Consider the following 41,040-nt stretch of genomic DNA (forward strand, 5'->3'; position numbering starts at 1 on the left):
GGTGGAACAGCCACCCGCTCGACCGGACCCGCACCAGCCACCTCGCCCGCCTCGAACTCAGCCTGGCAGCCTAAACCAATTAACCACCAGGATCGCCCTTGACTTCAAAACGCCCCGCCGTGCGCTGCGCAAACGCCTTTTGTGCTGGTCACAGGGGTCTGTAGACCCTGCTTAGTCTAGCACTCGGCCGGTGGTTGATCGGTATCTATTTGTGCTGGTGAGGGCTTTGCCCCTGCGTTTCTGCTACACGGCTGCTACACACAAGATCACAAACGTGGAGGCCCTGATCAGCGAGAACCCCGGCGCAGGGGTCGCGCCGGGGGCTCAGCTGCGGAGGGTATCGACGCGGACGCCGACACAGGTGGATCAGCGTCAGGTAGTTCCTGTGGTCACTGTGAGCGCGGCGAGTGTCTCGTCACGATTGGTGATGTAGTCGTAGAACTCCACAGGGGTTTCGTACATCGCGAGCAGATTCGCCAGCATGTCCCGTTCCTCCGTCGTGACCGGGATGTTCCTCTTGATCAGGCTGGCGCACATGACATCAATCAGCATGTCCCACTCACCGAGATCGCTGTATGAGCGGTAGGTGTCCAACAGCTCCGGCGGGAGCCGGTCGGCGAGCCGCTCAAGCAGCTGCCTTGAGTCCTTGCTGAGCTTGACAAGATCCATTACTCGATGCCTCGTTCTACCTGGGGTTACCGGATGCGTCGTTGTGGATCACACCATCTCCGCCCGTGGGATGTCCTGTCACGACCCGCCCGGTCTTGTCCACGATCACCCTGACGTCCACACCGTCTCTGGTGCCTTCGGCCTTCCACAGACCGTTGTCCTGGAGCACTGGCGGGCTGTCCGGGTTTTTCGCCACGTCCTCGATTAACCTGATGACCTTGTCATCATCCCAAGTCTCGGGGAACTCCGTCTTGTTTGGCAGGCCAGTACCCGCAAAGTGACCCCCGCCGCCGCGTCCGTTGCCGTCAAGGATGTACCTCCTGCGGCTTTCCGCGCTGATGTCGGCGAGGTTCGGCTTCTCGCCTTCGACGTTGTCCCAAGCAGTCCGTGGAAGAGATGATCGCGTTCTGCCAGGTCGGACGGCCGACTCTCGCGGCGGGGTATTTGGTGCTGGGCTCGTCGCAACGCGGGGCTGGTATTGCTTGATCTGTTCGGTACAGCGGCGCAGGACCTGATGGGCGTGGGTGAGCTGGTCGCCGCTTTCCTGGTGGTACGCAAGGGCTTGTTGCGCCTCGTCGTAATTGGTGCCGTTGAGCACCCAGAGACCGGTGCCGCTCTCCTCCAGGGCGGCCTCCGCCGTGCTGAGCATTTCTGTCGCTTCGGCGAGCTTGCCCAGCACGAAGCTCAATGCCTTGTCTACGTCCTCCACGGCAGACATAGCGGTGATCGTGCCCGAGACCCCCGACGCCCTTTACGCCCAGATCCGCATTTCGTTGCGGAGTTCCTTGTTTCGTCGAGGTCAATGTTCCGTCGGTTGGCGATCGCGCACACGTAGATCAGGATGTCCGCCAGTTCTTCGTCGACGGTCCTGGTGATCGAGTTGCAGTCGATCGGGAGGTTTTCCGTTTTGCGGATGGCCTTGAACGGCTCGCCGACCTCTTCTCCGAGCTTGAGCGATTGCTCCAGCACAGTGCTGCCGGAAACCCCTGCTCATCCTCCATCTTCGCTACGTAGCGCTGGAGGTCGGCGAGCGTCGCGCCGGTCGGCAACGGGGCCATCCTGGTGGTTCTCCTACGCGTGTCTTCCTGCTCCTCGGTTTCGGGCTCAGGGTTGTCCGCCATCAGTCGCCTCCTTTCAGTGTCCACAGTGGTCGTCTGGACCCGCAGCGTCGTTGGTGCGGGTAGGTGGAACCGGCCGGGGTGATGCACCGAGGGGCGGCGCACCACCCCGGACGGGGACGGCTCGGTGCCGGTCGGGGGAAGTCACGACACCGAGCCGGGTCTATAGGCGTTGCAGGGCGTCAAGAAGCCGCCGAAGCATCCCCGGGTGGCGGGTCAACGCGTCGCGGTCGCCGACCGGTAGACCGGACTCGATCACCGGCAGGAACCGGGTTTCCTCGACAGCGAGCGCATCGGCCAAGTCCCCGCGCAGCTGCACCATCCGTGGCTCCCGCAAGCAGTGCCGGCCGCCCCTGGTCTCTGCGTCCACCCGCGCAACCAGGTACGCGACCGTCAGCGCACCTTCACCGCCACCAGCGTGTCGGGCTGGGGCGTAGTAGAACGTCGCCGACAGCGCCAACGCGCCGACACAGAGCAGCCCAGCCGCGACCCACGCCGCGATCACGAATCCACCCTTCCAGCCCGGTCAGGGGTCTGATATCGGGGTCGAGCAGGGAGTCTGAGTAGCTGTCGGAGCAACCCGGTGCAGCGGTGGCGACGGTGGTACGGCTTCATTCGGAGATCGAGGTCGGACAGCGTGGCCCGCGCAAGTAGGTAGGCCAGGCAGCGTGAGCACTTCCGCCCTGGCGGGTTGGTCAGCGAGACCGTTAGGACCGGGTGGCCGCAGACTGCCTCAGCACGGCCGGTGCCCTCGTGGTTCGCCCGCGTGGCCTCCTCGTCGGTGACGGCGTGGTCCTGCCCGTCGGCACCGCTGAGAACCCATGTCACGTACAGGCGGTCGTCCTGGAGGGTCATCGTTCCCACCTCTTGTTGGGCCATCGGTCTCAACTCGATCTGATTGAGGGGCGGCAGGCGGCGCGCGGAGCCTGGGAGTCTCGCCAGCTCCGTTGTGCTCGACGCTGCGCCGCCCGCCCCATGCGCCCGATCCCGAAGCCGTCGTCACGGGGCCGACGGCTTTGCCGTGCTCGGGGCCGGGGAAGGTCACGCCTGCTGTTAGTACGCCGCTCCGGTAGCACGTCCTTTTAACTTTCTTCTGCTCCGGCTCGCCGCCATCGTGTGAGCAGTGCTCAAAATCGCATCGTGAGCGCGAAACAGAGCACACATAAATGAAAAAGAAGCAAAGCGTCGGACGCCCACGCGACGAGATTTCTCAGCAGACCCCGCAGTCCTGCGGCTATGACGCATCCGCCGAGCGAGGCGGTGATGCCGTATACGGCGAGGGCGACTGCGGTGAGCGCCAACGCAAACCGTTCAGCGCCGCCGCGATCCATTCCGTCCACAGAACCGCCAATGAACTTGCTGGCCTTGACCCAGCCCAGGATTCCCAGCAGCACCAGCGGCCAGCCGATGACCTGGGCACCCACGCGGAGCCATACCGCGCTTCGAGTGCTGCTTGCCTTTTCAGGCATGCTCACGCGGCCCCGCCTTGTGACGAGCGGTTTGAACGGCGGCGATGTGCACGCCGAGCGCGAGGTACAGCTTTTGCGCCTGGGTTTCGTCGAGCAACCGCTCCTCTGGGCCGACCCGCAGCCACACCGCCGTTGAGGCGTGACTGACCACGACGTCGCAGTCCCGCGAGGCTCGATCACGACACGGCACTGTCGTTAGCGTTCTCATGCTTTCCTCCCTGGAAACGGCCGGATGCCGAACGGGGGCGGCACCCCGGCCGAGGTTTGGACCTTCCCGCGCCGCGACGGACCAGAAGACGACGCGGGGAGGCTGCTCGGCCGGCGGTTGCGCCCCTGTGACCCGGTGAGGTCCGGAGCCACCAGCCGAGCGGTCGTGGAAGCTCAGATCCGTCCCTCATTGATCAGTTCCGACGCTTCCCTTGAGCGCAAAGTTATGGATCAATCACACGGTGTGACTGGTACTGAACTGGTACTCGTACACTCGGGATGGCCTGATGTAGATCAGCCCCGTGGAAGGGGAACAACATGAGCGCGACCACCCCGGACATCGGCCAGCGCATCGCCACCGCGCGCAAACTCGCTGGCCTGACCCAATTCCAACTCGCCGAGAGAGCGAATTTCTCCGAGGCGATGGTGCAGGCCGTTGAGCAGGGCAAGAAGCCAGCAAGCCCCCGGTTCATCGCCTCGGCGGCCAAGGCGTTGAGCATCGAGCCGGAGCTTCTGACTGGCCAGCCGTATCACTTTGACGACGAGAAACCACTGGAGGGACTGCCCGAACTACGCGCGCTGATCGCCGAGGGGATGGAGGTGATCGTCGCGCCACCAGCGCCGTTGAGCGAACTCGAAGCCGACCTTGCGCAGATCTCGAAGTGGTACTGGGAAGACAAGGGCGCGAAGGCGCTCGCGGCGATCCCGACGTTCCTGCGGCAGGTCTATGGCGCGGCGCACGTGGCGAACTCGGACTATGACCGGGGGCGCGCCTACACTCTGCTGTCCGCCGGGTGGGCTCAGGCCGAGCAGTTGAGCCGCCGGTTCGGGGCGCTGACATTGTCGGTGCCATGCCTGGACCGACTGGACGCGGTGGCCCAGTACGCCGACGACCCCGTGTACGCGGCAAAGGCCGCGCAGAAGCGGGCACGGGTGCTCATGTACTACGGCACTTTCGACTCCGGCCGTGCCGCTCGGTCCGCTGAACGCCTGGCGGAACTGCCGGACAGCGAGCCGATCCTGGCGGCGCGAGGCTCGGCGCATCTATGCACCGCGATCGTCGCGGCGCGCGGCGGGGATCGGCCGACCGCCTATGCCCACCTTCGGGAGGCGCACGAACTCGGCGCGCGGGTTGGGCGCGAGTCACCGCACTATAACGAGAAATTCGGACCGGGGAACGTGACCATTCACGAGGTCGCCGTGGCGCTGGAGGCGGGTGACCCAGAGCAGGCCGCACACCTCGGCTCATCGGTCCGGCTCCCGGCCGACGTCTCCAGTCCGCGGCTTGGCCACCACTGGCAGGACGTGGCGCGGGCGTGGCTGCTGTCGGGTGATCCGGCACGCTCGCTGCGAGCGTTGAATGTGGCGCGGAAGGCGGCACCCCAGCAGACCCGACTGCATCCGCAGGTGCGCGAGACGGTACGCATGATCGCTGAGGCAGAGCGGCGTAGGACCGACAGCCTGACCGCGTTCACCAGTTGGCTTGGAACCCCTGCGTAGACATCTTGTTCACACGCGCCCGCCGCAACGGGTGTAACGGTCAGCAAGCACTGCTCACATCTTTGGCGCACAAGAGAAAAGCCCCCGTCTGTCCGGCTAGGACAGACGGGGGCTTGTTCGTCCCCTACGGATTGATCGCCGTAGGGTCAGGGTAGCGGTGTGGTCAGGGGTCGTCCGATTCCGCTGCTGGGGCGGGGACGAGTGGTCTGCCGGTGTTGTCGCGGGGGTCGGCGACCGGGGTTACCTGTGGTTCGGCGTGGTCGAGGATGTGCAGCTGCGCGAGCGTCGAGGTCACGAGGGTCACGAGCGTGACGACGGCTGCGACCATGTTGTTGAGCAGTGTGGCTTGGTTGGCGTTGAGCAGGCCGAAGGACACCGCTGCGGTGACCAGTGCGCCGACGAGTGTTTTCCATGTGCCGCTGCGGATTGCGTCGAGGATGGGGCGTGGGCGGTTGTCGTGGTGGGTCATGTGATCACCGGAATCCGAGCTTGGCGCAGGTGTGTGGGCCGACGATGCCGTCTGTCGTGCTGCGCAGTGGCGCGAACCGGTGGCATCCCGCGCACATGGGGTCGTTCATCGTGTTCGAGTTTCCGAAGGCCTCGCCGATCGTGCACATGGAGCACTACCGCTCGTCGGTGTCACTGCACAACTCGGGTATTGCCACGGCGTACAAGGAGGCGGTTACTAGCCTGCACGAGTTGACGATGACTCCTGAAGCATCGGTCGAATTCATCGCCAAGCGCGCAGATGAGTTGGAGGCAGCTATATGACGTTAGAGCCCACGGGATGGCGGAAGTCTTCCCGTTCCGGTCAGCAGACGAGTTGTGTCGAGGTTGGTCGTGTCGGTGACGGTGCTGCGGTGCGGGACACCAAGGACCGTGCCGCCGGATACTTCACCACCACCGGCCCCCAATGGCAGTCGTTCCTCGCCGCAGTGAAGGCCGGCCGCTTCAACGACTGACCGAATGCGCGATGGCCGTCCCTGTTGCTGCCCAGCAATGGGGGACGGCCGTTCGTATTCACGCCGGAAACCGGCTCAGCTGAGGCCGATGATCTGGCCGTGGTCGTCGATGTCGATCGATTCCGCCGCCGGGTGGGAGCCGAGGCCCGGCATCGTGCGCATCTCCCCGCAGATCGGGTAGATGAAGCCCGCTCCCACCGAGGCCCGGACCTCCCGGACCGGGAGGGTCCAGCCCGTCGGGGCGCCGAGCAGGGTCGGGTCCGAGCTCAGCGACAGGTGGGTCTTGGCGATGCACACCGGGAGGTTCCCGAAGCCGTTGGCCTCGTACCCGTCCAGGGCGCGCGACGCCGCAGGGAGGTACGACACCCCTGCCGCGCCGTACACCTTGGTCGCGATCGTCTCGATCTTCGCCCGCAGGTCCGCCGAATCCGGGTAGAGCAGCTGGAACGCGGTCGGTTCCTCGGCCGCCGCCACCACCGCTTCGGCCAGCTCCAGCGCGCCCTTGCCGCCTTCCATAAAGTGGTTGCTGACCGCGACGCGCGCCCCTTCTGCCTCGGCGACCTGGCGGATCGCCTCGTGTTCGCTGGAGTAGTCGGTCGGGAACGCGTTGATCGCGACCACCGGCGACACCCCGTGCAGCCGGATGTTGTCGATCTGCTTGCGCAGGTTCGCCGCCCCGGCCAGCACGTCGTCGGGGTTCTCGGCGAGCATCGCCGCAGGCAGCGGCTTGCCCGCCACCACCTTGTACCGGCCGGAGTGCGCCTTCAGTGCGCGCACCGTTGCCACCAGCACCGCGGCGTCCGGGCGCAGGCCGGAGGTGCGGCACTTGATGTTGAAGAACCGCTCCGCGCCCATGTCGGCCCCGAATCCGGCCTCGGTGACCACATAGTCCGCGCACCGGCTGGCGATGCGGTCGGCCACCACCGACGAGTTGCCGTGCGCGATGTTGCCGAACGGTCCCGCGTGCACCAGCACCGGCGTGTTCTCGGTGGTCTGCATCAGGTTCGGCTTGATCGCTTCGCGCATGATCACCGCCATCGCCCCGGCTGCCCGCAGCTGCTCGGCGCTGACCGGCTCGCCGTCGCGGGTGTAGCCCACCACGATCCGGCCCAGCCGCCGCCGCATGTCATGTAGCGACGTGGAAAGCGCCAGCACCGCCATCACCTCGCTGGCCGCGGTGATGTCGAAACCGGTCTGCCGGGGCGTGCCGTCTAGTCGACCGCCGAGGCCGGTGACGATGTTGCGCAGGTCCCGGTCGTTGACGTCCAGCACCCGCCGCCAGGTGATCCGGTGCGGGTCGATGCCCAGCGAATTCTCCCGTTGCAGGTGGTTGTCCAGCATCGCGGCCAGCAGGTTGTGCGCCGCCGTGACCGCGTGCATGTCGCCGGTGAGGTGCAGGTTCAGCGCCTCCATCGGTACCACCTGGCTGTACCCGCCGCCGGCGGCGCCGCCCTTGATGCCGAACGTCGGGCCCATCGACGGCTGCCGGATCGCCACCGCCGACCGCTTGCCGAGGTGCCGCAGGGCTTGGCCCAGCCCCACCGTCGTGGTCGTCTTGCCTTCGCCCAGCGGGGTGGGCGTGATCGCCGAGACCACGACGTAGCGTGCGGTCGGTCGCTCGGGCAGCTCGTCGAGCGCGTCCAGCGAGATCTTCGCGGCGCTGCGCCCGTAGGGTTCGAGCAGGTGCGCGCCGATGCCCAGCTGCGCTGCGACGTCCTCCAACGGCAGGAGCGCGGTGGCGCGCGAGATGTCCAAATCGGACGGGATGCTCATGCCGGTACCTCCCGGAGTCTGGCAACCAGGTCGTGGCGCCATTGCACCGTCTTCGCGATCTCGTTGAAGGTGAAGAAGTGCCAGCCCGCGATGCCGCACGTGGTGTCGACGAGGTAGGGGGACAGCCCGTCGAGAAGCTCCTCCGGGGTGTAGCGGGTGAGCAGCTTCGACACCACGCCGTGCTGCTTGCGCAGGAAGCGCATCGAGTCGCCCAGCCCGATCTTCAGCGAGATCCGCAGCAGCTTGTGCGCGTCCACCACGCCCGGCACCCCGATGCAGATCGGAAGTGCCAGGCCGCGGGCGCGAACGTCCTTCACCCAGGACGCCACGGTGTGCGGGTCGTAGCAGATCTGCGAGACGACGTAGTCGGCGTAGCGCGACTTCTCGGTCATCGCGCGGATGGTCGACGCGTCGGAGATGAACGCGTGCCGCTCGGGATAACCGGTGATGCCGACCCGCGCGGGCCGCCGCCCCAGCTCGTCCATCGCGCGAAGCAGCGCCAACGCGTCCGGGAATACGCCGCGGGGCTGGGGGGGATCCCCGGCCACCACGAAGACCTCGGACAACCCCAACGCGTCCACGCGATCCAGCAGCGCCGTCAGGTGCGCGGTGTCGGCGATCAGCCGGGCGGCCAGGTGCGGCACCGCGTGCAGGCCGCGGCCCAGTAGTTGGGCGGCGACGTCCAGGGTCGCCTCGGTGCCCTTGGACGGGGACGCCGTGATGGTCACGGTCGTCCCCGGCGGCAGCTGTTCGGCCTGCTCGACCGCGCCGCGCAGCGGCAGCACCTCGAACCTGGCGTTCATCAGATACTGCTGCAGTTGCTCGGCGTTGGCGCTCATCGCGATCACCACCTCTCGTCCGTGCCTGATCGGCCCGTCACGCCGTCGCGCGGACCAGTCGTTTTGGGATGTCCTTGGTGGGGTCCAGGAACGGCTTCTCCACGACTACCGCTTCCTGCGGGCCGTGCTGGGTGTCCACCACCAGTTCCGTGCCCAGGTCGTGGTAGGCGATCGGCACCATCGCGTAGCCGATGTTGCGTTCCAGCCGCGGCGAGTAGCAGGCCGAGGTGACCTCGCCGATGCGCAGGCCGTGCGGGTCGTGCACGGCGAAGGTGTCGATCATCTCGCCGTCGTTGAACGAGCCCACGCTCGGGCCGCCGATCTCCACGCCGACCAGCTTGCGGCTGATGCCCTCGCTCTTGATCCGCTGCAGGGCCGACTTGCCGATGAAGTCGGCCTCCTGGTCCAGGTCGACCATCCAGGTCTTCTCGAAGCCGTAGCCCACCTCGAACGGGTTGGTGTCGTAGGTGATGTCGCAGCCCCAGGACAGGATGCCGGCCTCGATGCGCCGGATGTGGCAGGGCCCGATCACCTTGAGGTCGTGCGGTTTCCCGGCCTCCCAGATGGTGTCCCACAGCTTCACCCCGTCGCGGCTGGCGTTGTGCAGGTAGATTTCGTAGCCGAGTTCGGCGGTGTAGCCGGTGCGCGACACCACCACCTGCATGCCGTCCAGCTCGCGGTCGACGGCGTAGTAGTAGGGCACGTCCAGGATGGACTCGCCGAACAGGTCGACCAGCACGTCTCGCGACTTCGGCCCCTGGACCTGCACGGGTCCGACGTCCGGCTCCCGGATCTGCACGTCCATCCCGAGGTTGTGCGCCAGGCCCTTCACCCACAGCAGCACGTCGCTGTCGGCCAGCGACAGCCAGAAGTGGTTCTCGCCGAGCCGCAGCAGCACCGGGTCGTTGATGATGCCGCCGTCCTCCCCCGTGACGAACACGTACTTGCACTGCCCGACCTTGCATTTGGTCAGGTCGCGGGGCACCAGCATGTTGGTGAACTCGAACGCGTCGGGTCCGGTGATCTCCACCTGGCGCTCCACGCCGACGTCCCACAACGTCACGCCTTCCAGCAGCGCCCAGTACTCGCCGATCGGGTCGCCGTAGTGGCGGGCGTGGTAGGTGTGGTTGTACACGCTGTAGAGGCCGACGCCGTGCCGCCGCGACGCGTAGAAGAACGGCGACTTGCGCAGGCGCGGGTAGAGCAGGACGCCGGCGTTCGGGTTGATGCTCATGGCTGGTTCCTCCCTGACTGGTTCGTGGTCGTTTTGCTTGGCGGTGCGGGTGGCGGAACCTCAGGTGGCGTCTCGCTGTGGGATCCCCGACTCATGTATGTCCAAGACGCCACGTCGGGGCTGGTTTCGCGAGACACCACCTGAGAACCCGCGGCGGTGCCGGATGCGAGGGTGGGCTAAGCGGCTTCGCCGCTTCAAAGACAAGAACCAAATCGATTTCAACGGCGAGCTCCTTCAAGTCCGGGGTGCCGGTAGGTAGGCGGCACCCACACCGCTGGCCGATCGCCTCGGCGGGCGTTCTGCAGGTCTGACGGGGTTGGAATGCGCCGATCAGCGGCGCATTCTGCTCATCTCGGGGTCGAACACGGGGTCAGCGACGACCGTGGCCGGATGTCGCTGGTCGAAGTAGGACACCCGCACGGGGGTGCCCGGATCGGACAGGTCGGCCGGCAGCCACGCGTAGGCGAGGCTCGCTCCGACGCTGTGCCCATAACCGGTGCTCGTGGTGAAACCGACGGGGGTGCCGTCGGCGAACACGGGCTCGGATCCCATCAACACGGTGCCGTCGTCGATCGTCAGACAGCACAGCCGCCGCCGCGGGCCGCTTTCCCGGCGCCGCAGCAGCGCGTCTCGTCCGATGAACTCGCCCTTGTCGGCCTTCACGGCGAAGGCCAGACCGGCTTCATCGGGGTCGTGCGAGCTCCACATGTCCGCCCCCCAGGCTCGATATCCCTTCTCCAGGCGTAGTCCGTTGAACGCGCCGCGACCGCCGGGGAAGACGCCGTGCTCGGCACCGGCGGTGGCCAGCAGGTCCCACAGCCGCCGGCCGAACTCCGCCGAGCAGTACAGCTCCCAGCCGAGCTCACCCACATAGGACAGTCGTAGCGCGAGGACCGGAACCTCGCCGACGTACAACCGCTTCGCGCGGAAGAACCGGAAGGCCTCGTGCGAGACGTCCCGATCGGCCAGCTCTGCGAGCATGTCCCGGGCCCGCGGGCCCCACAGGCCGATGCAGCAGGTGCCGCCGGTGATGTCGCGGACCTGCACGGTCTCGTCGGCGTGCCGGCGTAGCCAGGCGATGTCGCGCGGACCGTTGCAGCCAACCTGGAAAGCGTCGCGCCCCAGCCGGGCGACCGTGATGTCGGCCCGGATGCCCGCGGTCGGTTCCAGCATCAGCGTGTAGGTGACGTAGCCGGGCGGGCGGTCGAGCTGGTTGGTGGTCAGTCGCTGCAGCAGGTCCAGCGCGCCGCGACCGTGGACTTCCGCTCGGGGCAGCGAAGTCATGTCGTACATCGCAACTCGCTCACGGGTGGCCTGGTGTTCGGCACCGACGATTGGGGACCAGTAGCGTCCCGCCCACGGCCCAGGCTCGACGATTTCCCGGCCGTCGACGAGGGGCTTGTTGCTCTCGTACCAGTGCGGTCGCTCCCAGCCGGCGGCTTCCAGGAACACCGCGCCGAGCTCGCGCTGGCGGTCGTGGAACGGGCTGGTGCGCAGCGGGCGCGGGTGCTCCGGCGGCTGCTGCGGGTGGATGATGTCGTAGACCTCGCGGAAGCTCTGCGCACCGCGCTCGCCCACATAGGACGGACTGTGCGCGAAGTCCTCGAAGCGGCGGAGATCGGCCTGCCGGAGGTCGATGTCGGGCACCTCGCCCGCCAGCCACTGCGCCATCGCGCGGCCGACCCCGGCGGCGTGGGTGATCCAGACGGCCTCGGCGACCCAGAAGTTGTCGATCTCGTTGGACGGCCCCAGCACCGGCATCCCGTCGGCGGTGAACAGGAAGAGGCCGTTCATGCCTTCGGCGATCTCGGTGCGCTTCAGCGCGGGCAGCAGCTCGCGGGCGTCCGCCCACGGCCCGGCGAAGTCCTCGGGGGTGAACGGCTGCACCGACGCCATGCCCTTCCAACCACCGCCCTCCGACGGCGCCTCGGTGCCCGCGCCCGGCGCGGCGGTTGGCAGCAGGCCGTTGCTGTGCACCGGAATCGCGCGGTGCTGGTAGGAGCCGACGCCGTAGCGGTCGTGGATCTGCCGGAAGTACATGCAGCGGTCCTGGTGCCGCAGGATCGGCTGCCGCACCTCGTCGGCGCCCGGTTTTAGGCCCGGCGCCGGGCTGGTCACGGCATACTGGTGCACCAGCGGTTGCACCGGGATCGACACCCCGGCCAGCCGGCCGATCTTCGGGCCCCAGATCCCCGCGCAGCAAAGCACTGTCTGCGCCGCCACGTCGCATTGCGAGGTGCGAACGGCGCGGACCCTTCCACCTTGGACGTCGAAGCCGATCACCTCGGTGTTACCGGCGAACCGCACGCCGAGCCGCTTCGCTTCGCGGGCCATGGCTTCCGCCGCGCGGACCGGTTTGGCGATCCCGTCGGTGGGCACGTGCAGGCCGCCGTGGATGCGCGCCGGGTCGACTTGGGGGATGCGGTCGTACACCTGTTGCGGGTCGAGCAACTCGCCCCGGATGCCCCACGCGGTGGCCAACCCGAGCTTGCGCTTGAGGTCGTCCCAGCGCTGCGGCGTCGCGGCGACCTCGATTCCGCCGACCTGGTAGAAGCAGGGCCGCCCGTCGAGCTGCAGCCCGGAGTAGCACTGGACCGTGCAGGCGGCCAGGCGGCTCAACGTCTCCGACGGGTTGGTCTGGAAAACCAGGCCCGGCGCATGGGAACTGGAGCCTCCGGTGGCGAACAGCGGGCCCTGCTCGACGACCAGGACGTCGGTGATCCCGAGGCGCGCGAGGTGGTACGCGGTGCTGCATCCCACGATGCCTGCCCCGACGAGGAGAACTTGGACGCTCGAATCCATCGCCGCCGCCTTGTTGCGTCTACGACAACTCTCTGCGTTAAACGCAACAGTGCGCTTCGACCCGGGGCCACGTCAAGGACACGTGCGAGTCAATTTCGAGGTTGGCCCGACCGTGGCACGGAGTGGTCGACTGGAGACGCAACGTGTTTGCCGAGGAGGCCGTCCAGCCGACGGCGGGCCCGATCAACCGGATCCCGTTGTGGGCAAAGGGAATCGGCTCAGATCAACTGGCGGATGGCCCGCTCGAAGTGGTCGACGTGCGCGACCGCGATGCGGTCGGCGCGGTCGGCGTCGGCGGCGATGAGCGCCTTGAGCAGCTCGGCGTGCTCCCCGACGTGATCGGAGACCTTCGGCAGCCGGTCGAAGAACAGGTGCCAGATCCGCAGCGCCAGGTTGTAGTACTGGTTGAGGGTGCCTTCGAGGTAGCGGTTGTGGGTGCAGCGGTAGATCGTGCGGTGCACCCGCGAGTCGACGTCCATGATCGCCGCCTGCTCGCCGCCGAGGTCCTCGACCAGCACCCGCAGCTCGTCGAGTTCGGCCCGCTCGGCGTCGGTGGCGCGCTCTGCGGCGCGGCGGGCGGCGTGGCCCTCCAAGCGGCGCCGCACATCGGCGATCAGGGCGTGATCGGTGATGTTGACCTCGGTGATGAAGCTGCCGCGGCGCGGGTAGATCGCCACCAGCGACTCGGCCTCCAGCCGCTTGACGGCCTCCCGGAAGGGGGTGCGGCCGATGCCGAGTTCGGTGATCAGCGGCTCCTCCTGCACCGGTGCGCCGGGCGGCAGCTCCAGCGTCAGGATCAGGTCGCGCAGGGTTAGGTACGCGCGCTCTGCCTGGGACGGGCTGTCGCCGGATCGGGAATTGACGGCTGCGGGCACGTCTCGTAGCCTACCCGAAAGACTGATATACCAGTTGTCGGAGAACTGTTACCTCTAGATGTTCCCCGGTCGTCCCGGAGGCTGGCATGGCCCCACATCCCGTCCTGCCGCAGCCGCCGCCGCGGCTGTGGCGCAGTCCGGAACCAAAGCGGCACTACGAGGTGGTGATCGTCGGCTCCGGCGGCCACGGTCTGGCGACGGCCTACTACCTGGCGCGCAACCACGGCATCCGCGACGTCGCGGTGCTCGAACGCGGTTGGCTGGCCGGTGGCAACATGGCCCGCAACACCACGATCATCCGCTCCAACTACCTCTTCGACGAGAGTGCGGCGCTCTACAACCACGCGCTGGACCTGTGGGAGCAGTTGCCCGCCGAGCTGGAGTACGACTTCCTGTTCAGCCAGCGGGGCGTGCTCAACCTCGCGCACACCGAGCAGGAGGTCCGGGACTCCCGGCGGCGGGTGTTCGCCAACCAGCTCAACGGGGTCGACGCGGAATGGGTGGAGCCGGCCGAGATCGCGGAGCTCTGCCCGATCCTGAACCTCTCCGACGACATCCGGTACCCGGTGCTGGGCGCGACGCTGCAGCGGCGCGGTGGGATCGCCAAGCACGACCACGTGGCGTGGGCGTTCGCGCGCAAGGCCGACGAGATGGGCGTGGACCTCGTCCAGGGCTGCGAGGTAACGGGATTGGAAACCGACGGCGACCGGGTGACCGGGGTGCAGACCTCCCTCGGACCCATCGGCGCGGGGCGAGTGGCGCTCGCGGCAGCGGGGCGGACGACGCTGCTCACCGATGGGCTCGGCCTGCGGTTGCCGTTGCAGAGCCACCCGCTGCAGGCCTTGGTGTCGGAGCTGCTGGAGCCGATCCACCCGTGCGTGGTGATGTCCAACCACGTGCACGTCTACTGCAGCCAGGCGCACAAGGGCGAACTGGTGCTGGGCGCGGGCATCGACACCTACAACGGCTACGGCCAGCGCGGCTCGGTGCACGTGATCGAACGCCAGATGGCCGCGGCGCTGGAGCTGTTCCCGATCTTCGCGCAGGCGCACGTGATCCGGACCTGGGCGGGCACGGTGGACGTCACGCCGGACGCGTCGCCGATCATCGGGCCGACCCCGTACGAGAACCTCTTCCTCAACTGCGGCTGGGGGACCGGCGGTTTCAAGGCGACCCCCGGCGTGGGCTGGGTGTACGCGCACACCATCGCCACCGGTCGCCCGCACCCGCTCAACGAGCCCTACGGACTCGACCGGTTCACCACCGCAGCCCTGATCGACGAACACGGTGCAGCCGCCGTCGCCCACTGAGGAGGTCGCCTGGTCTCCAGTCCTCCGCAATTTCCATTGAAATCGAAGATCCGATTTCAATGGAATTCGCGGACCCCAAGACCTTGATCTGGTTTGGAGCCCCTGATGCTGCTGATCCATTGCCCCTGGTGCGGGGATCGGGATGAGACCGAGTTCCACTACGGCGGTCAGGCCCACGTCGACTACCCGGATAACCCGAACGACATGGGGGACGCGGACTGGGCCGGATACCTGTTCATGCGCGACAACCCGCGCGGGTTGTTCCACGAGCGCTGGTCGCACACCGCTGGCTGCCGGCGCTGGTTCAACGTCGTGCGCGACACCGCTACCAACGAGATCCACCCCGAGACCGCCGGGAAGGTGGCGCCATGACACGCCTCGGCACGGGCGGTCGCATCGATCGAACCCGAACGCTGCGGTTCACCTTCGATGGCATCGAACTCGCCGGGCACCCCGGCGACACGCTCGCCTCCGCGCTGCTGGCCAGCGGCCGGATCGAGGCCGGCCCGTCGATCTACCGGGACCGGCCGCGCGGCATCGTCACGGCCGACTGCACCGAACCGAACGCGCTCGTGCAGGTGCAAAACGGCAGGCCGGAGCCGCTGGTGCCCGCCACGCAGCTGGAGCTCTACGAGGGATTGCAGGTCGCTAGTCTCTCCGGCGTCGGCTGGCTGCGCGACGCTCCGGATACCGCGGTTCACGACAAGAAGTACGTGCACGCCGACGTCGTCGTGGTCGGTGCCGGACCCGCCGGGATCGCCGCCGCGCTGGCTGCCGGGCGCAGCGGCGCGCGGGTGGTGCTGGTCGAGCAGGGCCGCGAGCTCGGCGGGTCGCTGCTCGACGGCGGCGAGCTCATTGACGGCCGCCCCGCGAGCGAGTGGATCTCGTGCGCAGCAAGGAAATTCGTCGACTCACCGGAGGTGCGGGTGCTGACCCGCGCCACCGCCGTGGGCCACTACGACCACAACTACCTGCTCGTCGCCGAGAACCGGGCCGAGGGCAAGCGGTTGTGGCACGTGCGCGCCCAGCGGGTCGTGCTGGCCACCGGCGCGCACGAGCGGCCGATGGTATTCGCCGACAACGATCGGCCCGGCATCATGCTCGCCTCGGCAGTTCGCAGCTACCTCAAGCGTTTCGCCGTGCTGCCGGGTCGGGAGGCCGTTGTCGTCACCACCTCCGACAGCGCCTATCTGACCGCCCTCGACCTGGCCGCCTCGGGTGGGCACGTCCGCGCCGTCGTCGACACCCGGCCGGAACCGCCGCAGCGGCTCGTCGAGCAAGCCCGCTCGCTGGGTGCGCAGGTGTTCACCGGCTCGGCCGTCATCGGCACGGCGGGGGACCGGCGGGTGTCATCGGCGCGGATCGCCGAGATCGACGACGAGGGGCTGCTGGCCGGCACGCCGGTGGACGTCGACTGCGACCTGCTGGCGGTCTGCGGTGGCTGGAGCCCCGCCGTGCACCTGTTCAGCCAGGCCGGCGGCGAGGTGCGCTGGGACCAACTGGTGTCCGCGTTCGTGCCGGTGCAGAAAACGGGGCTGCCCAAGGTGATCGGTGCCGCGCGCGGCACCTACGACCTCGCCGGATGCCTCGCCCAGGGCTTGGCGGCCGGGGCCGAGGCGGCGACCGCGAGCGGCTTCCGGGTCGCCGCGCCGCCCGTCCCGCCGGTGACCGGCGACCGGCCGGTCTCCCAACCGCGCCCGCTGTGGCTGGTCCCGGCCGAGTCCGGTGATCCGGCACAGTGGACAGATCACTTCGTCGACCTGCAACGGGATTCCACGGTCGCCGACGTCTGGCGTGCGGTCGGCGCGGGGATGCGTTCGGTCGAGCACGTCAAGCGCTACACCACCATCAGCACCGGCAGCGACCAGGGCAAGACCTCCGCGGTCAACGCCATCGGTGTCATCGCCGACGCGCTGCTGGCCGAATCGCCAGGTGCGGTTGGAACCACGACGTTCCGGCCGCCCTACACGCCGGTGTCGTTCGCGCTGCTGGCCGGGCGCGATCGGGGCCGGTTGCACGACCCGGTTCGGACCACGCCGATGCACTCCTGGCATGTCGCCTACGGTGCGGAGTTCGAGGACGTCGGCCAGTGGAAGCGGCCCTGGTACTACCCGCGCCCGGGCGAGGACATGGCCGCCGCGGTGCGCCGCGAATGCCTGGCGGCGCGCACCGGGGTGGCGATGCAAGACGCCACCACGCTCGGCAAGATCGAGATCGTCGGCCCGGACGCACCGGAGTTCCTGAACCGGATCTACACCAACGCCTTCGCCAAGCTCCCGGTCGGCAAGGCCCGCTACGGCGTCATGTGCAAGGCCGACGGGATGGTCTTCGACGACGGTGTTTCGACGCGGCTGGCCGAGGACCGCTACCTGATGAGCACCACGACCGGCAACGCGGCGGCGGTGCTGGAGTGGCTGGAGGAGTGGCTGCAAACGGAGTGGCCGCACCTGGCGGTGCACTGCACCTCGGTGACCGAGCAATGGGCTGCGGTGGCGGTGGTCGGGCCGGACTCCCGGGAAGTGGTGGGCCGCGTGGCACCGGACCTGGACGTCTCGGCCGAGGCCTTCCCGTTCATGGAGTTCCGGGAAACCGTGCTGGGCAACGGGATTGCGGCCAGGATCTCCCGCATCTCGTTCTCCGGCGAGCTGGCCTTCGAGATCAATGCGGCCGCCTGGTACGGCATGGCGGTGTGGGAGGCGGTGCACGAGGCCGGCCAGGACTTCGGCATCACGCCCTACGGCACCGAGACCATGCACGTGCTGCGGGCCGAGAAGGGTTTCGTGATCGTCGGGCAGGACACCGACGGCACCGTGACCCCGCACGACCTGGGCATGGACTGGGTGGTGTCGAAGCGCAAGGATTTCGTCGGCAAGCGCTCGTTCGCCCGCCTCGACACCGCGCGCGCCGACCGCAAGCAACTGGTCGGGCTGCTGCCGCTGGACCCGGCGGAGCTTCTGCCGGAGGGCGCGCACCTGGTGGAGCCCGGCACCCCGCTGGAGCCGCCGGTGCCGATGCTCGGGCACGTCACATCCAGCTACCGCAGCGCGATCCTGGATCGGACGTTCGCGATGGCATTGGTGCGCAACGGAAAGCAGCGCATCGGCGAGGTGCTGCACGTGCCGGTCGACGGCCGGTCGATCCCGGTCGAGGTGAGCCAACCGGTGTTCTACGACGTGGAAGGAGCCCGCCGTGACGGTCGCTAGCCCCGCCCACTCCCGGGTCGGTGCCCTGTCCCTGCGCCGCAGCCCACTGGCCGACCGCGCGGCGGAGCTCGCCGCGCACAGCGCCGATGGTCCGCGCGGTGTTCGGCTGGCCGAAGAACCGTTCCTGACCCAGGTGAACCTGCGGGTGCACCCGGGCAGCCCGGCGGTGGCGCGCATCGAGCACGCCCTGGACCTGGCGCTTCCGCACCAGGAACCGAACCTGGTCTCGGGCGATGAGAATGGCGCGGTGCTGTGGCTCGGCCCGGACGAATGGCTTCTGGTCGCCCCGGACGGCCACGCGGACCGACTGGTCGGCTCGGTCCGAAGCGCCCTGTCGGACTCCTTGGGGTCCACAGTGGACGTGTCGGCGAACCGGACGACGTTGCGCCTTTGCGGCCCGGCGTCCCGCGAGGTCCTGGAGAAGATCTGCTCGCTGGACCTGCACCCGCGCGCCTTCACCCCGGGCCGGTGCGCCCAAACCCTCCTCGGCCGAACCCAAGCGATCCTCTGGCAACTCGGCCCGGAACCCATCTACCGGATCCTCGTCCGCGGTTCCTTCGCCGACTACCTGGCGGACTTGCTGCTCGACGCCATGCGGGAGTTCACCGAGCCCTGATGGCGGTCGCTGCGAACGGCCTGTTCGCCTCGATAGGGGAAGCGAACGGTCCGTTCGCCCCGGCGAGCCCGCGCGCGAGATCGTCGGGCGACCGCCGTGCCCCTGTGCCTCAATGGTGCCTGGCTGCTCGGAGCAACGGCATTCGGGCTGTCGACCGAGGGGGACGCATGCCGACTGCTACCACGCGCGACGGTGTCGAGATCTACTACAAGGACTGGGGCAGCGGGCTTCCGGTGGTGTTCTGCCACGGCTGGCCGCTGAACGCGGACGCCTGGGAAGACCAGATGAAACTGGTGGCCGACCACGGCTTCCGCGGCATCGCCCACGACCGCCGCGGCCACGGCCGCTCCAGCCAGCCCTGGGGCGGCTACGACTTCGACACCTTCGCCGACGACCTCGACGATCTGATCAACTCGCTGGACCTGCGCGACATCACGCTGGTCGCGCACTCGATGGGCGGCGGCGAACTCGCCCGCTACATCGGACGCCACGGCACGGGGCGGGTCAGCAAGGCCGTGCTGCTCTCCGCGATCCCACCGCTGATGGTCAAGACCGACGGCAACCCCGAGGGGGTGCCCGCCGAGGTCTTCGAGGACATCAAGAACGGCATCCTCGCCGAGCGCTCCCAGTTCTGGAAGGACACATCCGTTGGGTTCTTCGGTGCCAACCGGACTGGCAACAAGGTCACCCAGGGCAACCGGGACGCGTTCTGGTTCATGGCCATGCAGGAGTCCATAGAAGCGGGAGTGAAGTGCGTGGACGCCTTCGCGCGCACGGACTTCACCGAGGACTTGCAGAAGTTCGACATCCCGACGCTTGTCGTCCACGGCGACGACGACCAGGTCGTGCCCATCGACGCCACGGGCCGAAAAACCGCCGAACTCATCCCGAACGCGACCCTGAAGGTCTACGAGGGCGGCTCGCACGGCATCGCGATGGTCCCCGGGGACAAGGAGAAGTTCAACGGTGATCTCCTGCAGTTCCTCGAGAGCTGACCGCGGCGCATCAGCGGCGCGACAGGGCCGGTGCCGCCAGGGACGTGATGAGGCGGCGGCGGTGGACCGCGAACTGCTTGGGGCTGTTCATCGCGAACACCGCGATCGTCCGGCCGCCGCGCTGGTAGGTCGCGACGAAGCGGCGGGCCTTCAACGAGCCGTCCACCACCGTGATCCGGTCCTTCGCCCCGGCGTAGCCGGCGAACTGCAACGTCGAATCGTACTGCCGCGACCAGAAGTGCGGCACTCCCGCGTACGCGGCGGCGGTCTGCCCGGCGAGCAGGTTGCGCACCGCGACCGGCGGCTGGTTCATCGCCGTCGACCAGTGGTCGCTGCGGACGGTGCGCGACCAGTGCACCGGCTGGTACCGGGCGATGTCGCCTACCGCCACCACGTTCGGCAGCGAGGTCGCGCACCCGGAGTCGGTCACGACGCCGTCGCGGAGCTTCAGCCCGGAGCCGCGTAACCAACGGGTGGCGGGCTCCGCGCCGACCTCGACGACCACCGCATCGGCCGGGATAACCCGACCGTCGGCGAGCTCCACGCCGGTGATCCGGTCGTCCGCGAGAACGCGCGTTGCGGGCGTCCCGCACCGCACCCGCACCCCGTAATCCTCGTGCTGCGCGAAGCAAAGCGGCGCCAGTTCGATGCCCAGGGTGCGCGCCAGCGGCAGGTGCTGGGCATCGACCAGCGTCACCTCGGCGCCCAGGGACCGGCAGGTCGAGGCGATCTCGGTGCCTATGAGCCCGCCACCGACGACCACAACCCGCGCCCCGGAGCGGATATCGCCGCGCAGCGCCAACGCGTCGTCGACGGTCCGCAGCCGGTGGCAGCCGGGCGCTTCCGCGGTGCCCGGCAGGCTCAGCCGGGCCGACCCGGTGGCCAGCACGACGCCGTCGGCTAGGACCTCGCTGCCGTCGGCGAGCACCAACGCACCGCGCTTGGTGTCCAGCCGCGCCGCCGCAACCCCCAACCGCCACTCCGCGGCGAGGTCGACTTCCTCCTGCTCGCTGCCCAGCGAGAGTTCCTCCGGCTGCAGCTTCCCGGCCAGGAACTCCTTGGACAGCGGCGGCCTGTCGTACGGGCGGTGCGGTTCCGCCCCGATGATCACCAGCCGCCCGTCGAAGCCCTGTTCGCGCAGCTCCTGCGCGGCGCGCCAGCCCGCCACCGACGAGCCGACGACTGCGACCGTGTTCATGCTTGGACCGCGGCCGGTGCGGTGGCCCCGATGAATGACAACAAGCCAACCTCCGTTGCACAATGAGGAACACCGCGTAGTATGTGCAACAAATCTGACCCTTTTGTTGCGACAACGTCAAGAGGGACAACGGATGGTTCCGATATGTGCACCTCGAACGGATACGGTTGACCGGTGGGTAGCGCAGCGCAGTCACGCGGAAGGAGTCCTGGCGCTCTGGTGCAGTCCGTCGATCGGGCCGTGACCGTCTTGGAACTGCTGGCGCGAAACGGAGAAGCCGGCATCACCGAGATCGCCGGGGAGCTGGGAGTGCACAAATCGACGGCCTCCCGGCTGGTGAGTGTGCTGGAAGCACGAGGCCTGGTGGAGCAGCTGGGGGAGCGCGGCAAGTACGCGATCGGCTTCGGCATCGTGCGGCTGGCCGGGGCGGCGACCGAGCGGATGGACCTGCCGAGGCTGGGCCGTCCGTTCTGCGAGTCGCTCGCCGCGGACCTGGGCGAGACGGTCAACCTCGCGATCCGGGACAATGATGTCGCCATCAACATCAGCCAGGCCCGCGGCACTGCGGCCGTAACGGCGCACAACTGGGTCGGGCAACGTACCCCGCTGCACGCGACGTCCAGCGGCAAGGTACTGCTGGCGTACGCGCCGCGGGAGGACCAGGAGGAACTTCTCGTCAGGCCGCTGGAGCGGTACACAACGCGAACTGTCACCAATGCCAGCGAGTTGCGCAAGGACTTCGAGCTGATCGCCCGCGACGGCTACGCGACGAGCTACGAGGAGTTGGAGCTCGGGCTCAACGCCGCGGCGGTCGCGGTCTACAACCACGAGGGCGATGTGATCGCCGCGCTCAGCGCCTCCGGCCCGTCCTACCGCTTCTCCCGCAAGCGCATGCGCGAAGTCGTGGGCGCGATGCGCATCGCCGCCAAGGAACTCTCGTCCCAGCTCGGCTTCCTGACCTAGCGGCGGCGTGGCCCAAGAGGTTCCGCTACCCGCGCCGCCACGCAAAATGAGCCGGATATTTGCTTCAGTCGCGGGAGAGCCAGAGTTCTTCCAGGTCTAGCTGGTGCATGACGCGGCGCAGGACCTCGTCGTCGATGCGGCGGTTGTCGCGGAACTGGACGAAAATCGCCCGCTCCGCAGCCAGCATCTCGCCCCGCAGGCGGCGGTACGCCGCCGTCGGGCTCTCGCCGACTTCGTCGGCCGACCGGCCCAGCCGCTCCCACGCCTGGTTGCTGCGCTGCTGCGCAGCGCGGCGCAGGCGGTCCGCGACGTCGCCGGGTGGTTCGGCTTCCGCGGTGAGTTCGTCGAGCCGTTCCCGCGCGGCGCGGGCCGCGTTGTGCTGGGCTTCGGCCTCGGCGAGCGCGTCGGTGTAGTCCTCGGTGCCTCGCACCCCGAGGACGCCGATGAGCCAGGGCAGCGTCGTGCCGTGCAGCAGCAGCGTCGCCAGCGTCACGAACAACGTCAGGAACAGGACCTCGTCGCGGTGCGGGAACGGCGCACCGGTCAGCGTCGCGGTGGGGATCGCGGAGGCGGCGGCCAACGACACCACGCCCCGCATCCCCGCCCACGACACGATCACCTTGAGTCGCCAGTTCGGGCTGTGGCGGCGTAGCAGTTCCGGCAGGTACATCACGAGGAAGACCCACGCGCCGCGCGCGAGCACCACGCCGGCGGTGAGCGCGAGCCCGGCAACGACGAGCGGCCCGAAGTCGGTCGACACGCTCTCCACGACGCTGCGCAGCTGCAGGCCGATCAACGCGAACACGACTGCTTCCAGCAGCGTGTCCGCCGCGTTCCACACCGCCCGGTCCTGCAGCCGCGTCGCGGCGCTGCCCGACGGCGAGTGATGGCCCAAGTACAGCCCGGCCACCACAACGGCCAGCACCCCGGAGGCGTGCACCTCCTCGGCGAGCAGGTAGGCGAAGAACGGCACGATCAGCCCTACCGCGCTTTCCAGCATGTCGTCGCGCAGCAACCGCCGGACCCGGTGCACCACCCAGCCGATGACGTAGCCGATCACCACCCCGCCGACCGCTGCCAGCAGGAACATGCCGACCCCGGCCAGCAGGTAATAGCCGGTGCCGATCGCGGCGGCCACGGCCACCCGGTAGGCGGTCAGCGCGGTGGCGTCGTTGACCAGGCTCTCACCGCTGAGCACCGTCATGATCTTGCGCGGCAGTCCCAATCGGCGGCCGATCGAGGTGGCCGCGACCGCGTCCGGCGGCGCGATAACCGCGCCGAGCACCAGCGCCACGCTCAGCGGCATGCCCGGCACCAGCCGCCAGGCGATCAGCCCGGCGACCGCCGTGCTGAACAGCACCAACCCGAACGCGAGCAACCCGATCGGCCGCAGGTTGGCGCGAATCCCGATGGTGGAGCTGTTCAGCGCGGCCGAGTACAGCAGTGGCGGCAAGATCAGCAGCAGCACCACATTCGGATCGATGGTGTAGTCCGGCACGCCGGGTATGGAGGACACGGCCAGGCCCACCACGACAAGCGCCAGCGGCGCGGAGAACCCGATCCGGCGGGCGAGGGCGGTCACGGCGAGCGCCCCTGCGAGCAGGGCCATCAACGCGGGTAGGTCGTGCATGCTCTCTCCGGTCAACGCCTGCGGATGCCGCAGTCGATGGTTACGTTCGAAAGCACATTGTCGTTCGAGCCGCGGACCGCGCGCTCACCACCTGGAGGTTTCCGAATGTCCGGCAGTTGTGCGCACCTGCAGGAGGCGGCCGACCGCGAACCTGCGCCCAGCCGCGAGGACGGCTGCGAGGACTGCCTCGCGGCCGGCCTGCACGTGTGGGCGCACTTGCGGATCTGCACGCAGTGCGGGCACGTGGGGTGCTGCGATTCCAGCCCGAACCGGCACGCCACGGCCCACTTCCACCAGACCGCCCACCCGGTGATCCGCTCCTTCGAACCGGGCGAGTCCTGGGCCTGGTGCTACCTGGACGAACAGCTCGGGTGAGCCGGGTCAGGACTCCCCGGCGATCTCGCGCTTGCCGAGCCTGCTGTTCTTCCTGCTGTACACGAAGTAGAGGACCAACCCGATCAGCATCCAGACGCCGAACCGGATCCACGTCCAGCCGACGAGGTTGAACATCAGGTACAGGCAGGCGGCTGCGGCCAGGATCGGGATTACCGGCACCCACGGCACCCGGAAGGACCGCGGCAGGTCCGACCGGGTGCGGCGCAGCACTAGGACGCCGATGGACACCAGGACGAACGCGAACAGGGTGCCGATGTTGGTCATCTCGGCGAGCACGTTGATCGGGGTCAGCGAGGCGACGGCCGCCACGACGATCCCGGTGATCACCGTGATCCGGTAGGGCGTGCGGAACTTCGAGTGCACCTTGGCGAACCACACCGGCAGCAGCCCGTCCCGGCTCATCGCGAAGCCGACCCGGGCCTGACCCAGCATCAGGATGAGGATCACCGTGGTCAGCCCGGCGATCGCGCCCAGCGAGACCAGCCCGGCCGCCCATGACGCGCCGATCGCCTGGAACGCGGTGGCCATCGGCGCCGCGGTGTCCAGTTGGTCGTACTTGACGATGCCGGTCATCACCAGGGACACCAGCACGTACAGGATGGAGCAGATGGCCAGCGAGCCGAGGATGCCGATCGGCATGTCGCGCTGCGGTCGGCGGGTCTCCTCCGCGCCGCTGGCGACGATGTCGAAGCCGATGTAGGCGAAGAACACCAGCGCGGCACCCGCCACCAGGCCGCTGAGCCCGAACGAGCCGGTCTGCCCGAAGATCGCGTTGACCAGCGGTTCCTCCAGCGCTGCCCCGGCGGCACCGGGCTGTGCGGGCTGGTGCGGCGGGATGAACGGGCTCCAGTTGGCGGCCTTGATGAACAACGCGCCGAAGATGATGAAGAACAGCACCACGACGAGCTTGATCGCCACGACCACGTTGGTCACCGAGGCGCTGAGCCGGATGCCGACGACCAGGACCCCGGTCAGGATCAGCGCGATGATCGCTGCGGGAAGGTTCACCACGCCACCGGCTCCCGGGGCGGAGGTGAGCGCCCCTGGCAACCCCAAGCCGATCGAGTTGAGCGCCGCGACGAAGTACCGCGACCAGCCCACCGACACCGTGGAAGCGCCGACGATGAACTCCAGCATCAGGTCCCAGCCGATGATCCAGGCCAGGAACTCGCCCATGGACGCGTAGGAGAACGTGTACGCCGAGCCGGCCACCGGCACGATCGAGGCGAACTCGGCGTAGCACAGCGCCGCCAGACCGCAGGCGATGCCGGAGAAGACGAACGAGATCGCGATGCCCGGCCCGGCGTCGGTGGCCGCGGCCACGCCGGTGAGCACGAAGATGCCGGTGCCGATGATCGCGCCGATGCCGATGCCCAAGAGGTCCACGGCGCGCAGCACGCGGCGCAGACGGAATTCCGGGGCCTCGGCATCGCGGATGGACTGTTCGACCGATTTGACACGCATGATTGACATGGGTGGCCTCCTCACCCGGGTGCCACGGCAGGCCTTTTGACCCGCTGGCGCCGCTTCCGCGCACCTGAGGACAGGATTGTGTCTCGAGTCACTCTGAGCAAGACGGGGCGGCGCATCGTGGGGCCGACGTGATCAGCACTGCCGCGGCGGCGCGGGCGCTGCGGGCCGGTCCGGGATTGCCGCCGACGGCTGCTGCGGCGGTCGCGCCCTCGACCAGGACGAGCAGTTGCTCGGTGAGCTCGTCGGGGTCGGCGGCGTCGAGCTCGCCGACCAATTTTCGCAGGTAGTGGCGCAGTTCGTCCTTGTGGTCCCGTGCCGCCGCGGCGACCGCGGGAGAGCTGCCGCCCAGTTCGCCGAAGGAGTTGAGGAACGCGCAGCCTCGGAATCCGGGTTCGTCGAACCAGTCATGCAGCCAGTCGAAGACCGCGAGCGCGGCCTGCTTGGGGTTGCGGTCGCATCGTGCGACGTATGTGGACAGCGAGGCGCGCCAGCGCGCGTCGCGGCGGCGCAGGTAGGCCTCCACCAGCTCGTCCTTGGAGGCGAAGCACTGGTAGAGGCGCTTGAGGGACACCCCGGAGGCGGTGCGCAGTTCGGCCATGCCGACGGCCTGGATGCCGCGTTCGTAGAACAGGGCTTCTGCCGCGTCCAACAGCTTCGACTCGGCCTCGTGGCGCTGCACGGGAGCACTCCGGGGTGGTGAGGAGAACGATCGTTCTCTATCCTAGCGGACGTCGCGGAGAATGACCGTTCTCCAGTTGGGAGCCAATTAGATGTCGCGTCCGCCCTTCCCACCGTTCGACGAGCAGACCGCCGCCCAGAAGGTGCAGGCGGCCGAAGATGCCTGGAACACCCGCGACCTCGAACGCGTCGCGCTGGCCTACACGGCGGACTCCGAGTGGCGGAACCGGGACCGGTTCATCACCGGCCGGGACGGGATCGTTGCATTCCTGCGCGAGAAGTGGGCGCGCGAACTGGATTACGCGCTGCGCAAGGAGCTCTGGGGCTTCCGCGGCAACCGCATCGCGGTTCGCTTCCAGTACGAATGCCTCGACGCCACCGGGCAGTGCTGGCGCAGCTACGGCAACGAGCTCTGGGAGTTCGCCGAGGACGGGCTGATGAGCCGTCGCGAGGCGAGCATCAACGACGTCCCGATCGCCGCCGCCGAGCGCCGGATCCTCGGGCCCCGCCCGGAATCCGAGCGGGGCGTGCTGCTGCCGGTCCGCTGAGTTCCTTCACCGGCGCAGGAAGCCCGGAAGGTCGGCGAAGGAGTCCAACACGTGGTCCGGCGCGCCGGAGGCGGCCGAGAGCGCTCCCGGCGTGAACTTGCCGGTGCGCACCAGGATTCCGGTGATGCCGTGGCGTTGCGCGGCGAGCACGTCGGACTCGACGTCGTCGCCGATCATCAAGGCGTTGCTGGGTTCGGCGTCGATCTTGCCCAGCGCGGCGGCGAAGAACTCGGCCGACGGCTTGCCGACCACGGTCGCCTCCCGGTTCGCGGCCCGCTCCAGGCCGATCAGGAACGCACCGGAGTCCAGCTGCAGACCCTCGCTGGTGCGCCAGCAGAGGCTGCGGTGCATCGCCACCAGCGGCACGCCGCGCTGCAGATGGGAGAAGACGAGGTTGAGCGTGCGGTAGTCGAACTCCGGTCCGGCACCGCCGAGGACGACCACGTCCGCGTCGTCGTCGACCTGTTCCACATCGCCGAGGTCTTCGCCGATGTCTCCGCTGTTCACCAGCAGGCATCGGGCGCCTGGGTGGTGCCGCGCGAGGTGTTCGGCGGTGGCCGCCGGCGCGGTCAGGATCTCGTCGACGCCGACTTCGAACCCGGCCCCGGTCAGGGTTTCCGCGATCGACGCCCGCGTCCGGCCGGTTGTGTTGGTGACCAGCAGGACGCCGATCCCGTCGGCCCGGAGCTTCCGGAGCGCGTCGGCCGCGCCCGGCAACGGCCGCCAGGACACCGTCAGAACACCGTCGATGTCGATCAGCGCAGCCCGGATTTCCACCATCCCAGCACGGTACGACCGTCCGGCGGGAGGCGTGCGGACCGATCAGTTCTGGCGGCTCGGCGCGTTGGTGCCCCTGCCGAGCTCGTTGAGGGCGTCGAGCGCCGAGGTCTTGGTCTCCTGGTCGACGGCCTTGCCGGCGTCCGGGTACGGCTGGAGTACGGTGCCCGACGACGGTGCCGCCACGGGTTTGAGATCGGGTCGGGTGCGTTCGCGCGGTCGTTGCGGTCGTTGGGGCCCCGGTCGGGAGCGCGGCGGCGCGGGCGGCTGCTCGGCGCGGATGTAGAGGGCTTCCAGGACCAGCACGATGATCCCGACGACCAGCGCGCCGATCGCCAGCCACAGGCTGCTCGGGTCACCGCCGAACCACCACAGCCAGCCCGCTACTCCGCCGGCGCCGCCGGCTGCGATCGCCAGCAGGTGGAACAGCAGATGGACGGCGTAACCCTTCACGACCCGACAACCTCCCCTGAAATCGCGGTCCGTCGACGATTCCGGTTGCGAACACCGGACCTCTGCGGAACACGCGCGCCGTTCGCGGCGGGTTGCCCGGGCATGCGCCGGGTCACGCGGCTGCGTGCCGGAAGTGGTCGGACCGAATCCGATGGTAGCTGCGGATCAGCGCCGGTTGCCCGATCAGGACCAGTACGCCCGATCACAGCACGGTGCAACCTGATCTGATCATTTTTCACCTGTTCGGGCGAGCGGCGCCGTTCGCGTCCGGCGGTCATGAGCGTCGCGAATTACGGTGAATCCCCAGGACCACAGCGGAACCGGCATTGGTGCGGTGCCGGTTTGTGCCGACGGCACAGATCGCGCGGAAGTGGTGGTCCGCTGCGTCGTGGGGGGTGGTGCCGGTGATCAATTCGCTGGCTGGGTTCGCATTGGCGGCCACGGTCGTCATCGGGGCGATCATCGGATCGTTGATTTCGATGTCCTGGGTGGAGCGGAGGATGCTCGGTTCCGGCGTCCCGCGCCGCGAATCCGCGCGCGGCAGACATCGCGAAACCAGCAGACTCGTCGCCGAGTACCGGCAGCAGCGCGCCGTCCTGGGCGACCGCCCGCGAACCCGGCGCACCGTACCCGTGCTCTGCACCGTGGTCGCAGCGTTGCTCGCCCCCTGCTCCGTCGGCAACGCGGTGCGGATGCCGACCCAGCGCATGGCGTCGGCCGGTGGCCCGGACGCGATGCGCCGCCCCGGGCCCCGGCACTCGTTCGACCGACCTACAGGACGCGGAAGTCGGCGAAGTCGAAACCGGGCGAAACCACGCAGCTGACCAGCGTTTCCACGGTCGCCGCCGCGCACGCGCGCTGCCAGGTGCCGGCCGGGACGACCGCCTGCGGCGCCTGGCCGGCTCCCGCGCCGAGCACCACCTGCTCGGGTTCGGCGACCGGGTTCGGCTCGTCCCCGCCTAGTGAAAGCGTCAGCGGCCCGCCCCGGTGCCACAGCCACAGCTCGTCGGAAGCGACGGTGTGCCATTCGGATTGCTGTCCGGGCGGGAGCAGGAAGTAGATCATCGTGGCGGTCGGCCGCAGGCCGCCGTTGTGCTCGATCCCGATCGGGCTGACCCAGGTCCGCCGGTACCAGCCGCCCTCCGGATGCGGCAGCAGGTCGAACTCCTCGGCGGTGCGGCTGCGCGTCTCCAAGCTCAGGAAGCGGCCCGCGACATCGCGCCGCGCGTAGCGGACGCCGATCACCGACTCCCGCTCCAGCGGCCCGTACACGTGCGGGAACAGCTTGTCCGCCGGCACGCCTTCGGGAGGCGTCGGGTTCGCCGCCTCCCACCGCACCGGCGCGGACAGCTTCGCCGGGTCCAACTCCAGCGCGATCATCGGTTCGGTCTCGTCGCGGTAGAGGGTGTTCGCCACGGCGAGCGTCGTGCGCACGTCCGGCGAGCAGTGCACGAACCCATCGGTGTCGAGGCTCGCGGCGCGGATCGGGGAGTCGCGGTCGGTGTGGAAGGTATTCAGCGGCAGCAGGTGCAGCAGCGTCGATCCAGTCACCCCGACAGTCTCTCCTGATCGGGTCGTCCGACGCGATCTACCACTCGAGTTGCTCCGACGGAACCAGCTGGTAGTGGGCCACCTTGGTGTATCCATCATTCGGGCCGATCAGACGTCGGCGGCGAGCTGCTTTACCTGCTCGATGAGGTTGGCGCGACCGGTCGCGTCGCCCGCCAGCGGCGTGACGTTGAGGGTCGTGACGCCGGACTCCTTCAGCGCTGCCAGCCGCTCCTTGACGTGGCCCACCGGGCCGACGAGCGACGTCTTCTCCAGCAGCTCGCGGGGAACCGCCGCGGCGGCCTCCTCCTTCTTGCCGCCGAGGTAGAGGTCCTGGATCAGCTCGGCCTCCGCCTCGAAGCCGTAGCGGCGGGCCAGGTTGTTGTAGAAGTTCTTGCCCTTCGCGCCCATCCCGCCGACGTAGAGCGCCAGGTGCGGCCGCGCGAAATCCAGCAAGTCGTCGAGGCCTTCGCCGATGGCCAGCGGTGCCTGGGCGACCACGTCCAGCGGCGGCAGCGACGCGTCGCGCTTTACCTTGCCAGCCGCCAGGGGCTCGCCCCACACCTCGGCCGCCCGCTCCGGCAGGTAGAACATCGGCTCCCAGGCCTCGGCGATCTCGGCGACCAGCTCGACGTTCTTCGGACCGATCGCGGCGATCATGATCGGGATCCGGTCGCGCACCGGGTGGTTGATGAGCTTCAGCGGCTTGCCCAGCCCGGTGCCCTGGTCTGCGGGCAGCGGGATGCTGTAGTGCTTGCCCTCGTGCTGCACCTTCTCGCGGCGCCAGACCTGCCGGCAGATGTCGACGATCTCGCGGGTGCGGCCCAGCGGCGCGTGGTAGGGCACCCCGTGGAAGCCCTCGATAACCTGAGGTCCGGAGGCGCCGATGCCGAGCGTGAAGCGGCCGTCGGAGACGAAGTCCATGCCCGCGGCGGTCATCGCGGTCAGCGTCGGAGTGCGGGTGTAGATCTGCAGGATGCCGGAGGCGATCTCCAGGCGTTCGGTGCGGGCGGCGATGAACCCCATCTGGCTCACCGCGTCGAACGAGTAGGCCTCCGGGACGTACACGATGTCCAGCCCGGCTTTCTCGTAGGTGGCCAGGTCGTCGACGGTCTCCTTGAACCCTCCGCTGTAGTTCAGCGGCATCCCGATGCGCATGGGCCGCACCTTTCCGGTCTGTGGCAGCGGCGATGCAGGGGCGTCGGCCGCGCTGCCGTGGTTGTCCCGAGGCTACCGCCGGGTCAACCTCGCAGGGAGACCCACCAGAGGCCTGGGTTGTGACGCACATCTCAGGAAAACGCTGGTGTGGCGGGATTTTCGGTCGAAATGACCCCGACAATGGAACCATGCCGTCCATCCAGTCCACCGCGCTGCTCCACGAGCAGCGCGGTGCGCGGGTGGTCGCGGCATGAAATTGGCTCTGCTGGACATCGGATCCACTGCTGCGCGCCTGGAGGTGGTCGACCTCGACAGGTCCCGCATGCCGCGCGCCGACTGGAGCGTGAAGGCCCGGACCAGGCTCGCCGAGCACACCGGGCGGGACGGACTCGTCACCGAGGCAGGCGTCGAGCTCGCGGTTCGGGCGGTGCGGCACTGCGTGCGCGCGGCCGCGGATCAGCGTCCCGACGCGCTGGTCGCTTACGGCACCTCGGCAGTGCGGGACGCGGCCAACGGCGCGGAACTGCGACAGCGGCTAAGCGATGCGGCCGGGGAGCGGATCGGCGTGCTCAGCCCGCACGACGAAGCCGCCGTCACCTACCACGCCGCCCGGCGCTGGCACGGCCGTTCCGGTCCGACGCTGACCACAGTGGACATCGGCGGCGGCACCATCGACGTGGCCACCGGCATCGGCGGCGAGCCCTCCGACGTGGTCTCGCTGCCGTTCGGTGCGGCCCGGCTGACCAGGCAGTACCTGCCGGACGACCCGCCGCGGTCGAGGCAGGTCGACAAGCTCGTCTCGGCGGTCCGCGGCACCCTCCCGTCCTCGCTGCGCACCTTCGCCGACCGCGACCTCGGGAACCCGGTGGCGCTGTCCAAGGTGCTGCGCCAGCTCGCGGTGCTCACCGAGAGCTCGCCGGGCAAGGTGGCCCGTCACCCCGACCGGCTGTCCCGCGCGAAGCTCCGCCCCTGGATCCCGAAGCTGGCCGAGCTGGACCAGAAGCAGCGGGCGGCGCTGCCCGGCGTGTCGCGCAGCCGCGCCCGCCGCATCCTGGCCGGCGCCATCGTCGCCGAGCTGATCCTGCGCACCATCGGCGTGGAAGAGCTGGAGATCTGCCCGTGGGGGCTGCGCGAAGGCCTGGTCTTCCGGTTCGCCGAAGCGCACGACGACACCGACGGCGACGCCCTCCAGCTGATGGCCACGCTCTTCAGCTGACCCTGATATCACCCCGGGATCCCCCGGAGATCGCACCGCGCTGCGAGCGGAGCACCCCTGGACGCCGGTAGCGTCGGTGACGTTCGTGGCGGACACCCGCAGGGAGGGCGCGCGTAGTGGCACTTCTGCTGCACATCCTGATCACCATGGTGGCGGTGTGGATCACCACCGCGCTGCCCGGGATCACCCTGGAAGGCGAGGACACCACGGCGAAGATCCTCACGCTGCTGGCGGTGTCGGTGATCTTCGGCATCGTCAACGTGGTGCTCAAGCCGATCGCCAAGACGCTGGGATGCCTGCTCTACCTGCTGACCCTCGGGCTGTTCGGCCTGGTGGTCAACGCCCTGCTGTTCTGGCTGACCAGCTACCTGGCGGGGGAGCTCCGCCTGCCGTTCCACGTCGACGGCTTCTGGTCGGCGTTCTGGGGAGCGCTGATAGTCACGATCGTCAGCAGCGCGTTGGCCGGCATCGTGCGCCGCGCCAGGCCGCAGGTGGAGGAGCGCTGACGTTCGAGTGGTCCCCTCCCCAAGACGCCGCGAAACGGGCGGCGCGCCGGATATCCTGCTGATCAAGTCAGTCCACAGGGATCTCGGTGAACCACGGAGCAGGCGATGCTATGCAGCCTTCGGGAGCTTGACGGCCTGCTGCGTGACAGCGAGGTCGGGCCGGAGATCGCGGCGTTCCTGATCGCGGAGCCGCCGGCGGCCTCCGCCGGGCCGCGGGATGAGCGGTGGGCCGGACTGGCAGCGAACCTGGCCCGCTCCTCGGTGTTCGGGTTCGCGCGGGTCAGCAACCCAGGCGAAGCGGATTTGCGGGCCGCCGTGGCGGTCGGCAACCACCACGCGACGCGGGTGGTGGTGCGGGGCGAGTCCGTGACCGCGCAGCAGGTGCGCCCCGATGCGCCGTGGCCTGCGCTGGTGGGCTGCCTACCGGAGGGCGAACCGGCCGGGGGCTGCGAGGTCACCGTGCCCACCCGGGTGCTGACCGATGCGCGCGCCGAGGCCGACAAGCGCAAGGATCGTCAGGTGGACTGGCTCGCCTACGAGCTCAAACGCCGCCAGGTTCCCCCCGAGGACGCGCAGGCCGTGGGGGACCTGATGCAGCGGGCGGACGGGATGACCGCCAGGCTTTCCGTGGGCTTGCGAGTCGCGGCCGGCGCGGTGCGCAGCGGGTCGTTCGAGATCGAGGTGCACCACGCGCCGACCGGGCGGGCCGCGTTGATCCCGGAATCACCGGACGACACGTTCACCGTGGTCGCCCCGGCCGGTGCGTATCTGATCGGCCGGACGCTCCAGGAGTACGTCGAGCGCCTGTGGATGAACACCAGCGAACGCACCCAACCGCTGCCGCGCTGAGGTCTGCCCGGAACTCCCCTCTGCCGCTGTGCCGATTCCGGGCCTGCGCCCGAGGGCCTGTGCTACCTGCATTCGAACCGGGTGGGGCGGGCGGTGCACTGTGCCACCTGACGGGCAGTCATGGGCTCTCCTACCGTCCGTGTCGTGGTCGCGCGCGGTGGCCGCCGACCTGGCCGCGCACGACATCCGCAGCATCGCCATCACCTCGATCTTCTCGCCGGTGACCAGCGATTTCGAGCAGCGGGTTGATCTTCCTGATCATCGGGATGGTGCTGGGCTTCCCGCCCGGGGCGCTGGCGCTGCTGGTCGGGTTCGTGGCCGCAGGTGGCCCCGCCCTCGCCGACGGAGGCTACGACTTCAAGGCGGGCTGGATGCTGCGCGGAGAAGTCGCCGATCCGGCCTTCGAGTTCCGGGGCCGCCGGCAGCAGCTCTACGTGGCGCTGATCGGCTTCGCGGTGTCCACTGTGGTCGTCGTGCTGGCGCACGACATGTACTTCTCGACCGGGATGTTCCCGCCGGTGGACAAGGTGTACGCGACCACCATCGAAGCCGGCATCGACCAGGGGACCATCGTGCAGCTCGCGCTGTGGGCGATCCAGGGTGCCGTGGTGCAGCTGATCGACGGCCCATCGCGGTAGCTGGGCGTGCAGCTGGGGACCGGTCTGCTGGTCGGTTCCCCGGCGGCGGGCAGGGTGGTCCTGGCGGGCCTGCTGGTGCGGGCGCTGGTGCTGAAGTTCAAGGGCAAGGAGGCGTCGGGGCCGATGGCGATCTTCGCTGCTGGCATCATCGCCGGCGATACCCTGTTCGGCTTCTTCAACTCGGTGTACAAGGTGTTGGCAAAGTAGGCCAATCGGCGTGCTGCTCACCCGGCACGCGAACGGGAGGTGCGCTCCGGGGCGATAGCCTGGGGCCTGACCAGCTGCGACGGGAAGAGGGCAAACGTGGAACTGCTGCTGCTGTCGAGCTCGATCAAGCACGGCACAGGTTTCCTCGAACACGCCAAGTCGGCGGTGGCCGAACTGCTGGCGGGGCGTGAGCGGCTGCTTTTCGTCCCGTTCGCCAAGCGCGACCACGACGGCTACACGGCCACCGTGCAGTCCGCGGTCGCGCCGCTCGGGATTACCGTTGACGGCATCCATCAGGCGGATGACCCGGTCGCGGCGGTGCGCGAGGCCCAAGCGGTGTTCATCGGCGGCGGTAACACCTTCCGCCTGCTTTCCACGTTGCACCGCCTCGGCCTGGTCACCGCGCTGCGCGAAGCCGTCCGCGGCGGCACGCCTTACATGGGCGCGAGCGCGGGCACCAACATGGCCTGCCCCAGCCTGCGCACCAGCAACGACATGCCGATCGTGGAGCCGCCGTCGTTCGAGGCGATCGGGCTGGTGCCGTTCCAGATCAACCCGCACTACCAGGACCCCGACCCGGGCAGCACGCACATGGGCGAGACCCGGGAGCAGCGGATCGAGGAATTCCTGGAGGACAACGACGTGCCGGTGCTGGGCATCCGGGAAGGGGCCTGGCTGCGGGTTCGAGGAGAGCGCGCCGAACTCGGGGGCAGCACCGGTGCGAGGCTGTTCACCCGAGGTGCCGAACCCCGCGAGCTCGAGCCCGGCGACGACGCCACGTTCCTCCTGCACACCGAGGCGCACTACGACGCCTGACGCGCGTCGACCGAGCGGGGGTTCGGTTGGCGAACCAGATCGCTCCGACCACCAGCGCGCAACCGGCGAGCTGACTGGCGGTAGGGGTTTCGCGCAGCACCACGCGAGCGGGACCTGCCGATGCGGCCCTCACCAGGACGCCAGCGACGATCGAATGGTACTACTCACTATTTTTACCGAAGAAGCATTAGTTTGCTTACGTGTTGTCTCGGGATTGGCTCCGGGTGTTCGCGGCGGTCGCGGAGCACGGCTCGACCTGAAGTCGGCGAAGCTGGCGGACCTGCAAGACCAGCTGTCGGCCACGTGCCCACCAGACACGGACACCTACGAGGCCGTGGTCCAACGACTGCGCAACAACGACCACCACGAGATCGACATCCGCTACTACACGTGGCGACGGTGCAGCTGAGAATGGTGGCGGCAGGCCTAGCGGTAGCCCTGATCCCGGAGATGGGCGCGAACCTTCAAGCGTAACGCCGCTGCCTTGCGAACCAGCAGCAACGATAAACATCCTGGCGGCGACGAAGAAGGCCGACGAAACGCCCCAAGCCCGAGCCTTCACGAGAGAGCTCCGAGAAACAGCCCGCGCAACCTGAAGGCGAGATCGGCTGCTGGGGCTCCCAATATCATCAATCAGCTGCTCCGGGCCCTTGTGCCGAGCCTCACGGTCGCGTTTTGGCCGATCTGCGGGGACGGGTGAGCAGGAAGTCGATCTGGACCCCGATGGCCTGGGGGAAGGTGCCGCCGATCGTTGCCGGGGTGCCGGTTTCGCCCGGTGTGCCTTGATTGTCCCCATGTCACGTGCGCGCCGTCTATCAGCGCAAATGCCGCCCGTATCCGTATCGGCGAAGGGTTCGTTGCCTGGATCTGCGCGCTTGCTACGGGGCCTGCTCGGCTCCCGTTCGGCGATTTCCCGTTGATCAGCGGCGATTGCTACGGAGAGGAGTCGATCAAGAGACAATCCTTTTTCGATTGGGTGGTGTGTTGAAGCATCCATAACGCTTAGTTACGATCCGGCAGTGCATCACGATCTGGTCACGAGGTCTCGACCGCGAGAGGACACCGCACCCCCGGCGGTGGCGACCGGATCTCCCCCGACGTGGAAGGGCATACGTGCACAAGCATCGCAACGCGGGCGGTCACACCCCGAAGGCCGCGATCCGCGCACTCGTTGACAGGTTCCACCCGAACTCGGGCGGTAGCGCTCCGTCCCGCAAGGTGTCCGGCAAGGTCCTCTCGGCGGTGGTCGCCGGTGGCGCGATCGTGGCGGTCGGTCATCCGCTGTTAGCGGGCGCCGCTCCGGTTCCGGTGTCCGCCCAGGTCCGCGCCGCCGACACTGCGGTGCAGGCTCCCGCAGCGCCTCCCGTTCTGGCAGCACCTGCGGCTCCGGCGGAACCTGCTGCTCCTGCTCCGGCAGCTGCTCCGGCCCCGGCGGCTGCTCCGGCCCCGGCGGCTGCTCCGGCCCCGGCGGCCCCGGCGGCCCCGGCGGCTCCGGTACCGGAGGTACCGAGCGCTCCAGAGGTCGTTCCCCAAGCCGTCTCCAAGTCCGTCCCGGTCGACTACCAGGCGCAACAGACCAGCTACTGGTGCGGTCCCACGGCGACTCGCATCGCGCTGTCCAGCACGACCGACATGCTGCCGGACCAGGCTTCGCTCGCGACCGAACTCGGCACGACTGAGGACGGCACGGACCACATCGGTCAGGTCGTCGACGGACTCAACAGGGAGCTGGAAAGAACCGGCACCCACTACGTCACCCGGGACTGGGGCGACCGCCCGCTGACCCCGGAGATGACCCAGCAGCTGTGGTCGGACACGGTCCGCAACGTCGACGTCGGCAGGGCGATGGTTGCCAACATCGTCGCGAAGCCCGGCAACCAGCCCCCCGGCTACCCGTCGAGCGAGACGATCTACCACTACGTGGCGATCGTCGGCTACAACACGGCGGACAAGACGGTGCACATCTCCGACCCGGCCCGGTTCAGCGGAATCGAGGACTACTGGCTGAGCCTCGACCAGATCGCCTCGCTGATCCAGCCCAGGGGCTACGCCGCCTGACGAACACCGCATACCGCGTAAGAAGCGAAGGTCCGCCCGGCGTGCCTTCACTTCTCGATGCGCACGGCCCAGTCCAGGCGGCTGCGGGCGATATTCGGTGACCAGGACTTCGTCAGACTCGGACGGGGTTGTCATCGTGTCGCGGCTCCTTGATCGGATCTGCTCTAACCAGTCCGACGAGACAGTGGACCGGACTGTGAGGATTTCGTCGGACTGCCGACACGCCATCCAGCAGGCGGGAAAAGCTCAGCAACCCCGGCGGGGGCTTTAGGCATCGAAATGGGTACGAGAGACCGTTTGCCTCCGGCTCAAACGGCAAGCGGTCGATCACGTACGAACACTTCTCGATTCCGGTCGACCCGGCAAACCTTCAAGCCTGGCGCGTGTCGGCGAACAGCGCTAGATCAGCATCCGGGCTAGCTATGGCTAGCGTCAGGCACCAGGCGCCGCGCCGCGAAAACCGGGCATCAGGGGCACACTCTTCGCGTGGGCGATACTGGGATCGAATCAGTGACGTCGTCGGTGTGAAAGAAGTGATCCATCGCCTGATCTGGTGCTGGACATCGTGCTCTTCCTGCTGGGAGTCGACGAACTCGACCTTCATCGCGAGGGACGTTCCAGCTCCGCCGCAAAGAAACTTGCCGCTGACCGCAAGATCTGGTTCGCCCGCCGCAGCCCACGGTTCGCCCGCCGCAGCCCACGGTTCTCCCGCTCCAGGTGCGCGATCGGCGTCTCTGCTTGTGGATCAAGGACGCCCTTCTAAAACGCGGAGCCCTCCGCCAGGCTTTCTGAACGTGGCCGCTAGGAGATCTCGGGTATCCCCGACATCGCCTAGTGCTACAGCAGCATGTGTCGCACTAGCTCGGAGGCCCCATGGTAATTGTGCGAACCCTATTGCGGGCCTGTTCCGCTGCATTGCTATCGTCGCTCGCGCCGACGACCTCAATGAAAGTCCTTGAATCCAAGGATAGACAGGTTACCAGCACCGCAACCCCTGATCCATCGAGCGTACCAGCACCCCCGATGTGAGGACCGGACGTGAAGGTGACTTGTAGGCCTGTCTCCTCGATGGCGAATTTTGCGTCTCTCAGAGCCTCTTCTTGTGACTTGGCCCTTGTATCGGAACCCACCTGGATAGCTGGAGTTTGTGCCATGATCGCCTCCTTTTCAAATACGTATTCCATTTGGGGCACCCAAGGTGCGGGGAACAATCCGGTGAGCCCTTAGATGCTTTGCGGTGGTTTCCTCCCACGTTCATGGTGACGGTTCCACGACGATGGAGGCATGAACCGGGCGGGTTCAGTTCGGATTCATTCGGTTCCCGCACCTAGATCCGGGCGCGTTGAGGTGGGACTGCGGAGGATCGACCAGCGAGTTGTCGACCAGCCATTCAACCGCTCGGCGCTCTGCGCGCGCGTCACGGAAGGAGTACCACGCCGACAGTAGGTGCGGATACTTCTCATGCAGCTCGTTCTTGAAGCGCCGGAAGGCGCCCTTGCCCTGGATGGCTCGCGCGAGTCTGCGGCCGACTGCCTCGTCACTGATTCTCTCTGCGAAGTCGGCCATGTCCTGATGCCAGACGTAGGACGGCAGCGGACCGATGCAGACCAGGTCCAAGTCGTCAAGGTCAACGGGCGTGTGTCCATCGATGCCACCATCCGCCGTCCAGAACACGATCTCGCCGGTATGTGGGTTGATCAGCCATCGGTGCTCGTAGTCGGTCTGGTCCGCCAGTGCGGTAGCGATCTCCTCCAGGTCAAGCCTGCTCAGGTCAAGCATCTGACCAATGATAAACCTGCTTCTTTCCGCGCTACACCAGTGACCGCGGGACCAGCGGCATGAGCGGATGTTCGATGAGCACCGAATCGGGCATGCCCGTAGTTGAGCGTTGTGGTCGAGTGGGGATGCCAGGCCACCACGAATCGTTTGCCAATGTCCACACACGCCGCACGTGTTCAAGCACCCCGTCGCGGGGCCTGGCTGTGACCACAGTTCAGCCTTTACCGATCGTGTTGTTCAGGGTGGGCCGTCCGAAAGGTCCCCGCGAAGCAATGAAACTGACACACGTGCTCATTCGGAGGGTATTCGCCGGGCCCCGCGGGCATCACCGTTCAACCCGCTGCGGTCGACAGATCTTCCTCGCGGAAATGCTGGTTGAGTCGACCTGGGAAACGGACCAGGAGCAATCCCGGCACCGCGCCCCAGGTCGACTCAACCAACTGGCAAAGCAGAAGGAAACTTCTGGCATGGGACGACCCCGGCTCTCCGTCCCCCGGGGTCGTTCGAAAGACGAGTCTCTCGAAGCGCGGTGAAGACTCCCCACAGCAGCAGCACAAACGGCCCACTCCGGTGAGAAGTGGATGGGCTCCGAGCCCTATTATGCGTGGCATGCTTAACCGGGCTGCGGTGAGGATCGTGCGGGATGTGCGTGAGTGGTTGTCCGGCCGCGCGGGCCACGGTGCAGCTGAAGAGGACTGGCATCCCGATGGGAATGCCATGTGCAGCCTGGAATTGCTGCTGCAGGCACGGCAGGACTGGCTCAACAGTCCCGACCCGACGTTGTGGAGAACCGGCGACGCGCATCGCCTGCTCATCGACGTTGCCGCGCAGCGGCTCACTGACATCTACCGGTTGAGCGAGCACGGTCCGGCCGTGTTGAAGGTCTTGATTGATTTCCTGGACGACGCTGACCGCTTCCACCCGGCCAGCATGCGCGTCGCCACTCTGCGCAAGGAGCTGGATCGTGCGGCGGCGAAGTTTCCCGCCGCGATGGCCGACGAGTCCGTGTGGCGGCTGGCAAAACGGGTTTTCGTGGCGGTGCGCGCGGACGGGGTCGATCCCGCGGACGACACGGCGGTCGACGCCTGGGCCGCCGCGTTCAGTGCGGCACCGGCTGAGCGGCGGCGTGCTGTGCTCGGTGCACTGCTCGACCGGCAACCCGAACTCCTGGCGGCTCAGTTTGTCGTCCGGGACGGGCAGGTCGCCGCGATCGAACCTGGCGCGCCGGTTCCGCGGCGGTTTGACCAGGGCACACGCGAGTGTTGCGAGGAGAAGCCGGACTTCCCGGCCGTCGCGCTGCCCGCGATCAGCGAACTCGCCGATGCTGCAAGAGAATCGACCCTGCTGCGTAATCTGGTCGCATGTGGACGCTGGGCCGCGGCGGGCCGTGCGGTGACCAAGCACGGGCTCCCGTCACGGGACGACGCCCAATCGCTGGCCGCGGCCATGGGTATAGCGGTGCGCGATTCGGTTCGTGATCTCCGGGACAACCTCGCCCTAATCCGATTCTGGCGACTGGCCTTGGACGTCGAGGTTCTGCGGCTCCACCGGACCAAGGTGGTCGCCGGACCGGCGCTCGCGGACCTGGAGCAGGTGCTGGACAGTGCTACCGACCACGACCACACCTTGCGGGTGTGGAAGGAAATCGCCGACATCGCGGTGGCCGGGCCGACCCAGCTCGCTGCAAAGGACGGCCTGGCGGTGAAGCTGGAGGAGTTCAGCAGCCCGTGGGGACCGAGGGTGCTGGGCGAGCTGTACAGGATCAACAACTCGGTACTGCTCGATGACGTGCTTGACAGGTTGGTCACCGACTACCACGGGTTTTTCGCGGAAGAGGCGCTGGTCATGATGACCGAGGCGGCTGTTCGTACCGGCCTGCTCACCGGTGCTGAGGCGGGCATGGTCGAGGTCACTGTGCCCGCGGACGCCGAGATCGACCCCGAAATTGCCTTGCTGGTCGACGGCAACAGCGTACTGGGCGACCCGGTGTGGTCTGTGGCCCCTGTTGCCGGCACCCGTGTCGAGCTCACGCCGCTGGGCCGCTATCAGGTGCGGCTGAACCTGTTGGCGGAGGGAAGCCACGCCCCACTGCTCGAGCCGATGCAGTGATGCGAGGCGGTCGCCGTCCGAACGAAAAGGATGGCCCGCTACCGGCGAACAGCCGCGCCCGTACGTTGGTGAGCTGCTGGTGAAGGTGGTCAGGTATTGAGTTCCCCTGGGATGACGTAGCCGAGTTTGAGCAGGGCTTTGCGGAACTTGAGTTCCTTGTCGGCTGGGACTGCGAGATGCCGGTCCCCGATGAGGTGGCACAGCGAGCGGAGGGCGCGGTCGTGGGCGATGAGCACTGCGACAGCAGGGTCGGCCCTCTTTGTCAGGATGAGATGAGACACCTGGTGTGAGTACCGGGTACCAGAGCGAGGGCGGGATCGGAGATCCTGATAGCCGTGTCCACTTCATCCGACAGGCCCGGCCAGCCGGCTGCGCAGCCTGATCCTGCCGCACGGCCATCGCGGCGGGTGTTCAGCCCGGAGTACAAGCTGGCGATCGTCGCCGAGTATGAGAGCGCCCCGAACGGTG

At 68.1% G+C, this 41,040-nt stretch carries 44 protein-coding genes; 21 read left to right on the forward strand and 23 right to left on the reverse strand.

Features of this window, described 5'->3' with window-relative positions; all coding sequences use genetic code 11:
- Positions 1 to 372: 372 nt before the first annotated feature.
- The 7 genes from ACWDKQ_RS18730 to ACWDKQ_RS18760 form a co-directional block, all read right to left on the reverse strand.
- Complete coding sequence (locus tag ACWDKQ_RS18730) at positions 373 to 669, reverse strand: hypothetical protein (protein ID WP_450140007.1); 297 nt, start codon at positions 667 to 669, stop codon at positions 373 to 375.
- Positions 670 to 685: 16 nt separating this feature from the next.
- Positions 686 to 1,348: an EndoU domain-containing protein gene (locus ACWDKQ_RS18735; protein WP_450140050.1), complete on the reverse strand. Its 663-nt coding sequence runs from the start codon at positions 1,346 to 1,348 to the stop codon at positions 686 to 688.
- A gap of 17 nt (positions 1,349 to 1,365) precedes the next feature.
- On the reverse strand, positions 1,366 to 1,638 hold the full coding sequence (locus tag ACWDKQ_RS18740) for a MazG nucleotide pyrophosphohydrolase domain-containing protein (RefSeq protein WP_450140008.1): 273 nt from the start codon (positions 1,636 to 1,638) through the stop codon (positions 1,366 to 1,368).
- A 312-nt stretch (positions 1,639 to 1,950) separates the two neighbouring features.
- Entirely contained in the window at positions 1,951 to 2,292 is a 342-nt protein-coding gene (locus tag ACWDKQ_RS18745; RefSeq protein ID WP_450140009.1) for a hypothetical protein, read from the reverse strand.
- Complete coding sequence (locus ACWDKQ_RS18750) at positions 2,289 to 2,642, reverse strand: hypothetical protein (protein WP_450140010.1); 354 nt, start codon at positions 2,640 to 2,642, stop codon at positions 2,289 to 2,291. Before ACWDKQ_RS18750 ends, ACWDKQ_RS18745 begins: the two co-directional genes overlap by 4 nt.
- Before the next feature lie 272 nt (positions 2,643 to 2,914).
- A complete protein-coding gene (locus ACWDKQ_RS18755; protein WP_450140011.1) occupies positions 2,915 to 3,262 on the reverse strand; it encodes a hypothetical protein in 348 nt (115 codons plus the stop codon).
- Positions 3,249 to 3,464 (reverse strand): hypothetical protein, encoded by a 216-nt coding sequence (locus ACWDKQ_RS18760; protein WP_450140012.1) that lies wholly within the window; start codon positions 3,462 to 3,464, stop codon positions 3,249 to 3,251. The genes ACWDKQ_RS18755 and ACWDKQ_RS18760 overlap by 14 nt, the downstream gene beginning before the upstream one ends.
- 317 nt (positions 3,465 to 3,781) lie before the next feature.
- On the opposite strand from ACWDKQ_RS18760, the gene ACWDKQ_RS18765 reads away from it, so the two are divergent.
- On the forward strand, positions 3,782 to 4,963 hold the full coding sequence (locus ACWDKQ_RS18765; RefSeq protein WP_450140013.1) for a helix-turn-helix domain-containing protein: 1,182 nt from the start codon (positions 3,782 to 3,784) through the stop codon (positions 4,961 to 4,963).
- 163 nt (positions 4,964 to 5,126) lie between these two features.
- On the opposite strand, the gene ACWDKQ_RS18770 is transcribed toward ACWDKQ_RS18765, so the two are convergent.
- Entirely contained in the window at positions 5,127 to 5,432 is a 306-nt protein-coding gene (locus ACWDKQ_RS18770; protein WP_450140014.1) for a hypothetical protein, read from the reverse strand.
- A 44-nt stretch (positions 5,433 to 5,476) separates the two neighbouring features.
- Between ACWDKQ_RS18770 and ACWDKQ_RS18775 the strand changes: the two genes are divergently transcribed.
- A complete protein-coding gene (locus ACWDKQ_RS18775; protein WP_450140015.1) occupies positions 5,477 to 5,734 on the forward strand; it encodes a Scr1 family TA system antitoxin-like transcriptional regulator in 258 nt (85 codons plus the stop codon).
- The gene (locus tag ACWDKQ_RS18780; protein WP_450140016.1) at positions 5,731 to 5,925 is read left to right on the forward strand and encodes a DUF397 domain-containing protein; all 195 of its coding nucleotides are present in this window, start codon (positions 5,731 to 5,733) and stop codon (positions 5,923 to 5,925) included. The genes ACWDKQ_RS18775 and ACWDKQ_RS18780 overlap by 4 nt, the downstream gene beginning before the upstream one ends.
- Before the next feature lie 75 nt (positions 5,926 to 6,000).
- Here the strand turns inward: ACWDKQ_RS18780 and ACWDKQ_RS18785 are convergent, their stop codons facing one another.
- From ACWDKQ_RS18785 to ACWDKQ_RS18805, 5 genes are all read right to left on the reverse strand, one after another.
- Positions 6,001 to 7,698: a formate--tetrahydrofolate ligase gene (locus tag ACWDKQ_RS18785; protein ID WP_450140017.1), complete on the reverse strand. Its 1,698-nt coding sequence runs from the start codon at positions 7,696 to 7,698 to the stop codon at positions 6,001 to 6,003.
- Positions 7,695 to 8,537 (reverse strand): methylenetetrahydrofolate reductase, encoded by an 843-nt coding sequence (locus ACWDKQ_RS18790; protein WP_450140018.1) that lies wholly within the window; start codon positions 8,535 to 8,537, stop codon positions 7,695 to 7,697. The genes ACWDKQ_RS18785 and ACWDKQ_RS18790 overlap by 4 nt, the downstream gene beginning before the upstream one ends.
- Positions 8,538 to 8,574: 37 nt before the next feature.
- On the reverse strand, positions 8,575 to 9,771 hold the full coding sequence (locus ACWDKQ_RS18795; protein ID WP_450140019.1) for a glycine cleavage T C-terminal barrel domain-containing protein: 1,197 nt from the start codon (positions 9,769 to 9,771) through the stop codon (positions 8,575 to 8,577).
- A gap of 330 nt (positions 9,772 to 10,101) precedes the next feature.
- Positions 10,102 to 12,573 carry a GcvT family protein gene (locus ACWDKQ_RS18800; protein WP_450140020.1) on the reverse strand — a complete coding sequence of 824 codons (2,472 nt, stop codon included), beginning with the start codon at positions 12,571 to 12,573 and terminating at the stop codon, positions 10,102 to 10,104.
- Positions 12,574 to 12,791: 218 nt separating this feature from the next.
- Entirely contained in the window at positions 12,792 to 13,448 is a 657-nt protein-coding gene (locus tag ACWDKQ_RS18805; RefSeq protein WP_450140021.1) for a GntR family transcriptional regulator, read from the reverse strand.
- 86 nt (positions 13,449 to 13,534) lie between these two features.
- Between ACWDKQ_RS18805 and ACWDKQ_RS18810 the strand changes: the two genes are divergently transcribed.
- The 5 genes from ACWDKQ_RS18810 (at position 13,535) to ACWDKQ_RS18830 (ending at position 19,572) form a co-directional block, all read left to right on the forward strand.
- Positions 13,535 to 14,758: a sarcosine oxidase subunit beta family protein gene (locus ACWDKQ_RS18810; RefSeq protein ID WP_450140022.1), complete on the forward strand. Its 1,224-nt coding sequence runs from the start codon at positions 13,535 to 13,537 to the stop codon at positions 14,756 to 14,758.
- A gap of 105 nt (positions 14,759 to 14,863) precedes the next feature.
- Positions 14,864 to 15,130, forward strand: coding sequence for a sarcosine oxidase subunit delta (locus ACWDKQ_RS18815; protein WP_450140023.1), 267 nt, complete (start codon positions 14,864 to 14,866; stop codon positions 15,128 to 15,130).
- Positions 15,127 to 17,961, forward strand: a complete 2,835-nt coding sequence (locus ACWDKQ_RS18820; protein ID WP_450140024.1) for a 2Fe-2S iron-sulfur cluster-binding protein — start codon at positions 15,127 to 15,129, stop codon at positions 17,959 to 17,961. The genes ACWDKQ_RS18815 and ACWDKQ_RS18820 overlap by 4 nt, the downstream gene beginning before the upstream one ends.
- The gene (locus ACWDKQ_RS18825) at positions 17,948 to 18,577 is read left to right on the forward strand and encodes a sarcosine oxidase subunit gamma (protein WP_450140025.1); all 630 of its coding nucleotides are present in this window, start codon (positions 17,948 to 17,950) and stop codon (positions 18,575 to 18,577) included. The genes ACWDKQ_RS18820 and ACWDKQ_RS18825 overlap by 14 nt, the downstream gene beginning before the upstream one ends.
- Positions 18,578 to 18,744: 167 nt before the next feature.
- Positions 18,745 to 19,572, forward strand: a complete 828-nt coding sequence (locus tag ACWDKQ_RS18830) for an alpha/beta fold hydrolase (RefSeq protein ID WP_450140026.1) — start codon at positions 18,745 to 18,747, stop codon at positions 19,570 to 19,572.
- 10 nt (positions 19,573 to 19,582) lie between these two features.
- Here the strand turns inward: ACWDKQ_RS18830 and ACWDKQ_RS18835 are convergent, their stop codons facing one another.
- Positions 19,583 to 20,770, reverse strand: a complete 1,188-nt coding sequence (locus ACWDKQ_RS18835) for an NAD(P)/FAD-dependent oxidoreductase (protein WP_450140027.1) — start codon at positions 20,768 to 20,770, stop codon at positions 19,583 to 19,585.
- 219 nt (positions 20,771 to 20,989) lie between these two features.
- On the opposite strand from ACWDKQ_RS18835, the gene ACWDKQ_RS18840 reads away from it, so the two are divergent.
- Positions 20,990 to 21,733 carry an IclR family transcriptional regulator gene (locus ACWDKQ_RS18840; protein WP_450140028.1) on the forward strand — a complete coding sequence of 248 codons (744 nt, stop codon included), beginning with the start codon at positions 20,990 to 20,992 and terminating at the stop codon, positions 21,731 to 21,733.
- Positions 21,734 to 21,797: 64 nt separating this feature from the next.
- On the opposite strand, the gene ACWDKQ_RS18845 is transcribed toward ACWDKQ_RS18840, so the two are convergent.
- Complete coding sequence (locus tag ACWDKQ_RS18845; protein WP_450140029.1) at positions 21,798 to 23,363, reverse strand: Na+/H+ antiporter; 1,566 nt, start codon at positions 23,361 to 23,363, stop codon at positions 21,798 to 21,800.
- 105 nt (positions 23,364 to 23,468) lie between these two features.
- On the opposite strand from ACWDKQ_RS18845, the gene ACWDKQ_RS18850 reads away from it, so the two are divergent.
- Entirely contained in the window at positions 23,469 to 23,738 is a 270-nt protein-coding gene (locus tag ACWDKQ_RS18850) for a UBP-type zinc finger domain-containing protein (RefSeq protein WP_450140030.1), read from the forward strand.
- A gap of 6 nt (positions 23,739 to 23,744) precedes the next feature.
- Here ACWDKQ_RS18850 and ACWDKQ_RS18855 read toward each other — a convergent pair whose 3' ends face one another.
- Positions 23,745 to 25,232 (reverse strand): amino acid permease, encoded by a 1,488-nt coding sequence (locus ACWDKQ_RS18855; protein WP_450140031.1) that lies wholly within the window; start codon positions 25,230 to 25,232, stop codon positions 23,745 to 23,747.
- An 88-nt stretch (positions 25,233 to 25,320) separates the two neighbouring features.
- A complete protein-coding gene (locus tag ACWDKQ_RS18860) occupies positions 25,321 to 25,911 on the reverse strand; it encodes a TetR/AcrR family transcriptional regulator (RefSeq protein ID WP_450140032.1) in 591 nt (196 codons plus the stop codon).
- A 91-nt stretch (positions 25,912 to 26,002) separates the two neighbouring features.
- Here ACWDKQ_RS18860 and ACWDKQ_RS18865 point away from each other — a divergent pair, with 91 nt between their 5' ends.
- The gene (locus ACWDKQ_RS18865; RefSeq protein ID WP_450140033.1) at positions 26,003 to 26,458 is read left to right on the forward strand and encodes a nuclear transport factor 2 family protein; all 456 of its coding nucleotides are present in this window, start codon (positions 26,003 to 26,005) and stop codon (positions 26,456 to 26,458) included.
- A gap of 6 nt (positions 26,459 to 26,464) precedes the next feature.
- On the opposite strand, the gene ACWDKQ_RS18870 is transcribed toward ACWDKQ_RS18865, so the two are convergent.
- Positions 26,465 to 27,238 (reverse strand): HAD-IIA family hydrolase, encoded by a 774-nt coding sequence (locus ACWDKQ_RS18870; RefSeq protein ID WP_450140034.1) that lies wholly within the window; start codon positions 27,236 to 27,238, stop codon positions 26,465 to 26,467.
- Positions 27,239 to 27,280: 42 nt separating this feature from the next.
- Complete coding sequence (locus tag ACWDKQ_RS18875) at positions 27,281 to 27,688, reverse strand: hypothetical protein (protein WP_450140035.1); 408 nt, start codon at positions 27,686 to 27,688, stop codon at positions 27,281 to 27,283.
- A 404-nt stretch (positions 27,689 to 28,092) separates the two neighbouring features.
- Here ACWDKQ_RS18875 and ACWDKQ_RS18880 point away from each other — a divergent pair, with 404 nt between their 5' ends.
- The gene (locus tag ACWDKQ_RS18880) at positions 28,093 to 28,512 is read left to right on the forward strand and encodes a hypothetical protein (protein WP_450140036.1); all 420 of its coding nucleotides are present in this window, start codon (positions 28,093 to 28,095) and stop codon (positions 28,510 to 28,512) included.
- On the opposite strand, the gene ACWDKQ_RS18885 is transcribed toward ACWDKQ_RS18880, so the two are convergent.
- Both ACWDKQ_RS18885 and ACWDKQ_RS18890 read right to left on the reverse strand, forming a co-directional pair.
- Positions 28,460 to 29,239, reverse strand: coding sequence for a cupin domain-containing protein (locus ACWDKQ_RS18885; protein WP_450140037.1), 780 nt, complete (start codon positions 29,237 to 29,239; stop codon positions 28,460 to 28,462). The genes ACWDKQ_RS18880 and ACWDKQ_RS18885 overlap by 53 nt on opposite strands.
- A gap of 108 nt (positions 29,240 to 29,347) precedes the next feature.
- On the reverse strand, positions 29,348 to 30,394 hold the full coding sequence (locus ACWDKQ_RS18890; protein WP_450140038.1) for an LLM class F420-dependent oxidoreductase: 1,047 nt from the start codon (positions 30,392 to 30,394) through the stop codon (positions 29,348 to 29,350).
- Between the two features lie 250 nt (positions 30,395 to 30,644).
- On the opposite strand from ACWDKQ_RS18890, the gene ACWDKQ_RS18895 reads away from it, so the two are divergent.
- The 8 genes from ACWDKQ_RS18895 to ACWDKQ_RS18930 all read left to right on the forward strand — a co-directional run bounded on the left by ACWDKQ_RS18895 (position 30,645) and on the right by ACWDKQ_RS18930 (position 36,684).
- Positions 30,645 to 31,610 (forward strand): Ppx/GppA phosphatase family protein, encoded by a 966-nt coding sequence (locus ACWDKQ_RS18895; RefSeq protein ID WP_450140039.1) that lies wholly within the window; start codon positions 30,645 to 30,647, stop codon positions 31,608 to 31,610.
- A gap of 116 nt (positions 31,611 to 31,726) precedes the next feature.
- Positions 31,727 to 32,116 carry a phage holin family protein gene (locus ACWDKQ_RS18900; protein ID WP_450140040.1) on the forward strand — a complete coding sequence of 130 codons (390 nt, stop codon included), beginning with the start codon at positions 31,727 to 31,729 and terminating at the stop codon, positions 32,114 to 32,116.
- 105 nt (positions 32,117 to 32,221) lie between these two features.
- Entirely contained in the window at positions 32,222 to 32,965 is a 744-nt protein-coding gene (locus ACWDKQ_RS18905) for an ESX secretion-associated protein EspG (protein ID WP_450140041.1), read from the forward strand.
- A gap of 245 nt (positions 32,966 to 33,210) precedes the next feature.
- Complete coding sequence (locus ACWDKQ_RS18910) at positions 33,211 to 33,603, forward strand: hypothetical protein (RefSeq protein WP_450140042.1); 393 nt, start codon at positions 33,211 to 33,213, stop codon at positions 33,601 to 33,603.
- 6 nt (positions 33,604 to 33,609) lie between these two features.
- Entirely contained in the window at positions 33,610 to 33,810 is a 201-nt protein-coding gene (locus ACWDKQ_RS18915; protein WP_450140043.1) for a hypothetical protein, read from the forward strand.
- A 96-nt stretch (positions 33,811 to 33,906) separates the two neighbouring features.
- On the forward strand, positions 33,907 to 34,626 hold the full coding sequence (pepE, locus tag ACWDKQ_RS18920; RefSeq protein WP_450140044.1) for a dipeptidase PepE: 720 nt from the start codon (positions 33,907 to 33,909) through the stop codon (positions 34,624 to 34,626).
- 214 nt (positions 34,627 to 34,840) lie between these two features.
- Positions 34,841 to 35,035 (forward strand): hypothetical protein, encoded by a 195-nt coding sequence (locus tag ACWDKQ_RS18925; RefSeq protein WP_450140045.1) that lies wholly within the window; start codon positions 34,841 to 34,843, stop codon positions 35,033 to 35,035.
- A gap of 704 nt (positions 35,036 to 35,739) precedes the next feature.
- Positions 35,740 to 36,684, forward strand: a complete 945-nt coding sequence (locus ACWDKQ_RS18930) for a C39 family peptidase (protein WP_450140046.1) — start codon at positions 35,740 to 35,742, stop codon at positions 36,682 to 36,684.
- A 1,299-nt stretch (positions 36,685 to 37,983) separates the two neighbouring features.
- Here the strand turns inward: ACWDKQ_RS18930 and ACWDKQ_RS18935 are convergent.
- The gene (locus tag ACWDKQ_RS18935; protein WP_450140047.1) at positions 37,984 to 38,463 is read right to left on the reverse strand and encodes a UPF0158 family protein; all 480 of its coding nucleotides are present in this window, start codon (positions 38,461 to 38,463) and stop codon (positions 37,984 to 37,986) included.
- A gap of 636 nt (positions 38,464 to 39,099) precedes the next feature.
- Here ACWDKQ_RS18935 and ACWDKQ_RS18940 point away from each other — a divergent pair.
- On the forward strand, positions 39,100 to 40,572 hold the full coding sequence (locus ACWDKQ_RS18940) for a hypothetical protein (RefSeq protein WP_450140048.1): 1,473 nt from the start codon (positions 39,100 to 39,102) through the stop codon (positions 40,570 to 40,572).
- 89 nt (positions 40,573 to 40,661) lie between these two features.
- Here ACWDKQ_RS18940 and ACWDKQ_RS18945 read toward each other — a convergent pair whose 3' ends face one another.
- Complete coding sequence (locus ACWDKQ_RS18945) at positions 40,662 to 40,808, reverse strand: hypothetical protein (RefSeq protein ID WP_450140049.1); 147 nt, start codon at positions 40,806 to 40,808, stop codon at positions 40,662 to 40,664.
- Positions 40,809 to 41,040 lie beyond the last annotated feature (232 nt).

The organism is Saccharopolyspora sp. NPDC000995 (assembly GCF_053599315.1).

Bases quoted from the DNA above. Each gene is read 5' to 3' on its own strand.
- ACWDKQ_RS18730 (WP_450140007.1), bottom strand. From the start codon at position 669: ATGGATCTTGTCAAGCTCAGCAAGGACTCAAGGCAGCTGCTTGAGCGG.
- ACWDKQ_RS18750 (WP_450140010.1), bottom strand. From the start codon at position 2,642: ATGACCCTCCAGGACGACCGCCTGTACGTGACATGGGTTCTCAGCGGT.
- ACWDKQ_RS18760 (WP_450140012.1), bottom strand. From the start codon at position 3,464: ATGAGAACGCTAACGACAGTGCCGTGTCGTGATCGAGCCTCGCGGGAC.
- ACWDKQ_RS18765 (WP_450140013.1), top strand. From the start codon at position 3,782: ATGAGCGCGACCACCCCGGACATCGGCCAGCGCATCGCCACCGCGCGC.
- ACWDKQ_RS18770 (WP_450140014.1), bottom strand. From the start codon at position 5,432: ATGACCCACCACGACAACCGCCCACGCCCCATCCTCGACGCAATCCGC.
- ACWDKQ_RS18775 (WP_450140015.1), top strand. From the start codon at position 5,477: ATGCCGTCTGTCGTGCTGCGCAGTGGCGCGAACCGGTGGCATCCCGCG.
- ACWDKQ_RS18780 (WP_450140016.1), top strand. From the start codon at position 5,731: ATGACGTTAGAGCCCACGGGATGGCGGAAGTCTTCCCGTTCCGGTCAG.
- ACWDKQ_RS18785 (WP_450140017.1), bottom strand. From the start codon at position 7,698: ATGAGCATCCCGTCCGATTTGGACATCTCGCGCGCCACCGCGCTCCTG.
- ACWDKQ_RS18790 (WP_450140018.1), bottom strand. From the start codon at position 8,537: ATGAGCGCCAACGCCGAGCAACTGCAGCAGTATCTGATGAACGCCAGG.
- ACWDKQ_RS18795 (WP_450140019.1), bottom strand. From the start codon at position 9,771: ATGAGCATCAACCCGAACGCCGGCGTCCTGCTCTACCCGCGCCTGCGC.
- ACWDKQ_RS18800 (WP_450140020.1), bottom strand. From the start codon at position 12,573: ATGGATTCGAGCGTCCAAGTTCTCCTCGTCGGGGCAGGCATCGTGGGA.
- ACWDKQ_RS18810 (WP_450140022.1), top strand. From the start codon at position 13,535: ATGGCCCCACATCCCGTCCTGCCGCAGCCGCCGCCGCGGCTGTGGCGC.
- ACWDKQ_RS18815 (WP_450140023.1), top strand. From the start codon at position 14,864: ATGCTGCTGATCCATTGCCCCTGGTGCGGGGATCGGGATGAGACCGAG.
- ACWDKQ_RS18820 (WP_450140024.1), top strand. From the start codon at position 15,127: ATGACACGCCTCGGCACGGGCGGTCGCATCGATCGAACCCGAACGCTG.
- ACWDKQ_RS18830 (WP_450140026.1), top strand. From the start codon at position 18,745: ATGCCGACTGCTACCACGCGCGACGGTGTCGAGATCTACTACAAGGAC.
- ACWDKQ_RS18835 (WP_450140027.1), bottom strand. From the start codon at position 20,770: ATGAACACGGTCGCAGTCGTCGGCTCGTCGGTGGCGGGCTGGCGCGCC.
- ACWDKQ_RS18845 (WP_450140029.1), bottom strand. From the start codon at position 23,363: ATGCACGACCTACCCGCGTTGATGGCCCTGCTCGCAGGGGCGCTCGCC.
- ACWDKQ_RS18850 (WP_450140030.1), top strand. From the start codon at position 23,469: ATGTCCGGCAGTTGTGCGCACCTGCAGGAGGCGGCCGACCGCGAACCT.
- ACWDKQ_RS18855 (WP_450140031.1), bottom strand. From the start codon at position 25,232: ATGTCAATCATGCGTGTCAAATCGGTCGAACAGTCCATCCGCGATGCC.
- ACWDKQ_RS18865 (WP_450140033.1), top strand. From the start codon at position 26,003: ATGTCGCGTCCGCCCTTCCCACCGTTCGACGAGCAGACCGCCGCCCAG.
- ACWDKQ_RS18870 (WP_450140034.1), bottom strand. From the start codon at position 27,238: ATGGTGGAAATCCGGGCTGCGCTGATCGACATCGACGGTGTTCTGACG.
- ACWDKQ_RS18890 (WP_450140038.1), bottom strand. From the start codon at position 30,394: ATGCGCATCGGGATGCCGCTGAACTACAGCGGAGGGTTCAAGGAGACC.
- ACWDKQ_RS18895 (WP_450140039.1), top strand. From the start codon at position 30,645: ATGAAATTGGCTCTGCTGGACATCGGATCCACTGCTGCGCGCCTGGAG.
- ACWDKQ_RS18905 (WP_450140041.1), top strand. From the start codon at position 32,222: ATGCTATGCAGCCTTCGGGAGCTTGACGGCCTGCTGCGTGACAGCGAG.
- ACWDKQ_RS18935 (WP_450140047.1), bottom strand. From the start codon at position 38,463: ATGCTTGACCTGAGCAGGCTTGACCTGGAGGAGATCGCTACCGCACTG.